The organism is Secundilactobacillus sp. MJ173, assembly GCF_059704265.1.
Genome location: NZ_BAAKGN010000036.1, coordinates 1 through 57671, shown reverse-complemented (window position 1 = coordinate 57671; position 57671 = coordinate 1). Strand labels below are relative to the sequence as shown.

Annotated in this window: 54 protein-coding genes, 1 tRNA gene and 1 pseudogene (1 of these 56 running past the window's edge); 17 read left to right on the top strand and 39 right to left on the bottom strand. The window is 43.5% G+C overall.

The window, feature by feature from the left end:
* Positions 1-960: the 5' portion of a hypothetical protein gene (locus AC6H04_RS05850; RefSeq protein ID WP_497570801.1), read on the bottom strand. 207 nt of this gene lie to the left of the window's left edge; only the first 960 of its 1167 coding nucleotides appear in the window; it begins with the start codon at positions 958-960; the stop codon falls past the left edge of the window.
* A gap of 132 nt (positions 961-1092) precedes the next feature.
* Here AC6H04_RS05850 and AC6H04_RS05845 point away from each other — a divergent pair, with 132 nt between their 5' ends.
* Complete coding sequence (locus AC6H04_RS05845) at positions 1093-1245, top strand: hypothetical protein (RefSeq protein WP_497570800.1); 153 nt, start codon at positions 1093-1095, stop codon at positions 1243-1245.
* A 371-nt stretch (positions 1246-1616) separates the two neighbouring features.
* Positions 1617-2894, top strand: a complete 1278-nt coding sequence (locus AC6H04_RS05840; protein ID WP_497570799.1) for an O-acetylhomoserine aminocarboxypropyltransferase/cysteine synthase family protein — start codon at positions 1617-1619, stop codon at positions 2892-2894.
* A gap of 131 nt (positions 2895-3025) precedes the next feature.
* Here AC6H04_RS05840 and AC6H04_RS05835 read toward each other — a convergent pair whose 3' ends face one another.
* Together AC6H04_RS05835 and AC6H04_RS05830 are read right to left on the bottom strand one after the other, a co-directional pair.
* Positions 3026-3712 (bottom strand): YjjG family noncanonical pyrimidine nucleotidase, encoded by a 687-nt coding sequence (locus AC6H04_RS05835; RefSeq protein ID WP_497570798.1) that lies wholly within the window; start codon positions 3710-3712, stop codon positions 3026-3028.
* Positions 3713-5164 carry an MFS transporter gene (locus AC6H04_RS05830; protein WP_497570797.1) on the bottom strand — a complete coding sequence of 484 codons (1452 nt, stop codon included), beginning with the start codon at positions 5162-5164 and terminating at the stop codon, positions 3713-3715.
* Positions 5165-5336: 172 nt separating this feature from the next.
* Here AC6H04_RS05830 and AC6H04_RS05825 point away from each other — a divergent pair, with 172 nt between their 5' ends.
* Positions 5337-5705, top strand: coding sequence for a hypothetical protein (locus tag AC6H04_RS05825; RefSeq protein WP_497570796.1), 369 nt, complete (start codon positions 5337-5339; stop codon positions 5703-5705).
* Between the two features lie 620 nt (positions 5706-6325).
* Here the strand turns inward: AC6H04_RS05825 and AC6H04_RS05820 are convergent.
* The 3 genes from AC6H04_RS05820 to AC6H04_RS05810 form a co-directional block, all read right to left on the bottom strand.
* Positions 6326-7141: a hypothetical protein gene (locus AC6H04_RS05820; RefSeq protein WP_497570795.1), complete on the bottom strand. Its 816-nt coding sequence runs from the start codon at positions 7139-7141 to the stop codon at positions 6326-6328.
* 96 nt (positions 7142-7237) lie between these two features.
* Positions 7238-7310 (bottom strand) — tRNA-Ala (locus AC6H04_RS05815).
* Positions 7311-7378: 68 nt separating this feature from the next.
* Complete coding sequence (locus tag AC6H04_RS05810; RefSeq protein ID WP_497570794.1) at positions 7379-8059, bottom strand: Crp/Fnr family transcriptional regulator; 681 nt, start codon at positions 8057-8059, stop codon at positions 7379-7381.
* A 191-nt stretch (positions 8060-8250) separates the two neighbouring features.
* Here AC6H04_RS05810 and AC6H04_RS05805 point away from each other — a divergent pair, with 191 nt between their 5' ends.
* Positions 8251-8589, top strand: coding sequence for a hypothetical protein (locus AC6H04_RS05805; RefSeq protein WP_497570793.1), 339 nt, complete (start codon positions 8251-8253; stop codon positions 8587-8589).
* A gap of 145 nt (positions 8590-8734) precedes the next feature.
* Here the strand turns inward: AC6H04_RS05805 and AC6H04_RS05800 are convergent, their stop codons facing one another.
* The 4 genes from AC6H04_RS05800 to AC6H04_RS05785 all read right to left on the bottom strand — a co-directional run bounded on the left by AC6H04_RS05800 (position 8735) and on the right by AC6H04_RS05785 (position 11760).
* A complete protein-coding gene (locus AC6H04_RS05800) occupies positions 8735-9124 on the bottom strand; it encodes a hypothetical protein (RefSeq protein ID WP_497570792.1) in 390 nt (129 codons plus the stop codon).
* 131 nt (positions 9125-9255) lie between these two features.
* The gene (locus tag AC6H04_RS05795; protein WP_497570791.1) at positions 9256-9465 is read right to left on the bottom strand and encodes a hypothetical protein; all 210 of its coding nucleotides are present in this window, start codon (positions 9463-9465) and stop codon (positions 9256-9258) included.
* A 73-nt stretch (positions 9466-9538) separates the two neighbouring features.
* A complete protein-coding gene (gene pyrC / locus AC6H04_RS05790; RefSeq protein ID WP_497570790.1) occupies positions 9539-10813 on the bottom strand; it encodes a dihydroorotase in 1275 nt (424 codons plus the stop codon).
* 2 nt (positions 10814-10815) lie between these two features.
* Positions 10816-11760: an aspartate carbamoyltransferase catalytic subunit gene (locus AC6H04_RS05785; RefSeq protein ID WP_497570789.1), complete on the bottom strand. Its 945-nt coding sequence runs from the start codon at positions 11758-11760 to the stop codon at positions 10816-10818.
* A gap of 354 nt (positions 11761-12114) precedes the next feature.
* On the opposite strand from AC6H04_RS05785, the gene AC6H04_RS05780 reads away from it, so the two are divergent.
* Genes AC6H04_RS05780 through AC6H04_RS05770 form a run of 3 tightly spaced genes read left to right on the top strand, consistent with a single transcriptional unit; the run spans position 12115 to position 16090 of the window.
* Complete coding sequence (locus AC6H04_RS05780; RefSeq protein ID WP_497570788.1) at positions 12115-14508, top strand: helicase C-terminal domain-containing protein; 2394 nt, start codon at positions 12115-12117, stop codon at positions 14506-14508.
* Entirely contained in the window at positions 14505-15200 is a 696-nt protein-coding gene (locus tag AC6H04_RS05775) for a PH domain-containing protein (protein ID WP_497570787.1), read from the top strand. The genes AC6H04_RS05780 and AC6H04_RS05775 overlap by 4 nt, the downstream gene beginning before the upstream one ends.
* Positions 15197-16090 carry a sce7725 family protein gene (locus AC6H04_RS05770; RefSeq protein ID WP_497570786.1) on the top strand — a complete coding sequence of 298 codons (894 nt, stop codon included), beginning with the start codon at positions 15197-15199 and terminating at the stop codon, positions 16088-16090. The genes AC6H04_RS05775 and AC6H04_RS05770 overlap by 4 nt, the downstream gene beginning before the upstream one ends.
* Before the next feature lie 275 nt (positions 16091-16365).
* Here AC6H04_RS05770 and AC6H04_RS05765 read toward each other — a convergent pair whose 3' ends face one another.
* The 3 genes from AC6H04_RS05765 to AC6H04_RS05755 form a co-directional block, all read right to left on the bottom strand.
* Positions 16366-17073 carry an SGNH/GDSL hydrolase family protein gene (locus AC6H04_RS05765; protein WP_497570785.1) on the bottom strand — a complete coding sequence of 236 codons (708 nt, stop codon included), beginning with the start codon at positions 17071-17073 and terminating at the stop codon, positions 16366-16368.
* A 174-nt stretch (positions 17074-17247) separates the two neighbouring features.
* A complete protein-coding gene (locus AC6H04_RS05760; RefSeq protein ID WP_497570784.1) occupies positions 17248-17529 on the bottom strand; it encodes a hypothetical protein in 282 nt (93 codons plus the stop codon).
* Positions 17530-17726: 197 nt separating this feature from the next.
* Positions 17727-18770 carry a lactonase family protein gene (locus tag AC6H04_RS05755; protein ID WP_497570783.1) on the bottom strand — a complete coding sequence of 348 codons (1044 nt, stop codon included), beginning with the start codon at positions 18768-18770 and terminating at the stop codon, positions 17727-17729.
* 177 nt (positions 18771-18947) lie between these two features.
* Here AC6H04_RS05755 and AC6H04_RS05750 point away from each other — a divergent pair, with 177 nt between their 5' ends.
* The 3 genes from AC6H04_RS05750 to AC6H04_RS05740 all read left to right on the top strand — a co-directional run bounded on the left by AC6H04_RS05750 (position 18948) and on the right by AC6H04_RS05740 (position 21176).
* A complete protein-coding gene (locus AC6H04_RS05750) occupies positions 18948-19337 on the top strand; it encodes a GNAT family N-acetyltransferase (RefSeq protein WP_497570782.1) in 390 nt (129 codons plus the stop codon).
* A gap of 80 nt (positions 19338-19417) precedes the next feature.
* On the top strand, positions 19418-19882 hold the full coding sequence (locus tag AC6H04_RS05745; protein ID WP_497570781.1) for a Fur family transcriptional regulator: 465 nt from the start codon (positions 19418-19420) through the stop codon (positions 19880-19882).
* Between the two features lie 289 nt (positions 19883-20171).
* Positions 20172-21176 carry a peptidoglycan recognition protein family protein gene (locus tag AC6H04_RS05740; RefSeq protein ID WP_497570780.1) on the top strand — a complete coding sequence of 335 codons (1005 nt, stop codon included), beginning with the start codon at positions 20172-20174 and terminating at the stop codon, positions 21174-21176.
* Positions 21177-21429: 253 nt separating this feature from the next.
* Here AC6H04_RS05740 and AC6H04_RS05735 read toward each other — a convergent pair whose 3' ends face one another.
* Both AC6H04_RS05735 and AC6H04_RS05730 read right to left on the bottom strand, forming a co-directional pair.
* Positions 21430-22191, bottom strand: coding sequence for a YibE/F family protein (locus AC6H04_RS05735; RefSeq protein WP_497570779.1), 762 nt, complete (start codon positions 22189-22191; stop codon positions 21430-21432).
* Positions 22170-23306: a YibE/F family protein gene (locus AC6H04_RS05730; protein ID WP_497570778.1), complete on the bottom strand. Its 1137-nt coding sequence runs from the start codon at positions 23304-23306 to the stop codon at positions 22170-22172. Before AC6H04_RS05730 ends, AC6H04_RS05735 begins: the two co-directional genes overlap by 22 nt.
* 185 nt (positions 23307-23491) lie before the next feature.
* Between AC6H04_RS05730 and AC6H04_RS05725 the strand changes: the two genes are divergently transcribed.
* Positions 23492-23614: a hypothetical protein gene (locus tag AC6H04_RS05725; RefSeq protein ID WP_263850118.1), complete on the top strand. Its 123-nt coding sequence runs from the start codon at positions 23492-23494 to the stop codon at positions 23612-23614.
* An 81-nt stretch (positions 23615-23695) separates the two neighbouring features.
* On the opposite strand, the gene AC6H04_RS05720 is transcribed toward AC6H04_RS05725, so the two are convergent.
* The 3 genes from AC6H04_RS05720 to AC6H04_RS05710 form a co-directional block, all read right to left on the bottom strand.
* Positions 23696-25498 carry an ABC transporter ATP-binding protein gene (locus tag AC6H04_RS05720; RefSeq protein WP_497570777.1) on the bottom strand — a complete coding sequence of 601 codons (1803 nt, stop codon included), beginning with the start codon at positions 25496-25498 and terminating at the stop codon, positions 23696-23698.
* Positions 25491-27224 carry an ABC transporter ATP-binding protein gene (locus tag AC6H04_RS05715; protein ID WP_497570776.1) on the bottom strand — a complete coding sequence of 578 codons (1734 nt, stop codon included), beginning with the start codon at positions 27222-27224 and terminating at the stop codon, positions 25491-25493. The genes AC6H04_RS05720 and AC6H04_RS05715 overlap by 8 nt, the downstream gene beginning before the upstream one ends.
* Positions 27225-27387: 163 nt before the next feature.
* A complete protein-coding gene (locus AC6H04_RS05710) occupies positions 27388-27816 on the bottom strand; it encodes a universal stress protein (RefSeq protein ID WP_497570775.1) in 429 nt (142 codons plus the stop codon).
* Positions 27817-28061: 245 nt separating this feature from the next.
* On the opposite strand from AC6H04_RS05710, the gene AC6H04_RS05705 reads away from it, so the two are divergent.
* The 3 genes from AC6H04_RS05705 (at position 28062) to AC6H04_RS05695 (ending at position 31663) form a co-directional block, all read left to right on the top strand.
* The gene (locus AC6H04_RS05705; protein WP_497570774.1) at positions 28062-28286 is read left to right on the top strand and encodes a hypothetical protein; all 225 of its coding nucleotides are present in this window, start codon (positions 28062-28064) and stop codon (positions 28284-28286) included.
* Between the two features lie 249 nt (positions 28287-28535).
* Positions 28536-30455, top strand: a complete 1920-nt coding sequence (locus AC6H04_RS05700; RefSeq protein ID WP_497570773.1) for a M13 family metallopeptidase — start codon at positions 28536-28538, stop codon at positions 30453-30455.
* Positions 30456-30724: 269 nt separating this feature from the next.
* Positions 30725-31663 (top strand): nucleoside hydrolase, encoded by a 939-nt coding sequence (locus tag AC6H04_RS05695; RefSeq protein WP_497570772.1) that lies wholly within the window; start codon positions 30725-30727, stop codon positions 31661-31663.
* Positions 31664-31720: 57 nt separating this feature from the next.
* Here AC6H04_RS05695 and citG read toward each other — a convergent pair whose 3' ends face one another.
* From citG to AC6H04_RS05660, 7 genes are read right to left on the bottom strand one after another with little or no spacing between them, the layout of a single operon-like run.
* On the bottom strand, positions 31721-32569 hold the full coding sequence (gene citG, locus AC6H04_RS05690) for a triphosphoribosyl-dephospho-CoA synthase CitG (RefSeq protein ID WP_497570770.1): 849 nt from the start codon (positions 32567-32569) through the stop codon (positions 31721-31723).
* A gap of 2 nt (positions 32570-32571) precedes the next feature.
* Complete coding sequence (citX, locus tag AC6H04_RS05685) at positions 32572-33126, bottom strand: citrate lyase holo-[acyl-carrier protein] synthase (protein WP_497570769.1); 555 nt, start codon at positions 33124-33126, stop codon at positions 32572-32574.
* 39 nt (positions 33127-33165) lie between these two features.
* A complete protein-coding gene (gene citF / locus AC6H04_RS05680; RefSeq protein ID WP_497570768.1) occupies positions 33166-34704 on the bottom strand; it encodes a citrate lyase subunit alpha in 1539 nt (512 codons plus the stop codon).
* On the bottom strand, positions 34694-35608 hold the full coding sequence (gene citE, locus AC6H04_RS05675) for a citrate (pro-3S)-lyase subunit beta (protein ID WP_497570767.1): 915 nt from the start codon (positions 35606-35608) through the stop codon (positions 34694-34696). Before citE ends, citF begins: the two co-directional genes overlap by 11 nt.
* A gap of 1 nt (position 35609) precedes the next feature.
* Complete coding sequence (gene citD, locus AC6H04_RS05670; RefSeq protein ID WP_497570766.1) at positions 35610-35903, bottom strand: citrate lyase acyl carrier protein; 294 nt, start codon at positions 35901-35903, stop codon at positions 35610-35612.
* Positions 35893-36957, bottom strand: coding sequence for a [citrate (pro-3S)-lyase] ligase (citC, locus tag AC6H04_RS05665; protein WP_497570765.1), 1065 nt, complete (start codon positions 36955-36957; stop codon positions 35893-35895). Before citC ends, citD begins: the two co-directional genes overlap by 11 nt.
* Before the next feature lies 1 nt (position 36958).
* On the bottom strand, positions 36959-38140 hold the full coding sequence (locus AC6H04_RS05660) for an NAD(P)-dependent malic enzyme (protein ID WP_497570764.1): 1182 nt from the start codon (positions 38138-38140) through the stop codon (positions 36959-36961).
* Positions 38141-38448: 308 nt separating this feature from the next.
* On the opposite strand from AC6H04_RS05660, the gene AC6H04_RS05655 reads away from it, so the two are divergent.
* Positions 38449-39399, top strand: coding sequence for a sugar-binding transcriptional regulator (locus tag AC6H04_RS05655; protein WP_497570763.1), 951 nt, complete (start codon positions 38449-38451; stop codon positions 39397-39399).
* A gap of 99 nt (positions 39400-39498) precedes the next feature.
* Here the strand turns inward: AC6H04_RS05655 and AC6H04_RS05650 are convergent, their stop codons facing one another.
* The 7 genes from AC6H04_RS05650 to AC6H04_RS05620 all read right to left on the bottom strand — a co-directional run bounded on the left by AC6H04_RS05650 (position 39499) and on the right by AC6H04_RS05620 (position 48508).
* Complete coding sequence (locus AC6H04_RS05650) at positions 39499-40281, bottom strand: alpha/beta fold hydrolase (RefSeq protein WP_497570762.1); 783 nt, start codon at positions 40279-40281, stop codon at positions 39499-39501.
* 267 nt (positions 40282-40548) lie between these two features.
* Positions 40549-41478 carry an L-lactate dehydrogenase gene (locus tag AC6H04_RS05645; protein WP_497570760.1) on the bottom strand — a complete coding sequence of 310 codons (930 nt, stop codon included), beginning with the start codon at positions 41476-41478 and terminating at the stop codon, positions 40549-40551.
* Positions 41479-41799: 321 nt separating this feature from the next.
* On the bottom strand, positions 41800-42795 hold the full coding sequence (locus tag AC6H04_RS05640) for a LacI family DNA-binding transcriptional regulator (protein ID WP_497570759.1): 996 nt from the start codon (positions 42793-42795) through the stop codon (positions 41800-41802).
* A gap of 27 nt (positions 42796-42822) precedes the next feature.
* Positions 42823-44286, bottom strand: coding sequence for a UDP-glucose--hexose-1-phosphate uridylyltransferase (locus tag AC6H04_RS05635; protein WP_497570758.1), 1464 nt, complete (start codon positions 44284-44286; stop codon positions 42823-42825).
* Position 44287: 1 nt separating this feature from the next.
* Positions 44288-45292 carry a UDP-glucose 4-epimerase GalE gene (gene galE, locus AC6H04_RS05630; protein ID WP_497570757.1) on the bottom strand — a complete coding sequence of 335 codons (1005 nt, stop codon included), beginning with the start codon at positions 45290-45292 and terminating at the stop codon, positions 44288-44290.
* A gap of 90 nt (positions 45293-45382) precedes the next feature.
* Complete coding sequence (locus AC6H04_RS05625) at positions 45383-46555, bottom strand: galactokinase (protein WP_497570756.1); 1173 nt, start codon at positions 46553-46555, stop codon at positions 45383-45385.
* A 225-nt stretch (positions 46556-46780) separates the two neighbouring features.
* The gene (locus AC6H04_RS05620; RefSeq protein ID WP_497570755.1) at positions 46781-48508 is read right to left on the bottom strand and encodes a phospho-sugar mutase; all 1728 of its coding nucleotides are present in this window, start codon (positions 48506-48508) and stop codon (positions 46781-46783) included.
* Positions 48509-49457: 949 nt separating this feature from the next.
* On the opposite strand from AC6H04_RS05620, the gene AC6H04_RS05615 reads away from it, so the two are divergent.
* Together AC6H04_RS05615 and AC6H04_RS05610 are read left to right on the top strand one after the other, a co-directional pair.
* The gene (locus AC6H04_RS05615; RefSeq protein ID WP_497570754.1) at positions 49458-50813 is read left to right on the top strand and encodes a DUF2252 domain-containing protein; all 1356 of its coding nucleotides are present in this window, start codon (positions 49458-49460) and stop codon (positions 50811-50813) included.
* 143 nt (positions 50814-50956) lie between these two features.
* Positions 50957-52067, top strand: a pseudogene (locus AC6H04_RS05610) (lactate oxidase).
* Between the two features lie 66 nt (positions 52068-52133).
* On the opposite strand, the gene AC6H04_RS05605 reads toward AC6H04_RS05610, so the two are convergent.
* The 7 genes from AC6H04_RS05605 to AC6H04_RS05575 all read right to left on the bottom strand — a co-directional run bounded on the left by AC6H04_RS05605 (position 52134) and on the right by AC6H04_RS05575 (position 57459).
* Positions 52134-53126, bottom strand: coding sequence for an SIS domain-containing protein (locus AC6H04_RS05605; protein ID WP_497570753.1), 993 nt, complete (start codon positions 53124-53126; stop codon positions 52134-52136).
* A 22-nt stretch (positions 53127-53148) separates the two neighbouring features.
* A complete protein-coding gene (locus AC6H04_RS05600) occupies positions 53149-53985 on the bottom strand; it encodes a PfkB family carbohydrate kinase (RefSeq protein ID WP_497570752.1) in 837 nt (278 codons plus the stop codon).
* 2 nt (positions 53986-53987) lie between these two features.
* Positions 53988-54716, bottom strand: coding sequence for a GntR family transcriptional regulator (locus AC6H04_RS05595; protein ID WP_497570751.1), 729 nt, complete (start codon positions 54714-54716; stop codon positions 53988-53990).
* 38 nt (positions 54717-54754) lie between these two features.
* Positions 54755-55489 carry an amino acid ABC transporter ATP-binding protein gene (locus AC6H04_RS05590; protein WP_497570750.1) on the bottom strand — a complete coding sequence of 245 codons (735 nt, stop codon included), beginning with the start codon at positions 55487-55489 and terminating at the stop codon, positions 54755-54757.
* Positions 55473-56141, bottom strand: a complete 669-nt coding sequence (locus AC6H04_RS05585; RefSeq protein WP_497570749.1) for an amino acid ABC transporter permease — start codon at positions 56139-56141, stop codon at positions 55473-55475. The genes AC6H04_RS05590 and AC6H04_RS05585 overlap by 17 nt, the downstream gene beginning before the upstream one ends.
* A 26-nt stretch (positions 56142-56167) precedes the next feature.
* On the bottom strand, positions 56168-56971 hold the full coding sequence (locus AC6H04_RS05580; protein WP_497570747.1) for a transporter substrate-binding domain-containing protein: 804 nt from the start codon (positions 56969-56971) through the stop codon (positions 56168-56170).
* 257 nt (positions 56972-57228) lie between these two features.
* Positions 57229-57459: a DUF454 family protein gene (locus AC6H04_RS05575; protein ID WP_497570746.1), complete on the bottom strand. Its 231-nt coding sequence runs from the start codon at positions 57457-57459 to the stop codon at positions 57229-57231.
* Positions 57460-57671: the final 212 nt, after the last annotated feature.

Below are 57671 nucleotides of genomic sequence, written 5' to 3'. Positions count from 1 at the left end.
GATCACCCGATGAAACTTGCTGGCTTGACTCAAGACTTCCTGGAATAAGTCATCAGTACCGTCAAATAACCGTTCATCGTTGACCCCAGTCTGTGTAGTAACGCCTAACGTTTCATCCAACGTTAAGTAAGTTTTCATCACTGCTAAATAATCAGACTGCGTGGTAACTTGGGCAATCGCCGTCAATTTGACCAACCAATAACCGCCAAACTGACCGGTCATATCAACCAGATTCACCATCACGCAATCCTCACCAATCGTATTCACGCGGCCAACAAAGAACATTCCTTCATCTGCTACCGGTTTAATCGAAACAAGTTGCTGGGTCTGCTCTGCTCGATGAAGAACGTCTGAGATACCAGTTAAACTGGATACTGACACCTCTTCAACGGGTGTTAGGGTCTGCAAGAAACCCATTGCAGCAGTCTGAAGTGTGAGTTCTTTACCATCAAATTCAATTAAGGCAACGTCTGTATAGTTAAAGGTTAACAGCGGATGCTGATCCAGGTGAAACTTATTAAAAACCTGAAAATCAAAATCCCGTTCTGAGATTCTGACTACTTCACCTTCATGAAGTTCACCACTCTGCTTATCTAAAACCATCACCGCCGTTTCCTCTACCATGGCGTTTTCCAGTACCTGACGAATCAACGGCCGTTTAGAATCAAACTCAGTGGTCATCTGACCAAAAGAAAAGAAGTGTTCTGCAGTGGCGTTTTCAATACGATAACGCATATTATCAAGATCGTCGCTATCAAACTCAACAAATTCAATCACATCAAATGTCAGATAAACGGCACCATCTTCACTGCCGCTATCATCAAAAGTTGTCAAAATGATACCAGCATCATCGACAATCTCAACATAACCAGTGTAAACAATATTTTGCTTAACTTGGTAAACATTCACTAAAGCCTTTCGTTGCAATGCATATTGCAGATCATTCATGATCGAATTCATTGACGCACCACCTCTCTGTTCGCTTACATAACTTGTACAACAATGAAACTTTACGCTAATTCTAGCTTGAAAACAATCGTTTTGCGTTAAAATGTAGTTAAAATTTTATTTCACTAATAAGGGGATTTTAACATGCCTGACAAATTTCGCAAAGTTGAAGAACATCACAGTTTACCGGAAATTAAAGTGGATATCAAAACGCCGCCTAACTCGGGTGGCATGATGGACTGGGGACCCATTTTCAACTGGTTTAAAAGCTTATTTTCAAAAAAAGCCCAAAAATAATTTGACTTCCAAATCAATACCGACTATATTAGAAAGCAATTAGATAATGAAAATTAGATGGGAATAGTACCCAATGAGACTTTACACAGCGACCTGCATTTAGTGAGAGGCAGGTATAGCTCGATTTGGCGAATGAACCCAAAATTGATGGTGAGCTGTTCACGCAACTGACCCGCAAGGATGCGTTACCATCCCAAACATCAATAGGTGTTGTTGAGGCAATTCATGTAAGTGAACTGTGAAAATGGGTGGTAACACGGCGTTCGTCCCATACTGGCTTTAGGCTGGTATGGAGCGAACGCTTTTTTCATTTTCTGATACACATATCTAAGTGCACATCACAAATTAATTTAAATCAAGGAGCGATTAATATGACTGAAAAAAATTTACATTTTGAAACAAAACAAGTTCAAGCAGGTCAAGTTGTTGATGAAACCGGTGCCCGAGCTGTACCAATCTACCAGACCACGTCATACGTCTTCAAGGATGCTGCACAAGCGGCTGGACGTTTTGCATTAACGGATCCAGGTAACATTTATACGCGCCTAACTAACCCAACCACTGCCGTTGTCGAACAACGGGTTGCCACACTTGAAAACGGGACTGCCGGTGTGGCGCTAGCAACCGGTGCTGCTGCTGTGACCGCAGCGGTTTTAAACGTTGCTAATGCAGGTGACAACATTGTTTCAGCCAGCACGCTTTATGGTGGAACCTATGATTTATTCAGCGTGACACTACCCAAATTAGGTATCACCACTACCTTCGTTGATCCAGATGACCCTGAGAATTTTGCCACTGCCATCGACGACCATACCAAAGCGCTTTACATCGAAACCATCGGTAATCCAGGAATCAATTTAATTGATATTGAAGCCGTTGCAAAGATTGCCCACGACAACGGAATTATTCTCATTGCTGATAACACCTTCGGCACCCCCTACCTCATTCAGCCACTAGACCACGGCGTCGATGTCGTTGTTCATTCCGCAACTAAGTTCATTGGCGGCCACGGGACTTCAATGGGCGGTGTCATCGTCGAAAACGGCAAATTTGATTATGCTGCATCCGGCAAGTATCCTGACTTTACTACACCAGATCCAACTTACAATGGCATCGTGTGGAGTGACTTGGCTCCTGCCGCATTCACCACCAAGGTTCGTGCTCAAACGCTACGTGACACGGGTGCTGCCATCAGTCCATTTAACTCATTCTTATTGCTTCAAGGCCTAGAAGATCTTTCGTTGCGAGTAGAACGCCACGTTGCCAACGCCGAAAAGATCACTCAGTTCTTAAACGATCATCCAAAGGTCGCCTGGGTAAACTATCCTGAACTTGAAGATAGCAAATACCACGCACTCGCCCAAAAGTACTTCCCTAAGGGCACAGGCTCGATCTTTACCCTTGGTCTCAAAGGTGGCGAGGCTGCAGGTAAACAATTAATCGAAAACCTTGATCTGTTCTCTCTGCTTGCAAACGTGGGCGATGCGCACTCACTGATTATTCACCCTGCTTCAACCACCCACGCACAGTTGAACGAAGAAGAATTGAAAGCAACCGGTATCACCCCTGATTTGATCCGGATTTCAGTCGGAATTGAAAACGCGGACGATTTAATTGCTGATCTGAAACAAGCGTTAGACAAGATTTAGCTGGATGTGAAATATGAAATGAAGTGCAAATTTCTCAGATTTTACTCATTTCTAAACGATTAGGCATCATCAAAAATACCGTATATTAAAAGCCGACAGCAGTCGGCTTTTTGTTTCCCATGATTTAACGATTAAGCCACGATCTCTTCCAGTTTTTCAAGCTGATCAATTTCGTACGTTGGCTTAATGCCAGTTTTATTGTCCGCATGGGTTGGATTATACCAAACAGAATCCAACCCAAAGCTGGCTGCCCCTTTAATATCAGAGGTTAACGAATCGCCAATCACAATGGTTTGGGTTGGCTCGTAAGACTGAATTTTTTCCGTTACCCGCTGGAAAAATTCCGGTGCCGGTTTCTGGGCGCCAACCAGTTCAGAGATAAAAACGTTTTTAAAGTAACGGTCAAAATGAGCTTCAGAAAGTCGCTTTTGCTGCGTGTTAGCAACGCCATTCGTCACCACGTATAAGTCGTGATCTTGGCATAACTCATTCAGGACTTCCGGTGCTTGTGGCATTGGCTGATGCCCCTGTCCCAAATAGTAGCGGTAACGTTCTTCCATTGCCTGACCATCAATACCAGTAACGCCTAAGTGTGAAAAAAGCGTTGTAAACCGCTTAACAAGCAACTCAGGTTTGCTAATTTGACCTAACTCAAACTGTTGCCACAAAGCCAAATTTTCAGCATGATAAAACGCATAGGTCGCAGCAGTTAACGGTAATTTCAGTTCTTGAAATAAACCTTCCAGCGCTTGTTTCTCTGCGGCTTGAAAATTCAATAATGTATCATCAATATCAAAAAGCAGTGTCTGATATGCCATTTATGATTCACCTTTCGTTGGCCCAGTTGGCCGTTTAATCAAGCGATAACCCGTTATCATCGCGGCGATTGCACAAATAATAGCAGCAATCAAAAATGAAGTGTGCATCCCATAGACGAAAACGTCCGGTTGACCGTTAAGATAAGTGGTCACCTTGGTGCCTTGGTAGTGGCTCATTGCGCTAAAAAGCACCGTTGTCGAAAACGAAACACCCACCACCATTCCTAAATTACGCACTAACGCATTCATCCCACCGGCAATGCCCAGATTTTCTGGAGCAACCGCACTCATCACAATGGTATTATTAGGCGCTTGGAAGATCCCGTTACCGAAACCAACGAAGCCCACGATTGCGGTGAAAAGCCACAACGGTGTCGTTAAATCGGTCAGCATATACCCAATTTGACTCATCAGGATCAAAATTAACCCACAAAACGTAATGAGTTCAGGACCAATCCGGTCTGAAATTGCGCCCGCGATTGGGGCCACAATCACCTGAACGATTGGGTAAGCCATCAGGATCATCCCGGCCACATTCGGTTTTAATCCACGGGCATTTTCCAAATAAAACGGTGAAATGACATTAAAGAAGAAGTTGGTGACGAAAATGAGGAACCCGCATAACAGACTCATCGTAAACGCACCATTTTTGAACAAACCAAATGCCAGTAGCGGATTGGTCTGACAATTTTCGATACGAACGAAGGCCGCTCCAATCACAATTGCGAAAATAAATAGCCCTAAAATCAACGGGTTAGCAAAGCCGATTTCCTGTCCTAAAAAGATCCCCACAAATAACGATACCATGAACAACGCCATGGTTATCGCACCAAAACGATCAATTTTCTCGTGGGTCTTAGTGATGTCCGCGGGCAAGATCACTTGGCCAATCAGAATTGTGACCACCCCAATAGGAACGTTCAACCAGAAAATATAACCCCAAGGTAGATGAGATAGTACGATACCGCCCAATCCTGGCCCTGCAATGGCACCTAACGCCACAAACGAACCAATCATACCTAAAGCGCGCCCCCGTTCACTGAAGGGAAAAATTTCGGTGATAATACCGTTGTTGTTTGCCATGGTCATTGACGCTCCCAGCGCCTGAACCACTCGTGCTGACAAGAGCAAGTAAAAACTGCCATTAAACCCAGCCAGCAACGAACCCAAAACAAATAATAACGTACCAATCCGAAAAACGTTGATTTTCCCCAATGAGTCCCCCAGTTTACCGAATAGAAGCAACAGGGAACAGATGACGATCAAGTAAATCGAAACCACCCACTCCGACTGGTTCATGGGAATACTGAGATCCTTTGAAATCACAGGTAACGCAATGTTAACAATACTAGCATCTAAAGTCGACATGAATGTAAATAAACCCACCGCTGCTAGAATCCACCAGCGATGCTTCTGAACCCGCTGATCCGTTACGTAATCTTTGCTTGCCACGCTGCACCTTCTCACTCTCGAAACTTGCTATTTACAATTTTTAAATTTACGCTTTTTTACCCTTTTAATCAAACACTTAATTCGCTCATAGCAGTATTTTAACCTCATCTTTAAGGCCCTTTCTTGCTTAACCTGATTGGGACTGCTATCCTATATAATCGAGGTGTAAAACATGACAGATGATCGTTATTATCAACCAAAAAACGCTAAGGACGCGCTGCGCTACATTGAAGGCTTATTTAACCAGTACGTTCAGGCACCACTGACGATGGAATTGGTTGCCTACCATCAAAAACTCGTTAAACAGATTCAAGAAGATATTCTCCCAACAGCTGAAAAAGCAGGTCAAAGTGTTCAAGTCGAAAACGCTAACCAAATGCTGACCACTATGCAGTCCTGGCTACGTATCCGCATGAGTGGGCAACCTTTTGCGGGCAAAATGCGTCACTTTAAATTTGAAGCTGATAACGCCAAACCCCAATTTAAGCGTAAAGTCATTAAGGGACGACGAAGCGGAGGTCACCGTTCAGTTCGGCATTAAAGAAGACAAGTTTTCCAATCAGGCTGTTAACCTGTTGAAATTAAGATGTTTCTAATGGAAATATAGTTTATTAAAGGCTAGCTGGTGATACTCATTGCGACAGTAATTGAAGTTGCTGTGAAATAATTTTTACTATACGAAAAAAATGAGATTGTACCGCCAGCCTATCTTGGTACGTATTTCAATTCATTTTTTAGTTATGATTAGTCGTCATGATACTTTGATTCTATACGTCAATATAGCCGAATCGCACGTCAAAAATCAGATTCTGGCCATTTAACGCAAATAAAACCCATTCCGTGCACTTTTCGGAGTGGGTTTTATTTGCGTTAAATTCTGGCATCTACCGCGTTTTGTCACAGCTCATCAAACTTTGAAGCTTTCAACTCTTTCACAGTGTCAAATCATTTCCTAAACACGGTCTCGTAGGTCCTCAATCTTAACCCATATTTGCGCCATGAAAGTACTGAATGCTATTTTATACCACAGACTCGAAGTTCCATAAGCTCTGTGTGGTTTTTGCTTCACTTTCAGTGTAAATAAAAAGTTCTGATATCGTTCGATTTTCATCGATTAACATCAGAACTAATCTTAGATTAATTTATTTGGTCTTAAATAAATTAATGTGCGTTGTATGCCGAAACCAGGTTTTGAAGTGTCTTGGTGACATCTTTGTCAACCTTTTGGGTCACAGCTTTGGCAAAATTTTTGGTGACATTTTGGGTAATTTTGTCAGTATTGTCTTTAACATATTTAAGTGCCGCATCTTTTATTTGTTGTTGCGCCTCAGGTGTACTTGGATCCCCATTTTTACCATCTTTATAATCTTGTTGAGCACCCTTGTTGATTGCGTCGATTACTTGGTTAAGGTATGCATCATATGCTGCTTTATAGTTTGCGTCATAATTCGCATTATAAGTTGCTTTATATTCTGCATTAAATAATTTAGGCTTAGCATAAGTTGACGCATAACTCTTCGCTGGTGAACTCTTAGTCACAGCGGCCGTGTAAGATTTACCCTTATAACTTGGCAGCAAGCCCGCCTTATACCGATTCAACTTAATTTTATACTTACTGTTACTGTATTTATAGATATCCATACGATAAGTCGTCTTATCTAACTTATTCTTATTCATCAAACGATAATAAGTCGTCAGAGTCCGGTGATTCTTGCTTAACTTATACTTAGTTGGGACAGCATAACGAACAGTAGGTTGTTTAAAGTCACCAAATACAAGGATTTGTGTCTTTTTGCTGCCACTTTTAACTTTTTGCCAGTGAAACGCATAAGCGGCTTTTGATACCTTAAAATGACCGCTCGGAACGGACGAAATTTTGTTTGACGCATGTGCTGTGGTTGGTTGCTGCACGGCCACGATACCACCAAACATTACGGCTATCACAATAAGTAATTTTGTACCAATCTTTTTCATCATTATGATTCCCCCTAAAAATAGACCCATAACATTAACCGAATCATAGCATGTTAAATGCGTTAATACAATCCTTAATCTTTTTTGAGCAAAACAAAATGGATCCAAACGGACTTGAACCGTCGACCTCCTACATGCGAAGCAGGCGCTCTCCCAACTGAGCTATGGACCCAATAAACCATAAACAGACTACCACTAAACGGGCAGTCTGTTAATAGGTACAATGATTAATTTAACTGACTAATTTTCCACCATCATTAAACCATCAATATCGTTAAGCTTAATGTGGTTACGTCCTCGCTGTGTGATTAATCCCGACGTCGAGAACTGTTTCAGTTTCCGGCTGATGGTTTCCGGCGAGGTTCCTAAATAAAGCGCTAAATCCTTTTTTTGCAATGGTAAATCAAAATCATTGGTTTCTAATTCAGAACTGGTTTCAACCAGGTAGTTAGCCAACCGTTCCCCAACACTGGTTGTTAACGTCGCAGCTGCCTGGGCTTCAAGTTCGGTTACCCGCTTGCCTAAAGCATTCAACATGTTAATGGCAACCGTTGGTGACTGTTTAATTAATTTTTGAAAATCCTGACGGGTAATTAAGCAGATTTGTGTGTCGGTTAAGGCTTCCGCACTGGTCTGCCTTTCCGAATCTTCAAACAAAACCGATTCGCCATCAAAATCCCCTGTTTGCAAGAGTCGGATCAACTGTTCCCGACCATTAGCTGCACTTTGGGTCACTTTCACTTGCCCATGCGCCATAATAATCAGTGAGTTCGCATGGTCACCTGCCATGAAGACGAATTCACCCTTTTTGACGTGTCGGTCCTGTACCAACTCAGCCACTGCAGAAATCGTGTTATGATCTAATTGCTGAAAAATGGGTACTAACTTAACACATGCGATTGCATCATGATTTTCTAGCATAGCCCTAACCTCCAATCGACATACTTTCCTGCTTCATTCTAACCTGATTATACCCGATAAGACAGTCATTGAACTTGACGTAAATCAAGTCTGATTGATGACCATCAGCCAACAACCGCTATTTATCAGTGCGTACCCGTTGAATTTTGACCACGTAAAGTCTTAAAATGAATGAGAAGAGGTGATTATTCTTGAAAAAATCTGAGAGAGTACTCAAAGAGAATGTGATCGTTGACATGAACGACTTCTTATTGGAGTATGGTGCCAAAAAGTTAGGGAATCGAGATGATCTTGCGGAGGTCATCTATAACGCAGCTAAAAGCGACGTTAAGGGCTTAGATTCACTATTTAAAGATGGTGGCGAAGCCCGTGAACGCATCTATAAAGCCGTGGGTGAAGGGTTTCTTGCGGACTATCAATCTGGTGAATCGACCGACGAACTGGACAAAGATTCTGAATCACTCGTCCAAGAAGCCATCAGCTATCTCGGTAAACATGAAAAAGAACTCGATGACTGGAAGTTTAACTAAGTTACAATGCAACCGTTAAAATAAATAATCCCCATTCTGATAAAACCATCAGATGGGGATTATTTATTTTTACGACATTTATTAAATTCCTTAAACGTGCTCAAACAAGCAAAGAGTTACATATAAAGGCTTATTTTCACACTCTCTACTTCACAACAATATCATAGTGGCCACCATACGTGCCACGATCATGGACAACCCCAACACCCAACGGCGTCTTAATCTTAGTACCAAACTTTTTGTTATTCGCTAAAATTAAATAGCCGTTCTTATCGTGCCCATTTAACGTATAAGTCCCATCGGAAGTGTAGGCACCCATACCAAAAATGTGCGAACCGTTTGGTGAATAATAGGTAAATACACGGTGATGATAATGGACACGACCCATACGTTTAAAAGCAGAGATGCTCATAATCGCATCTGCTTTGGGGTTATATTTTGTTTTTGCAGCTGCGTTCGTTCCGGTCACACCGGCAACGCCCGCAAACATTGATACGGTGAGTAATAGACTCGCTATCCAAGTTTTTAATGACAAGATTAATTCTCCTCAACAATCTAGTTCGTTTGTAGCCAACAGGACTAGTATAGTCAAAGAAAATTACGCCAGTATCTCATTCAAGTTAATATTTGTCAGCATTTTGAAATAATTGTCACATAACTGTTATATTAATGATGCATTTTCTGGAATAACGCAGCCCTCAGATCATTACCCACTATCTCCAACACAAGCTTGATCAGTTGATCCGGCATATACCCCGTCACGTCTAATTGCGCTTCATGGCCATTCACATGGATAATTACCGTACCGCTGGTCACCAATTCGATGTTATATGTAGCCAGCAACGGCTTTAAAGCAGCCAACTGTGCCTCAGTCATTTTTATTCCCCCAATCTTCACTACCTTAATTATAGTAATTGAGGGCATTTCAAAGCAAGTACTAGTCAGCAGCTTAAATCGAATAGGCATCCTGACCAGAAACAATCGTGCGCACGGTTTTGCCCAGAACTTGTTCACCAACGAAAGGAGAGTTGTGTCCCTTAGATAAGAAGTCCGCAGCGTTGATTGTAAATGGCGTGGTGAGATCGAATAGCGCCATATCAGCTGGTGCACCTTCAACAAGTTGCCCAGCATTGAGTCCGAATAATGCTGCTGGTTGTACGGCCATCCAGTTGATCAGCTGCGCCAGGCTAAACTGCCCCGTTTTTACAAATTTGGTGTATAGCATGGCAAATGCCGTTTCACTACCAGTAATACCAAAGGGTGACTTCAACATGGACTGCGCTTTTTCGGCATCCGTGTGTGGTGCATGGTCGGTAGCAATGACGTCGATGGTCCCGTCTAGCAGTCCAGCAATGAGTGCCTGTCGATCTTGTTCACTGCCCAGCGGCGGATTCATTTTAAGCATGGCATTATCACGCGTAATCACCTCATCGCTTAACAATAAATGATGGGGAGACACTTCACAGGTCACGTTCACGCCTGCTGCTTTCGCTGCTCGAACGACCTGAACCGTCGCAGCCGACGAAACGTGGCAAACGTGGTAATGGACTCCGGTGGCAGCTGCTAACGCCACATCCCGGGCTACTTGAGCGGTTTCGGAAACACTGGGAATGCCAGGCAGTCCCAAACGTTTTGACACGCTGCCTTCGTGCATGACGCCACCGTAAGTCAAGCTGTCGTCTTCCGCATGGGCGACCACCGCCATGTTCAATGCAGCTGCCTGCTTCATTCCCTGATACATCGTCCCAGCAGTTTGAACACCGTTACCATCATTACTGAATGCAAAGGCACCAGCAGCCTTTAAGCCCGCCATATCAACCAGTTCATCACCGCCACGATCAGTAGTGATGGTGGCATACTGAACCATGTGAACTGCGCCGTCTCGCTGGTTTAACGCTAGCATATCTTGCATCCGTTCTGGCGTGTCTGGAGCTGGAATAACGTTTGGCATGGCAGCAATGGTGGTATAACCACCATGAGCAGCTGCTAAGCTCCCCGTCTTGACCGTTTCCTTATCAGTTTGACCGGGTTCCCGTAAATGAACGTGCAGGTCAACTAGCCCCGGGCTTACAAATAAGCCCTGCGCATCAATTATCTGGTCAACCGGCACATTTGCCGCAATGTGCTGCCCTATTTTTTCAATTTTACCGTCAGCAATTAAAACATCTTGCACTTGTAAATGCCCATCAACCAGGCACTGCCCGTTTTTAATTAATCGTTTCATGATTAATCCTCATCCACCAACCCTTGGTAACGCAGCAAACTTGTCATGATTGCCATACGAACGTAGACACCGTTAGCCATTTGCTGGAAAATTCTGGAGCAGTCACATTCCACTAGTTCATCGGCAATTTCCACACCACGGTTAACTGGCGCTGGGTGCATGATGATGGCGTGCTCCTGCATCCGAGCTTTGCGAGCAGGTGTCAGGCCGTATTCAGCATTATATTTAGCCGCAGTAAAGTTCTTATTTTCTGAAGCATCTAGTCGTTCGTGCTGAACGCGCAGAAACATCATCACGTCCATTTGATCAACCAAATCATCTACCGGTAGCCAAGTTCCGTAGGCATCAAAGCGTTCATCAAACCACTTCTTGGGTCCGCCGAAGAAGACCTGAGCACCAAGTTTATTCAAAACTTCCATGTTTGATCGGGCTACTCGTGAATGAGATAAGTCACCGATAATCGCCACTTTTAAACCTTCAAAAGTGCCAAATTCTTCGTAAATCGTCATCATATCAAGCAATGATTGTGAAGGATGCTCACCAGAACCATCACCCCCGTTAGCGATACCTACATGAATGTTGCGGTCATTCACTAGCGCGTTGTAATATTCGTTATGTCGATCACGAATGGCAACCACATCAACACCGATAGCCTGCAGTGCCTTCACGGTATCGCCCATACTCTCACCCTTATTCACTGAGCTGACAGCCGGGTTGAAGTCAACGACTTGCAAGCCCAATTTACGTTCAGCCATTTCAAAGCTGGTGTGGGTTCGGGTACTGTTTTCAAAGAACAGGTTGGCCGCGTAAACTGGCCGGGTCAGGTGAATCTGTTTACCAGCTTTAAACTGCTGGGCTTCTTTAATGAATGCCATCACTTCATCGGCATCCAAATCTTTCATACTGAGTACGTTTGCGTAACTTAACGGCTTGGTGGTTTCAATCATAGTTTTTTCCTCCTAAAATAAACGCGCCTTGCCGTGTTTGCAAAGCGCGCCTTTTAGGGTTTTATCCTTTGGACGTTTTGCTCTCACGGGAGACAATTAAATCGTCAGACAACAAAAACCTCTCTACCGCCTGTGGGTAGAGAGGTTCACCAAAGTCTAGACTCTGCGTCTAGTTCATCGTGCCTTCTTAGCCTCACAGGACTATTTGTTAAAGGTTTCATTGCTGATATCATACCCTGTTTATTTGCCAGAAACAAGTTCTTTTTTAAATTTTTTTGACCTTTACAACCAGGAAACCGTTAATGACGTATCATGCTATAATGGATTTCAGCTATGAACAAAGAGGAACGAAAAATGACAATCACCAAATTAGGGATTCGCGAACTAGTAGAATTCACGCTACGTTCTGGCGATCTTAATGCCAGCATGAACAGCATGAATACTGCTCTAGAAGGCGCTCAAATTCACCGCATGCTTCAAAAATCACGTGGCGAGCACTACCAAAAAGAATATAGTCTTGAACATGAAGTGGAACTAGCAGGTAAGCCCTACTTAGTCCATGGTCGCGCTGACGGGGTCATTTTAAACGGGAACGAGACCTTGATTGAGGAAATTAAAACGTCTGATGCAGCTTTTGATGATCTCACCGAAAACACCCTCACACTGTATTGGGGCCAGGCTAAGATGTACGCGTATATCCTGATGACCGACGAGAAGCTGACCCAGTTAACGTTGCAGTTGACTTACTATCGCCGGACAACCGAAGAAGTGACCACGCGAAAAATTTCTTATACCTTAACCGAGGCCACTGAATTTTTTAATTCGGTAACGGCTGAATACGAAACGTGGCTGCAGCTACAGGCCGATTTGCGAAATAGTCGCAATACTTCAATCAAAAACCTAACATTTCCTTTCGACCACTACCGAACGGGACAGCGTGAACTTGCCGTATCGGTCTACAAAGCATTACGCCTAAAAAAACAGCTATTCATTGAAGCACCCACTGGTACGGGAAAAACCATTTCAACGGTCTTCCCGTGTATTAAAGCCATGGGTGAAAACCAAATTCAGCGACTTTTTTATTTAACTGCCAAACAAAGTACCCGGCGAGTCGCAGAGCAGGCACTGGGGCTAATGGCCCAACAGGGATTGACCCTTCGTAGCATTACGCTAACTGCTAAGGATACGATCACTTTTCCGGAAGAAACGGACCTATCGCCCGAAGAGAACCCGTTTATGGTGGGCTATTACGACCGCTTAAAGCCTGGTTTAAAAGACATTTTAACCAATGAGACCGCCATTACTCGAGAAACCGTGGAAACTTATGCCCGTAAACACCAACTGGATCCCTTTGAATTTTCATTGGATATCAGTCTCTTTTGTGATGTCATCATATGTGACTATAACTATCTGTTCGATCCACAGGTCTACCTTCAGCGATTCTTCGCTGTCGACCACGACGATGACAACTTTTTTCTCGTGGACGAAGCACACAACTTGGTAAGCCGTTCTCGGGATATGTACTCCACGGAATTATCGTTGGCGTCATTGACGGATCTGATTGCAGCCACTAAAAATTCGGATGAAGGCACACCGACCCTACTAAGGGCTTTTCGGGCGATGCGCCGGGCCTTCTTTAAGGTCGCAGGACCGCTGATTGAAAGTGGCGAAGAAGAAAGTGTCTTTAACCATCCTGCCGATGACTTCAACAAAGCCGTCACAAAACTCAGTGATCATATCAGCGATTGGCTAGGTGACGAACAACGACCACAAACCGACTATACCAAAGCCGTTCTGGATTATTACTTTGCCTGCTTAAGCTACTTGAAGATCGCCGACTTCTACGATGAGACTTATCGCACCAAAATTAATTTAGGTGATGATCATGACCGGGAGATTACCTTTAAGCAACTGTGCCTAGATCCCAGCGCATTTCTACGAGACTGTCTGGATAAGGGCCGTGGTGCAGTGCTATTTTCAGCTACGCTTTCACCACTGGATTATTATCAGCGTGTCCTCGGTGGCAATAGTGACAGCCTCTGCTATCAGTTACCCTCACCGTTCCCGCCAAAACATCAAAGTATTTTGATCACCGACTATATCAGTACGACTTATCGTAGTCGGGAAGCTAACTTAGCTAAAATTATCACCAGTATCAAAACGTTAGTGAACGGTAAAACGGGTAATTACCTCGTCTTTCTACCTTCCTACAGCTTTCTAAGTACCGTTAGTTTAGCGTTCAAAACGGCCTATCCAGATCTGCAAACCGTCACTCAAGCCCCCAACATGAGCGAGTCAGACCGGTCAAGTTTTTTGGCCGCCTTCCAGCCCAACCCAGATGAGTCACTAGTTGGTTTTGCTATTTTAGGTGGGTTGTTTTCTGAGGGCATCGATTTAACCGCTAACCGGCTGATTGGTGTGGCAATCGTTAGCGTAGGATTACCAGGGTTGAGCACGGAAAATAATTTGCTACGGGACTACTTCGACTCGCAGGGTGAACCGGGTTTCGAATACGCTTATCAAATCCCTGGTTTGAACCACGTCTTTCAGGCAGCAGGCCGATTAATTCGCAGTACTTCTGACCAAGGCGTCATTCTCTTGATGGATCAGCGATTTGCCAGTCAGCGCTATACCCGCTACTTCCCACCGCATTGGCAGTATCACCGTATTCTGCACAGCGCTAATGAACTAGCCCCCACCATTGAACATTTCTGGGAAATGACCGATAAGGAGCCGAGCCAATCTTGAAAACAAAACTCACACTAGAACTGGAAAAAACACTGTATGAAACTTGTATTGAAGCTGGCAGTATCGCGGTAGAAGAAGTCACGATGCCTGATGATCAAGGAATTGTGGACACTTTAAGCTATCAGCATTTACCAAACGGTGAAGACGAGTGGCGTTGCTACGAATTAAAGGTGACTAAAAGTGATTTTCATTCCCACGCCAAACTTTCATTTATCGGTAACTACAACTACTTCGTCCTGCCACTATCCCTCTATCAAGAAGTCGCAGATGAAATTCCGGCAGAGATTGGCGTCCTCAGCTATCAAAAATATGATCCCACCCAATTAGCTGCTGCCACTGAACCCGTCTTAGCACCCGGCTATCTCACCGTTGAAAAGAAACCGCGGTACCAACAAATCGCCCTTGATCAAGGCGAATTGATGCGTCACTTTCTTTACTCGCTTGCCCGGGAAGTTCGCAAAGCTAAACGAGTGGAAACGGGCATCAGTCAGTATGCCACTGACCGGCTCTTCAAAGAACTAAAAAAACGCCATCAGCACTACGACATTTATGATCCAGAAAACAATTTTTACGACCGCTTTATTGACGAAACGCGTGCTAACGCGGTCACAGCGCTGCAAGAAGAAGTGGACGCGCTAAACTTAGAAATTGCCAAACTGCAACACCAACTCTACGAGGCGAAGCAAAAATGATTTATTATCCTTATTTTCGCGGTCGTCAGTATGACCTGCGCGCGCTAACTGAATTTGCTGAACGTCACTACACCGCTGACATTGTGCCCATTATTGAGCCGGTGCGTGACGTACCCGCACTGCCGAAAACAATCAAAACGTTTGCCCAGTATCACCACCGATTAGCAGTTATCCAGAATCCCCAAGTCGATCACTATGATTATCAGGCCGCTAAACGCTATCCCATCAACGACTTGTTTGAACAGCCTGGCATTCAACGAGCCTACGTTTTAACACCGCTATTACCCCCCAACCTTTTAGATAACAGCCTAGTAATCGTTCAACACTACGCTGATTTAAAATTATTTCTCGATCACGACTGGTTACCTCAGTCAGCTACACTTTTGACACCACCCGAAGCTCGCATCCGTCAACTGCTTGCTGGTCGCCGTTTCGGTCACTTATTTGATCATTACGCCGTGCCGGAACACAGTTTTGAATTTTCAACGATGCCAGATAGTTTTTGGTCTAACGATATCGAGTTTGCCCATCAATATCAGGAAATTGGCTTTAGTGATTATTTGACTCAAGGAGCTGCCTACTTTGAACGTGGTCATCCTAGTCGCACGGTCACGCTACACTTAGTTTATTTAGCTGATCATCAGGTACGCATCCACCATTTTGTTTCTGACCAACACGATGATTTTAAACACCAACGGGAAAAATACTTTGAAGCCTTAACCAAGGCAGTTCAATGGATCAAGACGCAACCTGCAGAAAATCAGACAACCGCTACCGCCAAGCTAGTCGCGTTGTCAGATCAACACCACTTCCCTGGTATGGGTGTTCTGAAGGCGCTGACGATTGAACACCATTTGGAGATTATGGAACACTACTTAGCGTTAGATTAATTCAGCGTGAATACCAAAAACGCCACTCCAAATTGGAATGACGTTTTTGGTATTTCTCTCCACTCTCATAAACGTGTTCAAACAAGCAGAGAGCCGCATATAAGTCAGGCAAGACATAAATCCAAGTGCGGGATTTTTGCCTTGCTTTTCACTTCCCTAAACGTGTTCAAACAAGCAGAGAGCTGCATGTAAGTCAGGCAAGACATAAATCCAAGTGCGGGATTTTTGCCTTGCCTGACTTACACTCCGCTCTCTAACCGCTTGTTTTCACACTCTTACTTTTTCATCGTCTTCGCCAACAACCCCACGTACGCAATGGCACCCTTCGTTTGTAAATGCACATTATCATCCGCAAACCAAGTTGGCTGATCCTTACTGAGACCATGCCAATCCACCATGTGCACGTTAGGGATACTGTTGGCAATTGAAGCAATCATCTGATTGGTTTGATCCTGCCATTTTTGCGTCGGCACGTGGGTATTAATCCAGTAGACCTGCCGTTTATTGCCCACTACTTTGAGGAAACGTGAAATATCGGCCTTCCTTGGCGGTCCGTTAGTCCCCAGATTAACCACGACGGTATCCGCCAATTGATGTTCGTTCTTTAAATTTTGAGCAATCTTCGGTAAATCATAAAATTGTCGTCCCACAGCGCCATCAACTTGAGCATTGGGAAAAACCTGCTTCATTTCTGGCACAATATCAACCATGACTGAATCACCAATGGCTGTGATCTTAGCATGATGCGCCTTGACCGTTGCCTTAGGACTTAAATGATACTTCTGGGCCACCTTTTTTTCTGAGGCCGTTAGCTTAATCGGTTTTGGTTTTGGCTTGGGTTTAGTAGTCGTTGTTTGACCGAATAAATTGGCAATCGATTTATGCCCAACTGCGAAACCACCGATCAACACGATTACAACGAGAATCACCCAGAAAATGGGCCGTTTTAGTATTGGTTTTCTTGGAGCTGCATGTCGCTTCATTACGCTTTTTTCTCCCTCTATTGCTGTTTCCCCTATTTTAACATTCTTAGGCTCTATTTTACTGAATTACCCAGCACGGATAAGTCAAAGTGTTCATTGGCGCACAGAAAAATGGATATCCTAAATCAGAATATCCACCATCCGTCGATTCATAATTAAGTGACTGTTCTCGTTTTAAATACCAAAAACTAATTTTAGATAGCCTGCAGCTAACGTTAAACCAATCAACCACAAGTCTAATTCCTGTAATCCTCGTGCCTGCTTCGTTGTATCAAAAACCATAAAGTGACCGCTAAAAAGAACGAGGCTGGCAAACAGTAAAAATGCGAATAAGAACTCCGAAGTCCCCAGAATCAGGCTGATGAAGGTGACCAGGTTCAGTGCTAATAACAAGACTCGCCCCCACGTTACCTCTCGTTTCATGGCCACCAACTGAAGATTAATTCGATTCATCATGTCTAACTCACTCCTATCCTGATAATTGGTTATCTAACCAAGGACATTGTAACGCTTCCAACGTTGTTTTATAGGGATTTACAGGAGGTTTTAGCAAGTTCTAATACAGTCAAAAAGCCCGTGTCCTAAAGGTGATAGACACGGGCTTTTTAAAATGAGAATGCTTAGATAAATCTTATTTATGCGCGTTGTTTTACTTATTTGACGGGTGCTACGCAAACACCTTCTGGTACCTTAAAGTCCTTTTGAACTAAAGTTAATTTACCAGTATCAGCGTCACGACTGTACAACGTTGCGTTATCAGTGTTCTGGTTAACTAAGATAATGAAACTTTCGTCCGCATTGAAGTTGAAGTCACGCGGGAAGTCACCCTCTGATGGGATTTGATCAATCATCGTTAATTCGCCGTTATCTTCAACCTTGAAAGTTGCAATGGAGTTGTACCCACGGTTAGAAACGTAGAGGAATTTGTTGTCGCTAGATAGACGGATCGCAGCGGCACCGTTATGAGCAGTCCAGTCACGTGGAATGGTCGTTAATTCTTCCCGCAAAGTAAACTTACCAGCTTCTGCATCATAGTCCAATACATCAACGCCGCTGCCAAGTTCACCAACTAAATAAGCGACGTTTTTGTCAGTATTGAAAACGATGTGCCGTGGACCAAAACCGGCAGCACACTTGAACTGAGACTTCTCGGTTAATTTGCCGTCATCACTTAGATCATAAAGGTAAACCACGTCTTCACCGAGGTCGCATGACACTAACCGCTTATCCGGTGTTAAATCAGCAAAGTGTGGGTGTGGTCCATCCTGCTGTTCTGGAGCAGGACCAACGGCACCAGTATGTTGAGTGGTGTCTGCGGTTGTCAACGTGCCATCATCATTGATCTTATAGACGATAACGACACCAGTATGATAATTAGCCGTAAAAACTAATTGACGGTCTTCATCAACAGCAACATAAGCTGGGTTGGGTCCAGCAATCAGATTTTTATCCAGTTCCTTAAACGGCTTTTCACTAGCATCAAAGACCTTCAAACCACCAATCTTCTTGCCATCTTCTGATTCCGCGTCAATAGCGTAAACCTTATGTGCCTTTGATTCGGCAACGTAGGTTGGGTTGCCAGCGCGGCCAACTAATTCAAGGTTTTGTAACTGCTTCTTTTCAGTGTCTAATTGCAGTTCGTAAACACCTTCACTGCTCTTATGCGTATAGGTACCGATTAAAAATGTTTCAATCATGTTCAATCCTCCACTATGCTTAATATTAAATTCAACGTCAATTATAGCACAGGTCTAGTCCGACCCTAAAAGGTGAATGATTTCTTTGTGATTATTTTTACTTGGTTGAAAGGGTTCGAATCAGGTGCATTTTATGGTACACTCGTAGACATTCACTCACAAAAAGGAAGTATTTCCATGGAAAAATTTGAACTTTACCACCCAATATTAACGCCGCATTATCAGTTGAATTGGCTGACTAATTTTAAAGTGAAGGACATCAACGCTTTACGTCAAACCGTTAATCCCAATGAATCAATGATTGAAACGGCCAACTATATCAACCGTGAAATGAGCACTGTCATGAACGATCGAGCACTAACCTGGGGTGTTGGGGATAAGCAAACCGATCACTTCCTGGGCATTGTTACCTTGACGCCAGCCAATGACACATCTGAAAAGGCTGAGCTCACAATTACCCGGGTGAACGATGATGATCAGGCATTAGTTGAAGAAATCAAAACTTACATGGCCGAATTTTCCAAAAATCAGCTTCTGAATACTCATTTAGTCATTAAATTAAAATGAGGCTTTCTGGAATCTTTCTAAAAAAAGTGTTTTAATAAGGGTAACTAATAATTACTCTAATGTGAAAGGAGATTATAATCATGAAAGAACCCGATGCAACCCTTAACGCTGCGCTTGCTAAGCTCCGCGAACAGCATGTTCGAATCACTCCTCAGCGTAAATTAATTCTAGACTACTTAATGACTCATGAAAATCATCCGCCGGTAGAAGAAATCTATAAGGAATTGGCTCCCAAAATGGCTTCTCTTAGTCTTGCCACCGTGTATAATACACTGAACCTTTTCGTTGAACTGGGAATTGTTATTGAGATTCCTAACGAAAATGGTGGTGTTCGGTACGATTTCTTCGGTCAACCTCACTATCACGCTATTTGCGAAAACTGCGGTAAAGTGACTGATATTTATGATCCCAATTTGCCACAAATCGCTAGTATGCTGGAAAACACGGCTCAAAAACAGTCTGGTTATGATTTCAACTCCTGCCACATCGAGCTTTATGGTCTCTGCCCAGAATGCCAAGCTAAAGGCATTACGCGAGCTTCGTAAATAACGCCTAACTTTAAACGCAAAACCGGGTTAACTTTAACTTCAAAGTTGAGCCGGTTTTTTAGATACCTGACTGAAATCTAAAATTAATGGCTTAAGCGTTTTGTTACCTGTTTTTAACATGAATGAAAACAAGCTCAGTTTAGCCTACCAAGACAACGTCTAAGCCTGTAATATTACAGGCTCAGCGACTGTTGCTAGCTTGTCAAGCAGCCTTTTTCTCGGTAGTATGATTCCAGAGAATGAATCGACCGTTCATTAAAAATATGTTTATAGAGAGATGATAAATGTGAAGAAATTGCCAAAGTTTTCATTATTACTTACTGGATTACTGACATTATTCACAGTGAGTGCAGCCAGTACAACCACTGCTCACGCTGCCAGTTCAGCCGTAAATAATTATATTTCAAGTCAAAAGATTAAACCTGCTAAGGTGACCAAAACCATTTGGAGTGGCTTTCCTAAGAATGCTTACCGGCATGGTGTTGGTAAACCAGAGGGCGTGGTCGTGCACGAAACGGCCAACCCAAGTTCCACTATTTACAACGAAATTGCCTATATGAAGGCACATTACAATAACGCTTTTGTTCACTCTTTCGTTGATGCTTCTCGGATCATTAACATTGCGAATACCAACTACCTTGCTTGGGGTGTTGGGTTCCCTGGTAACGCCCGCTTTGTTCAATTCGAACAAGTCGAAGTCCACAGCAAGAGCGCCTTTGCTCACGAAGTTGCCAACGCGGCTTGGTACACAGCCTACTTGCTCCATCAATATGGTTTGAAGCCAAACGACGCTGCCTATGACGGTAAAGGTACGGTTTGGTCTCACGGTTCAGTTGCCAAACACCTTGGTGGCTCTGATCATACCGATCCAGTGGGTTATTACTCAACGACTGGTAAGAAATACTTCGGCCAAAGCTACAACATGGCCGCCTTCTATCAGTTAGTCCACTCATACTACTACAGTGATTTTAGTGGTTCTGCTTCAACACCAAGTAGTTCAGCTTCCGCTACGCCACTGGATAAAGTCACTTACAGTAAGCTGACTACTACTGGTAAACTTTCAAGTCAGTATGCTAACTATCGTTTGTATAATCACGTTAAGAACGCATATGCTAACACTTCCAAGTACAGCTGGTCATCTGTCGGTGCCGCTGCAGGCAAGAAGGTTTACATCAACGATAAGGGTGTGAAGGACAAAGCCGGTACAACTTGGTACCGTTTCACCTTCAGCACCGCAAAGAACGCTAAGCAGTACTGGGCTTACTCTGGTGCCGTTGATTTAGATAAATAGAGTGTGAAAATAAGCATTTAGAGAGTGGAGAATAAGGCACAGCCAATGAAAATCCTGGTTTTGGGATTTCCATTGGCTGTGCCTTATTTGCAACTCTCTGCTTGTTTGAGCACGTTTAAGAAACGTGTGAAGCAGTGACATAAGTCTATGTTGATAAAAGTTTTGTCTGCTTTCTCGACTTATAAAAATTTACTTTTGTTCAATACTTCTACCTAGCCTAAATCTGTTTCACAACTCAGATTCCAGAGTTGTTTCACACTTTTTTTCTAGCCTGTCTTTCACTAGCCACCATTGCCCAAGTTGTTAACGGAATCGTGGCAATCACTGACATCATGGAGAACAGAACCATTAACACTTCCCCAACCAATATTTTGTCATTTAAAATTTCACCTAAGGAATAATGCACACCTGCAAACCAGATGAACAGCGCTAAAAAACCACCGAAGAACCCAAAAAACAAGGTGTTAAACGTCGTCCCAATAATTTGAGAACCCACTTTAAAACCCGCAGCCTGTAAATTCTTCAAAGTAATTTTCGGATGTTGCTCTAGTATTTCAGCTAATCCGGCAGCAATCGCAATGGCTGCTTCGGCAATGGCCCCTAATGTACTCAAAATTGCCGTGGAAATGGCCACGTTTAAATAGCTGATGCCTAAAATCGTGGACATCCCTTCTAAATCTTCACTATCTTCCTGCCCAAACCCCTGAATCTGCGCCCAGTGTTCAACCGGGATGATTAAAATCACCAGCAGGATCAAGACCGCCACAGAAGCATAGAAAGCTACCATGGTACTGTTTGAATCATTGCCACCAAGAAAAATGGTCATCGCAAGCACGATAATCCCCGTCACCAACGTCACTAAAACTGGTGAAAAGTGAAAGGCCATCAGCACCATGGAAAAGAACAGTGCAGCAAAGTTAAAGAGTAGACTAATCCAGGCCTGCAATCCCTGAGTACCACCCACAGCAACCATGCAAATGAGTAACAGTAATCCTAGTGCCGTAATCGTCCCCATGACTTATGACCTCCAATCATTAGACTTGTAATGCCACAGGCAAGTGGAATCGTCAATACGATACCAATCCCGCTAATGAGACTTTGGACCACCCCAAGCGACATGGTCATATTGAAGGTATACCCCCAGGAGTTGGCATTTTTCAGAAAAAGCAACGCCAGCGGTAAAGTCTCCGCCACGAAAATAAAGAATAATACATTGACTAAAGGCCCCATGATCTCGCCGCCGATTTGCCTACCAGATTTAAAAATTTGTTTGGCTGAAATATCGGGTTTCTCCGTTTTTAACGCCATTAGTGACGCAATAATATCCGTGGATTCATCCATGACTGCCCCCAAGGAGCCCAAAATGGTTTCTGCTAGAAACAGCGGTCGTGGCAACTGCGTCACATACTGCATGGACTCATAATACACGCCACGTTCATGGGTCAGCGCAAAAACAGCCAATGCCACTACGATGGAAATCGCGGTGCCCCCAATCGTTGCCAGTAGCGTCATTAACATCTGCCGATTAAAACCAATCACGATCAGCAGCGTTAACGCCGCAAAAACAATCGCTAAACCACCAAAAATAACCAGAACGATGCCACCTTGAGTATGGGTGTTCCAACTAACTGCCAACCAGAACAAAACCCCGTTCACAACGACGCTGGCAAGTGCCATCAAGCCACTAAACCGCATTAGTATTAATAGAAGACTAACGGTCAGCCAGAGTGTAAAAGCCAACGCTGTGTCCCGTTTGAGATTACTAATGGCTGCCGAAATCTGCCCCCGATTGTGGTGTATGGTTAGAAATACCTTTTGACCACGATGGTAACCCAGCGTCGTGGCTTGCGACTTCAAATAAGTATTCTCAATGGTTAACTTTTTTCCCTTATTACTGCCGTTGGTAATTATACCGTGTAATTTCTGTTCAACTTGACGATCCTCATTATTGAATTGATCAGACTGTTTTTCTGAACTGAGTTGCTTAACTGATTGAATTTTTAAAATGGGTGTTTGGTACAGTTGATCATCATGGGCCACACCAAATACCAGCAACGCACCTAAGATGACCACCAAGTAGGGCCACCAGTGTTGCCAAAATAAATGCCTTTTTTTTGCTCCAATTATCATGTCACTACCACCTTGTCACAAACCATCATATCATATGGCCGTTGTGGGATTCAAAGCGCCAAAAGATTTAAACTAACCGTTAGTTTTTACTTTTTTCAACAACTATTCTTGCAATTGAGTGGGTATATAGGGTAGAATGGTCGAGTGATTGATTACACCATATTCAAGAAGTGAGGGTTAGACACATGAGAAAAGCACATCCACATGGCGTACAAGGCCGTCGTCCAGTGAACCAAAAGAAGGACGCCAAGCGCCAAAAAGAAATTTCAAACTTGCAACAATGGCTTAAGAGCGAAAACAAGAAGTAATTCTTGTTGATTGCAAGCATTGCAGGTAAAAAAGGTCTCATTTAAGCGACTATGCATGGTCACTTAAATGAGACCTTTTTTCTATGCCAATCCCTGATAGAGTTCATAGTATCGCCCACGATGCTGCAGTAATTCCTCGTGAGTACCCCGCTCAATGATCCGACCATTATCGATCACCAAAATCAAATCTGCGTTAAACACCGTAGATAGTCGATGCGCAATCACAAAGGTCGTTCGGTTAGCCATCAAATTATCCATTCCTGCCTGAACCAAACGCTCTGTTCGGGTATCAATATTAGAGGTTGCTTCATCTAAAATCATCACTGGCGGATCCACGATTGCGGCACGGGCAATAGCCAGCATTTGACGTTGCCCGGACGACAATTCCTCACCATCGCCAGTAATCTCCGTATCGTATCCTGCTGGTAACTCATTAATGAAGACATCCGCCCGCGCCAACTGAGCCGCAGCAATCACTGCCGAATCGTCAGCATCGGGAATACCATAACGAATATTATCCCTGATAGTACCCGTAAACAAGTGCGTATCCTGCAGAACAATCGCTAATGCCCGACGCAAATCGGCCTTCTTAATGGTTGCAATATCCACCCCATCATACATAATCTGACCGCTATCAATATCGTAAAACCGATTAAGCATGTTAGTAGTGGTCGTCTTCCCAGCCCCGGTCTCGCCAACTAGGGCTATTTTCGTGCCTGCTTGTGCTTCAAAACTTAAATCATGTAACCCAACGTTGGATTGTGGATAGGTAAAGTTCACGTGAGCAAATTTAATGTTCCCCTTTACCGGCACCCGTGGTCGTGAAGTATCTACTGGCTGCCAGAACCAGCTCTCACCCTCCTTGACCAACGTGGTGGTTCCTTGATCATCTTCAGGAGTCTCATCAAGCAATTGAAAAATTCGCCCAGCACCCGCCATGGCCTGCACGATTGAATTTAATTGCTGCGAAATCTGCGCGATTGGCTGACTAAATGAACGGCTTAACTGCAAAAACGCAGCAATTGTCCCCAAAGTAATCAGCGTCGGGTGCATGATTGCTAAGCCACCCCCTAATACTGCAATTAAAACGTACAGCAAATTTCCCATATTACCCATGATGGGAAAAAGCATGGTGGCAAACCCATTGGCGTATCTGGCATCGTTACGCAGCGCGTCATTGTACGTTTCAAACTCGGCTTGCACCTGTTTTTCGTGGGAAAACACTTTAATCACCCGTTCGCCATTCAGCATTTCTTCCACAAAGGCATTCAGCTTACCCAGGGAAGCTTGCTGAGCTCGAAAATACCTGGCACTGCGATGAGTCAGCCACCGTACGATCACAATGCTGGCAGCAAAAATAGTCAGCGAAACTAAGGTCAATACGGGACTCAAAAACAGCATAGCTGCTAGTGCGAAGGTCACGTTAAACAGCGCTACCACAAACTGAGGAAAACTTTGCGTAATTAACTGCATCAACGTATCCACATCGTTTGTGTAGCGACTCATAACGTTACCGTAGTCGTTTTGATCAAAGTAACGCAGCGGTAGCTCCTGCATTTTCTCAAACATCTGGTTTCTAATCGACTCTTGAATCCGTTGACCAATCACCGCCATGATTTGCGAATAAATCACGGTAGCAATCACTCCAACGTAGAAAATAGCCGCCATCACACCGATTGCCACCAATAGCGGTTTAAAATCTGGCTTCGCAACACGGGTCAACGGCAGGATGTAGTGATCGATTAACCGTTGAATGAATAGTGAACCAGCCACCCCTGATAAAGCGCTTAAAATAATGGCTATTAGGCTGATACTCAGCCAACCCTTATAATCACTCACCAACAGTTTTAAAAGGCGCCAGAAGGTCTCACGTCGCTTATTCATGGCGGTCACCTCTTGTCTTCTGCTGTGCTTGGTAGAGTTGCCGATACCATTGATTAGAGTCCATCAATTCGTTATGGGTCCCAACGGCTTCAATACCGCCACGCTTCATGATAATGATTTGATCAGCATCAATAATACTGCCGATTCGCTGAGTGATCATCAGCTTAGTAACCTCAGGCAAGTCCCGTTTAAACGCTTGACGAATCCGTGCCTCGGTCTGCGTATCGGTGGCACTGGTAGCATTATCCAAGATTAGGATCTTCGGCTGTTTCAACAGCGCTCGTGCAATCGTCAGCCGCTGACGCTGACCACCCGAAACATTTTGACCCGTCTGCTCAATTCTGGTATCCAAACCTGCTGGTAAATGATCCACAAAATCCTTGGCTTGAGCCTGCTGAAGCACCTGATTAAGCTGTTCATCCGTGGCAGCTGGATTACCCCATTGTAAATTTTCTCGAACTGTACCCGAAAATAAAATGGTATTCTGCAGCACCATGGCAACTTGATCCCGTAAAGTTTTTAAATTGTATTGCCGCACATTCTTTCCGCCAACCCGAACAACGCCACTAGAAACATCGTATAGTCGTGGAATCAATGATACCAGAGTCGTTTTAGAAGTCCCTGTTTCACCAATAATGCCCACCACCGCACCACTCTTAATGTGCAGGTTAACGTCTTTTAGCTGATCGTCATCGGTGCCGGGATAACTGAACGAGACGTGTTCAAAATCAATCCTGCCATCCGTGACTTCGGTTTCAGCATCCGGCAGCGCAACGATATCTGGCGCCGTCTCCAGCACTTCCACCGCACGTTCTGCAGAAGCCTGTGAGACTGATAACTGAGAAAAAATCATGGCTAGCATGTTCAAACTGTATAAAATCGAAATGCTGTACGTAAACAAACTGACGAATTGGCCAATCTCTAGTGTCTTACCAACAATCAACTTAGCGCCAAGCCAAGATAAAATCAGCATGGTCGTACTGATTACAAATTGCATCAGCGGCATGTTTAGAGCAACGATTCGTTGTGCCTTAGCGAAAACCTGAGCGATTTCTTTTGCCGCCTGTCGAAACTTAGAGATTTCAGCGCCCTGCTGCCCGTACGTTTTCACTACCCGAATACCACGAAGATTTTCTCTGACCACTCGGTTTAACTTATCATACTGACGAAATACCTGTCGAAATAGTGGTCGAGATTGCTTGACGATCCAGAACAACCCAATTGCCAGCACCGGAACCACGCACACAAATAACCAGCCCGCTTGGCGACTGACTAAAAACGCCATGATGATGGAAAATAGCAGCATGGAAGGCGCACGAACTGCCACCCGAATCAACATCTGATACGCTGTTTGAATATTCGTAATATCGGTGGTCAGGCGAGTAACTAAACTAGAAGTGGCAAAATGATCTAAATTTTGAAAGGAAAAGGTTTGAATTCGACTGAAGAGATCATGCCTTAAATTTTTAGCAAAACCAGCTGCCGCCTGACTTGAAAACCAACTGGCACTGGCACCTAACGTCAGGGATACTGCTGACATCAACAGGAGCAATCCGCCAACTTTAATCACAACTGATAAGTTGCCCGGACGAATCCCTTGGTCAATAATGGCGGCCATTAAAAACGGGATAAACGTCTCAATGGCAGATTCTGAAATCACGAGTAACGGTGACACCATTGTTTGAAGCCGGTATTCACGTACCGATTTTAATAACGTGTGCAGCATTGCTTACACACCCCCACGTACTGAAATTACCGTAAGTTTACCATGAGTCTCGTTAAATTTATGGAAGAAACACTTGCCGCTTATTCCATAAAAAAAACATGCCTCCCGACTAAAAGATTAGTCGAAATGCATGCTTCCCATACCTCAACGTTTTGCGTTCTGGTTAATCGCCAACTACCAGCACAGGTGTAATCGACCGCCGAACCACATACCCAGTGGTTGACCCCATGATGGCCCGGTTTAATCCGTGAACACCTGACTTACCGATAACGGTCAAAGTAGTCTCCAGCAGGTCCGGTAACGTCTCCGAAATAGCCTGTTTAGGAATACCCACCTCGAAGTCTGTTTCCACATCAACGCCAGCATCTTTAGCCCGCTTTTTAGCTGCCTGCAATGATTCTTCAGCCTGTTCTTTCATGTGTGCCATAATGTCATCGCCAAAAATTGCCCCATATTGGGTGTAACTCTGATCGTTAGCAATCGCGACAACCGTAATCTTTGACCCATAATGTTTCGCAATATCAACTGCAGCATCCAGCGCCCGGTAAGCATTCTCACTACCATCAATTGGAACTAAAATTTTCTCAAACATAAATGACACCTCCGCTTCTTTTCTACTTTTATGCTACCACATTTGAAAGCGCTAACGTTAAAATATGTACTAAAACAATGTGAGCAATTTCACCCTTATTTCCAAGAAAAAAAGTTAAAAATAATTTTTCTTTGGCAAAACGCAACGCAACAGTACGTCGCTTCACCTGTTCAAAATGTCAAGATTGAATTCTATATTTTAGCTCCCTATAATGAAGCTTGAGTTTTTAAATCGGGGGGATATTAATGCAAGAAACAACCAAGGATTTATCATCTACCATTACCAAAGCCTATCACCATAATTGGGTGATCAAGCTGACGTTAAGCCAATCCGAAGCTGTTACGGGAATGGTAAACACTTCCCCAAGTGACGGGGGATTTTACCTGACTCATGACGGTGATATTGAGCGGTTTGAACTGGAAGATCTCAACAACGTCACCGTGATTGAAAAAAATTGGTGGAAAATCTAGCACCAGTTTAACGTTATGAAAGCTGGCTGACGATCCGTTAGCGGCTTAGTCAGCATGAGTTAATACTTTACACTTAATTAAATAGTCTCATTATTCAGCTAATTTCGACTGAGTAATGATCATAAAATCAAGCCGGTTCCAAAGTCTATTGACAACTTTGAGACCGGCTTTTTATAATCAATCTTATATCAAAGCCACTGAGGTAGCAGTATAATAAGAACAGTCTACTAATCAGATGGAGGTTATCAAATGGCAGATAAAATTGATCAAGATTTAATAAAAACAGATTTATACGACGCCGTAAACGGCGAATGGCTTAAAACAGCCACCATCCCAGGCGACCACTCAACTACAGGCGGGTTTACCGACCTCTCGGATGGTATTGAGAAAACGTTAATGGCCGACTTTAAGGATTTATTAGCTGGTAAATTAACACCTGAAAACGATGAAATGAATGAATTCAAGAAATTTTATGAACTCGTCAGTGATTTTGACAAACGGGAAAAAGATGGCAGTACACCTTTAAAGCCATACCTTGACCGAATTGAAGCTCTTAACAACTATCAAAATCTCAGTGACCAACTGGCTGACTGGATTTTAGCTGGTCTGCCAACACCGTTCTCACTGGATATTGATTCAGATATGAAGGATTCCACTAAGTACGCGCTGTTTGCTAGCGGGCCACGCTTATTCTTGCCCGATAAAACTTATTATGATAAGGATAATCAGGCCGCAAAACAGTTAATGCCTGTACTAGAAAAGATGATGACCCAGTTATTCGAACAAGCTGGTTATGATGCTTCTAAAGCTGAAACCATCATTGAACAAGCAACTGCCTTTGATCGACTGATTGCACCTCACGTTAAATCAGCCGAAGAAGGTGCTGATTACAGCAAGATGTACAATCCACGGACACTTGCCCAAATTGCTGACAGCACTGATAAATTGGACCTGAGAACCGCTATTACGACGCTAGTCCACGGCACACCGGAAAAAATCATCGCAACAGAACCAGACTTCTTCGATGCCTTGGGTGACCTACTGACGGATGATCATTTCCAGATGATGAAGAGCTGGCTCCTGTTCAAGACAGTCATGGGCTTATCCAGCTACTTAACCGACGAGCAACGACAAACTAGTACCATCTACGGTCGTGCGATGAGTGGCCGTAAAGAAGCCCGTAGTCAAGAAAAAGCCGCTTATGATTTAGCCACTGGCACCTTTGATCAAGTCGTTGGTGATTACTATGGCCGCAAATACTTTGGTGAAGCTGCTAAGCAGGACGTTCATGACATGGTGGTTAAAATGGTTAACGTCTATAAGAAACGCCTGGCTAACAATACTTGGCTTGGTAAAGCGACCCGTGAAAAAGCGATTTTAAAGCTTGATAAATTAGGTATCCAAGTGGGTTATCCAGATAAGATTGACCCGCTATACCGTAAATTCAAAGTCACTACTGCTAGTGAAGGTGGCAGCGTACTGTCTAACTTGATGACGTTTACCCGCATCCGGAACGAAGACGATTTTGCCCGTTGGAATCAACCCGTTGATAGAAGCCGATGGGAAATGAGTGCCTCAACTGTTAACGCCTACTTCCATCCCTTCTACAACATCATCGTGTTCCCTGCAGCAATCCTGCAGGCACCGTTCTACAGTCTCAAGCAGTCTTCTAGTGAAAACTTTGGTGGTATCGGTGCCGTCATCGCCCACGAAATTTCTCATGCTTTCGACAATAATGGCTCGCTGTTTGACGAAAACGGCAGTCTAAACAACTGGTGGACAAAAGAAGATAACGAACACTTCCATGAATTAGCAGAAAACATGGTGAAGGAATTCGATGGCTTGCCTTATTCAGGTCAAAAAGTGAATGGGAAGCTGACCGTTTCCGAAAACATTGCCGATGGTGGTGGTCTTAGCTGTGCTTTGGAAGCCGCTAAAGGTGAATCAGACGTAGATTTGAACGCCTTCTTCCTCAACTGGGCCAAGATTTGGCGCCAAAAGGCCACGCCAGAACGCGAACAGCTGTTACTGTCCATCGATGTCCATGCCCCAGCTAAATTGCGGGCTAACGTTCAAGTTCAAAATCTGGACGATTTCTTCAGTACTTTCGACGTTCAACCGGGCGATAAGATGTATAAGGCACCGGAGGATCGTGTGAAAATCTGGTAGAGTGTGAAAACAGGCGTCTAGAGAGCGGAGTGTAAGTGGATAATGCTAAAAATCCTGGGCTTGGATTATTAGCATTATCTGCTTACATGCAGCTCTCTGCTTGTTTGAACACGTTTATGAGAGCGGAGAGTAAGGCGTTTGGATTATTAGCGTTATCTGCTTACATGCAGCTCTCTGCCTGTTTGAACACGTTTAGACTATATTGACGCGTAGAACCCCAAGTACGGTTATCACTAAATTTTGGCTAAAAATAACTGGAGGTCTTTCCCTTGCATAATGTGTATTTCAATCACGATGGTAACGTTGACGATTTAGTCTCACTTTTACTACTACTTCAGATGCCCGACGTTAACCTGATTGGTGTCGGTGTTACTGATGCAGATGGTTATGTTGATCCTGCATCTTCCGCTTCGCAAAAAATCATTGATCGTTTCGGCCATGAGGGTCGCAAACCGGCTGCCGTGGCCAAATCAAATTCACGGCCAGCTCACCAATTCCCCAAGGAGTGGCGGTTAAGCGCCTTTTCATTTGATGATTTTCCAATATTAAACGAACACGGTGAACCAAAAACACCTTTGGCAGCAAAACCGGCTCATCTAGACATGGTCGATGCCATCAAACAATCTGCCACACCCGTTACCCTAGTGATGACTGGTCCATTGACAGATTTGGCCCGCGCCTTAACGACTGACCCTTCAATTGCCGAGAATATTGAACGGCTATACTGGATGGGTGGTGCCATGAACAGCCAAGGGAATGTTGCTGAACCAGGACAGGATGGCACAGTAGAGTGGAACGCCTACTGGGATGGACAAGCAGTCAAGAAAGTTTGGGATTCACCGTTAAAGATCACTATGGTGGGCTTGGACAGTACGGATCAAGTCCCATTGACCAAGGAACTCAGAACCCGATGGGCCAAACAGCGGCAGTATCCTGCGCTGGATTTAATCGGTCAGGGCTACTCACTGGTTCATTCCTTTGAAGCTAACTCAACTTACTACCTGTGGGATGTTTTAACGACCTTAATCAGTAACTACCCTGATTTGGTTGATTCAATTCCCGTTAAAAGTGATGTGATCGACCACGCCCCTTCTGAAGGCCGCACCTTCATCACCGAAAACGGACGTGACATTACCTTCGTCACAAACGTTCATGCTGAAGCTTTCTTTGATAAAATTGATGAACTTGCTAAATTAGCGACTGACTAATGTAAAAATAACAAAAGAGCGGTTATCCTTCATTTTCGGGATAACCGCTCTTTATTATTAGATAACACCCTCACGCAACCCCATAAAAATGGTTAAAATCAGCAAATCAGCTGACCCACCCAAACTGAGGTTACGTGCGGTAAAAATCTCGTTTAATTCGTCAAGAAATGCCATTCCCTGGACCGTTCGACTGCCGCCTAAAGCGAAGTACCGTTCTGACTGTAAGTGCGCCCAGGAAACGATATCGTTGGTTTTAGCGCGCTTCACCAGATTAGTATCCACACTATTACCCACGATGGTCATCAAGGTATCCAACAAACGTTGATTCTTGGTCCCCTGATGCTGACGCAAGGCAGGCAAGGCAATGTCCATCACCGTTGGAAAACCGGCTTCGGCTTCGCCACGAATCCCTTTAATGCCATAGGTCAAATACTCTTTCTCTCCAGCCGTTAACGACTCGGGTGCCTTATCCGCTAATCCTTTAAAATCGTTAACAGTTAAATCCTTCAGCATGAGCTGAACGATCTTCTGTAACGAAAAATCGTGATGATCAGCATGATAGGCATCCGCAGTCACTAAAATGCCCAGTGAGAAAATGGCACCTTTATGCGTATTAACACCCTTAGTCGCCTCAAACATGGCCTTTTCAGCCTCAATACCAGCCGGACGAATCGCTAAGAACAACGCTCTGAGATCTTCACCTTGAAACACAGAACCCTGCTCAACACAACAGCTGAAATACCGTCTGAGACTCATAGAACTGTCAATAAAGGTGAAGACATTCATGTCAGGATGCGGACCGCTGGAAACAGGATCGACTAACCCTGGTTTGGGATTCACGCTGACTTCATATAGCAGTGCGCGTAATGCATCGCCTACTAAGGTGTCTTTTTCGTGATCGTTCATATCTAACGTCCTCCTGCAGCTTCGAATTCAGCTGTATAAATCTCACTGATTCGAGCTTGTAGTTCCGTTACCGAATGACGTCTAGAACGAGCACAATCCTTCGCTTCTCGATCACAAATCAGACATTGACGTACTGGCAAATCAAAGTCGGAACGGGACAGTGCCCGCTCTTGGCCAGCATGCAAAACGTCCACGTCAAACAACCGCCCCAAATGGTCATGATCCTCGAACTCAACGGCTAACTGTTTGGTTGACGTTGGATCAAGCTCAACGGTAATGAATAGCTCATTTCCAGTTGGCTTATCCCACTGCGTCACCGTCCGAAAGCGCCGAGTCTGCGCCTTTAACTGGTCGTAAAAACGTTGCATACCAGCGGTGAATAACCGCTTAATCTGCTGATTGTTTTTAATCGGCCCAGGAATATTCAGTTTAATGGCAATCACCGTTTCGTTTGGATAGCGATGCAGCAGTTGTTGCTGCAGTGCCACCCGCGCATCGCGATTATCAAGCACATCAGTGATTTCTTGTGGCTGACCAGTTTGAAAAATGGCGGTCATCGACTCAGTCCTTTCAGGAATACGTTTCTTAAATTCGATTTAGTCTTTAACTTCTTTGATCGTATCAATGATTGACCCATCACGGTATTCAATCATGGCAACGGTGCGATCGGTGAATTCAAGTGGCTTTGGCTTGCCCACTTTTTGTTCAGCCAGCTTTTGCAGGTCTTCAATCTTATAAACTGGCACACCAGGTAAGTTACCAAGTGCTTCTTGAAGGTCCTTGCGCTTAGGGTTAATGGCAATCCCATATTCAGTGACCAATACGTCAACTGAATCACCAGGTGTCACAACAGTTGTAACATCTGGCACAACCGTTGCGATACGACCACGAACTAATGGTGCGGAAATAATCGTTAACTTAGCCGTTGCAGCATCTTGGTGACCACCAATGGCACCACGAATCACTCCGTCGGAACCAGACATGACGTTCACGTTGAACTTGGTGTCGATTTCCAGAGCACTCAGGATAACAACGTCCAACTGGTCAACCATAGCACCCTTGTTATCGGGATCAGCGTACCATGAAGCATCGATTTCTTGTTGGTTGGCACTGGTATGCATTGAATCAGCAGCACCCTTGTCAAAGTCTTGAACATCCATGACCTTGTCGACTAATCCTTCTTTTAACAGATCAGTGGTTGGCTTAGTAATCCCACCCAAAGCGAAGGAAGCTTTAATCTTATTATCAATCATAGCCTGACGCAGGTAACGCGTAACTGCTAAGGCTGCACCACCTGAACCGGTTTGGAATGAGAAGCCGTCCTTGAAGTAAGGTGAATTAACAATCACATCGTTAACCGTAGCAGCAATCTTCAACTCCTTAGGGTCCTTAGTGAACCGGGTAGCACCGGAACCAATTTTATCAGGGTCCCCGACCTTATCAACTTTAACCACGTAGTCCACTTGAGTCTGCTTGATTGAAGCTGGAGTGTTTGGATAACTCACAATGTTATCAGTCAGTAAAACGACTTTGTCGGCGTATTGAGCATCCATTAAAGCATAACCCAATGAACCGAAGACAGCGTCGCCTTCCATACCATTAGCATTACCAAGTGCATCCGCGTTAGGCACACCCAAGAAGGCAACGTCAATCTTAATGTCGCCGTGTTCGATTGCCCGGGCACGGTTACCGTGTGAACGGAAGATAACGGGGTTCTTTAAACCACCGTGTGAGACGAAATCGCCCAATGAACCACGCATCCCTGAACTGGTAATGTGAGTAATGGTGCCAGCCTTGATGGCTTCAATCACTAAATCATTCATAACACCAGTCAATGATGATGGCGCTAAGGTTAGATTCTTATAACCAGCATCAATAATTTCACGCATCACCATGTTGAACACAAAATCACCGTTACGGAAATGGTGATGGAACGAAATCGTCATGCCATCTTTTAAGGTGTCTTTGATTACTTGCTTAATTGACGTCACAACCTTGTTGTCACCGGTTGAAACGTGCACTTTAGGGGCAACCCGCTGAATCTCAGGATGACCAATTTCGGTGGATTCAAATGGTTGGTAGTTTAAATCCTTCATAACATCTTCTGGTAAGTCGCGATTAACACTATTTTTCAATGTAATTACCCTCCTCATCAACTAGGTTGGACGCTTTAGCAAGCCGCATCACACGTTGCGCACGTAAAACAACTGGCCGGTCAACCATTTGACCGTTCATTGAAATCACACCTGAACCCTTAAGCCGGGCTTCTTCAATGGCGTTGATCACGTTCTTAGCGTTCAAGATTTCCTTTTCAGTTGGTTCGTAGACTTTGTTAACCATTTCGATTTGACGAGGGTTAACCAGTGACTTGCCGTCGAAACCAAGTTGGTGAATGTATTCTGTCTCACGGTAGAAGCCTTCTGTGTCGTCCATGTTGGTGAAGACGGTATCAAAGGCAGCCACACCAGCGGCACGGGCAGCATGAAGCACCATGTTACGGGCAAAAACTAATTCAGCACCGTCTGGATAACGGTGGGTCTTCATATCAGTGGTGTAATCTTCAGCTGATAAAGCAATCCCAATCATCCGGTCTGAAGCTGCGGCGATTTGAGGGGCATTCAAGACACCCTTAGCACTTTCAATGGCAGCCATGAGATGAGTTGACCCCTCTTCTCTGCCAAATTCTTTTTCAGCGGCTAAGATATCAGCTTCAAGTTGTTTAACCATGTCAGCAGATTCAGCCTTTGGTAGGCGAATAACGTCAATGCCGGCCTTAACCATGGCTTTAACATCATTAGCATAGAATTCAGTGTCTTGGCCGTTGACCCGGACAACCAATTCAGCGTTGCCATAGTCTTGGGTTTGAAGTGCTTCGTAAACTAAAACACGAGCAGCATCTTTTTCAGACAGTGAAACGGAATCTTCAAGGTCAAACATGATGGAGTCGGCACCATAAATACCGGCGTCCTTAACCATTGCTGGGTTATTACCAGGAACAAACATCATTGTTCGACGTAAACGTTCTTCATTTTCAGCCATTTTAGAGTACCTCCCATGCTGGTTGATCAGTGGTCTGGCTAGCACGTTGGGCTGCCGCAATCGTCCGGGCTTTGATCACACAATCAAGGGCACCCTTATCCACTGCTTTAACCTTTGCGGCTGTAATATCTAAATCGTTTAACGTTGTGGTAATCACCTGACGAATTTGGTCGCCGAACTGTTTTTCAACGTCGGACTGCAAATCAATCTGTATTCCGTCGGCAGCTTTAGAAATCATAATCTGAATATCTGATGATTCCAAAGTACCAGCAACAGCTGTTTCTTTAATTTCCATCAATGTTCATTCCTTCCTGAATCCGTTTTTGTAGGGTTTTTAAATGATTTTGGATAAACTGAGCAGTTGTTTCCGGCACAAAGGCTGATAAACTGCTAGTCTCACCATTTTTGATGAACTGTCTCACTTGTGTTGCAGTAATCACTTGCTGATCACTGGTTAGTGCTTGCTCACGATCAATGACCTTTACCTCAACTGCAGGCGGTAATTCCCGTGTCAGCACGTCGTTATAAATACTGGTGGTGCGCGATAGTGGTTCGGACCCAATGTAGCGTGTCGTAATATTCAAAGCCGGCGCGATGACGTTGCGAAAGATGCGGGCATCTAACGTCGTCTGATAGGTCACAGTCTGATCCGGTGACGCCAAGAAGTAGGCTGGGAACGTCGCATAGCTAACCATGTAGTCGCCACCATTGACCACGATGACGTTATCAAGGTCGACCGTTCCGTCTTTCACCAACTGGAACCGTTCTTTAGTCGTGAATAGGGACGCATCCGTATTAACAACAAAGACGTACACCAAATCGTTTTGACTAGCCGCCTGCTGAACTAAATAACGGTGACCGCGAGTAAACGGATTGGCGTTCATAACGATTCCAGCAACTTGTTTATCCTTTTGACCATCAACCCGTGGAATATCAGCTAAGAAGTCGTTCACATCCGGGCTACCGGTTTCTAAGAATGCGGCTTCGTCTGAATGAGCTAGCTCGCTGAAACCAATATGCTGAAAACTGTCACTGTACTTCAGTTTAGTAAACACAAATAAATGATAGATGTGGTTGGCAAACTGACGATTAACTAGCTCCGAAACAATGGCGTTGAAACGGGAACCAGTGGTCACGCCCTTATTGCAGACACCAATGTACTTCAGCACATTGCCCGCAACAGAACCCGTTGCCACTAGATCATCGCCGTTATAAATGCCAATCGTATAGTCGATTCGATCAACTTCATTGGCAGAGAAATTGGTAATCTTCAGACTCGTTAAAAAATCCTCCCAATCCCTTTTGACCTTGGGGTTGTTAAGGTACAAATCGACAATCTGATTGTCCATGTCAGACCTCCGTCATCAATTCTTTCTTTTGCTCATCGGCGTAATCAACAACCGCTTGGCTGACCGTTTCAACTACCTTGGTATTGAACACACCAGGAACGACTTCCTCGGCCGTCGGTGTTTCAACAACGCTCGCTAAAGCTTGGGCAACAACTAACTGCAACTTGGCATCAACATGCTTGATGCCACTGGCCAGCAAACCTTTAAATAAGCCTGGGAAAGATAAAATATTATTGACCTGGTTAGGATGTTGACTCGAACCGGTAGCAATGACCTTGGCACCAGCTTGGGCAGCAACTTCTGGTTCAATTTCGGGAACCGGGTTTGCTAAAGCAAAGACAATTGGGTCAGCAGCCATCTGCTGAACATCATCACCAGATAGCAGATGCTGATCAGAGAGACCAACAAAGGCGTCCTGATCAGCCATCACGTCACTCAATTTCAAATCTTTTTGGGTGTCACTGGCCTCAATTTGAGCGGCAAAATCACGTTGATACTGATTATATCTCATATCATTTGCGGTAACCACACCGTAAATATCAACTAAAGTCAGTTTTTTGATACCAGCAGCGTAAAGTAATTTAGCAGTGGCTAAACCAGAAGCCCCGACGCCATTAATCACCACTCGTAAGTCTGCTAGTTGCTTACCTACAACTTTAGCGGCGTTGATTAACCCCGCTAAAACGACAATGGCAGTCCCTTCTTGATCATCATGATAAACCGGAATGTTTAATGATTGACTCAGTGCTTCCTCAATTTCAAAACACTTCGGTGCCGCAATGTCTTCCAAATGAATCCCTGCGAAGGACTGCGACATATTTTGAATCGTCTTAACGATCTCACCAGTTGAAACCTGGTTAACCGCAATCGGAATGGCGTTAATACCAGCCAAATCCTTATACAGTAACGCTTTACCTTCAATTACGGGTAAGCCGCCAGCTGGACCAATATTGCCCAAGCCCAAAACGGCGGAACCGTCAGTAATCAAAGCGACCAGCTTACCGCTGACCGTATACTTGTTTTTGAGTTCCGGATGCTTAGCAATCAACTTAGAGAGCACCGCAACTCCGGGAGTATATGCCTTACCTAAATCGGTCTTATTATGTACGCCAAGATCGGATTGAATGTCCAATACACCTGTATGACTCTCATGCACTTTTAAAATTTCACTATTATCTGTCAAACGCACCAATCCTTCCGAACAATCGCTTGTGATTTAATTATTAAGTTCCTCTACTCTTCTAGTTTACTCCGTCTTTTTAACTTTTTCAAATATAATTCATATTTTTTACATTTTTAAAATAAGGATTTTGGTTCTGATAAAAGTGTTTAAAAATACGAACATTTTTGTTTTAACATGATATGATAGTAGTGAAGTCATGTAATGATCTGTTTAAACTTAGACTCGCATCTGATTAATGAACATTTATCAAAGCCGTATATCTGGTATCACTACCTATACTGCTACTGAAACTTTTAGGAGGAGACCTTTTGGACAACATGAAATCCCGCGAGCAACTGGCTAACATTGCTCGCGATTACTACCTATCTAAACTGACTATTTCGCAAATCTCCAAAAAATATAATCTTAGCCGTTATTTAATTACTAAAGACCTAGACGACGCTTTGAACAACGGTCTTGTTAAAATCACTATTAACGCACCCATCGACCGCAACATGGAAATGGAAGCTCGGTTTAAAAAACAGTTTGGCCTGCAAAACGCTTTTATTCTAAAGGACGCTGATAACACTAATGAAGACTATGAAAACGTGGTGGAGTTTGCAGCCGAAGAAATTCAGGACATGCTTCATCGCAGTTCAGTGATCGGTGTTGGCTGGGGTGGCACAGTTGCTAACGTGATCAACCACTTTCAGTCCGAGATTTTAGACGATCTCGTCTTCACGCAATTTATGGGTGACAATTTAAAATACAGTTCAACCCTTGGTGTCACACCATTGGTTCAAAAAGCAGCCACTAAATTCGGTGCGAGCTTTAGGACTATTCCGGCACCGCTCTACATCATCAACGATGATACCCGTACCGCCTTGCAGCAAGAACCAGCGTTAATTTCTGCGTTTACTACCATGGCCAAAATGGATCTATTATTTGCTGGGGTTGGCACCCTAGCATCAATCGATTCCATTCCGCTATGGCAGAATCATCGTGACGAAATTTTAGGGGAAATCGAACCAGATGACATTGCCGGCATGCTGTACGGCCGACCATACGATATTAATGGTCGTATTCTCAATCGAGGCCACGATAAACTATTTGGCGCTTCCTTGGATGCCATCCTCACCGTTCCCCACCGGATTGCCATCGTGAAAAGCAAGTTCAAGGGCCGTGCCCTACTTGGTGCCTTACGTGGTGGTTTGCTGACGGACTTCGTGACAAACGAATCCGTCGCTAACAGAGTACTACTTGAGATGGAAAGATCGTAACCCAGTAAACGCAATAACACAAAAATAAGCGGTATCCCGAAAATCTCAGGATATCGCTTATTTTGTATGATTATTGCGTTGTAGAACCAATAGCTAATTTTAAATTTTCTTCAAAAAGGCTGACAACACTTCATTAAACAACGCCGGCTGTTCCGCCATCACAATGTGACCAGCATTATCGATCACTTGTGCTTGTCCCTGAGGCGCAAGTTCAGCTGCGACTGCCGCAAACTTTGGATCAAAGTAGGGTGATTTTGCACCGGCAACGATTAGCAACGGCATCTGTAAGCCTAGTAAAACATCCCGCCAATCTTGAAAGGCATGATCAACTAAAAAAGCGTTATTCTGTTCTGCATCATAAGGGTGTGCCTGTCTGGCAACGTGGACATTGGTTCGAACCTCATCCGATACACGTGTGGCTGTTGCTGAACCAAACGGCAACTTTAACATTTCTGGGAAATTTTCCCACGTGAGGGTTTTGAACCCGTATTGCCACGTGTCATCACTGATCATTTTGGGACTCTGATCAACATCAACAAAAGCCTTGAACTGATGACGACCAAATAACGACGCATAAGCAAACAGCGTGCTGGCACCCATGGAATTACCAATGCCAATCACGCCAGTCAGATCCAGGTGTGTCAGCAATTCTTTAACGTCGATAGCGTGACGGGACATCCGCCGACCCTTAAACGTTCGTTGAGAGGCGCCTTGATTTCTGGCGTCTAAATTAATTACTCGGTAACCTGCATCAACTAAAAAGCGTTTTGTTGGCAACCAAATTTCACGGTAACTGCCAATCCCACTCAGCAATAAAACCGCTTGGCCGTCACCCTCGTCAGTATAACTAAGCCGAACATGATCACTCGTTGTAAATTCCATTTTTTCACCTCAAACAAAAACGAAACTGTGACAAAACTCGGTAGATTCCAGAATTTAACGTGAATAATGCCTATTCCGTTCTTTTTACGGAATAGGCATTATTTGCGTTAAATGGCCGGAATCTGAGTTTTGTCGCGTAATTAGACTTATATTACCGTATAGATCCAAAGTACCGTAAACACTAATTCTGGCTAAAAATTAATTAAGATACTTACCAATATAGACTTATGCATAGCCTCGTTCGATTAATCTTATTCTATCACTTATTTATTCAGCAGCGAGCAGAATTTCATTCATCTTACGTGCTGATTCTTGCATCTTTTCGGTTTCTTCATCCGTCAAACTGACTTCGATGACCTGACGAATACCACCACCGTTAATCACAGCTGGTGTGCCAATATAGCCATCTTCCAGACCATATTGCCCGCTAACGGGTGCTGAGATTGGCATTACCAAGTTCTCATCCAATAGGATTGCCCGGCAAATCTTCATCAAGCTGACTGCAACACCGTAGAACGTTGCACCCTTACGGCTAATGATAGCGCCACCCTTTTTCTTAACGTCTTCTTCAATCTGAGCCAAACGGTCACGATCAACGTTTGGTAGACTTAATAATGGCTGACCGTTTACCGTTGCTTCATTATAGGCTGCAAACGAACTGTCGCCATGTTCACCTAACACGTAGGCATCAACGTCGCTGGTACTAACATCCAGTTCTTTTCCAAGTGCAACCTGTAGCCGAGCACTGTCTAAGGAAGTTCCAGTACCAATGACACGGTTCTTAGGAAAACCAGAAATGTGCTGCGTTAAGGCTGTTAAAATATCAACTGGGTTAGCTGAAACCACAAAGACACCGTTGAAGCCACTTTCAACAACAGGGGTAACGATTGATTCCAAAATCTTAGTATTTTTATTGACAAGATCTAGGCGCGTTTCGCCTGGCTTACGGGGAACGCCTGCGGTCAAAACCACAATATCTGCGTCCTCAGCATCTGAATATTCACCGGTTCTGATCCGAGCTGGCATCATCATAGGTGTCAGGTCTTCCAAATCAAGGCTATCACCTTCAGCGTGTTCTTTTTGAATATCAACGATCACCAGTTCATCGATCCCACAGTTCTGTAGAAGTGAAAATGCAAACGATGAACCCACGGCGCCGTCACCAACTAATAATACTTTTCGGTGTTTTTTAATCATAATGATAGTCTCCTTTCAGTTGAACCTGATATCTAACAACTATTTCCATTAATATTTTGCTTGTTCTTTATGTCACATTCATTATACTTCATTTCAAAGAAAAATGTTTACTTTTTTAAAAAAATCACGTATTTTTTTAAATTTATTAAATACCATTTTACTAAATCCTAAATAAACGCGTTTTCATCGAGATAATTAATTTAACATGGGACAGAAATGTTTACAATAACTTTCACGAATTCGGTCTTAAATGGGCAAAAAAATCTAGCTCAGCTCATCGCCTTGCTAGATTTTGTGATTTTTTGTGTATCCGAACCTTGCTTATCGGGTACTCTTACGAACAATCAGTTTGGTGCCGACAACCACCTTTAGAGGAACTTCTCGACTATTTTCCAGTCGGCTCCTCATTAATTCCACAGCACTGATTCCCATTTGATCCGTTGCCACGTGAACCGCGCTTAACTCTGGGTAAACGTACTTGGCCACTGAAGTATCATTGAAGCTAAATAAGCTGACGCGTTCAGGAACGTTGATATTATCTTCGCCCAATGCCTTTAAGGCACCGATTGCCATGGGGTCATTGCTAACGAAAAAGGCGTGTGGCAAATCATCACCCAAGTCCCGAACGGCTTGCTTCATCAAATCATAACCAGCTTGATTAGTATAGTTGCCTTCAAACGCAAACTTGGGATTAAACAGCTTTCGTTCAGTCATGATCGACTTGAAAGCTTTAAACCGTGGATCCGGAATCTTAAGTTTCCCATCCGTCGTGTATTCAGAGCCATAGATAATCCCAATATCTTGACTTTTCGGCTGTAGATAGTCGATTACTTTGAGCACGGCTGGCTTAAACTCAGTCACAATGCTATCAAAACCGCGATCCATTTCACTCCAGTCAACGAAAACTAAATTATCGCTGATTGCACTGAGTTCATCAACTTGCGCTTCACTGTACTTACCCACCGCAATAATGCCATCAACATCCTTACTAATTTCAGAAACCTGATTCTGAAAAACCGGAATCGTTTGGATGTGCAGTTCTTGACTGCGTTTTTCAATCTCCATCCGAATCGTCATGTAGTAAAGGTCATCTAACTCCTTATTAATGGAGTACCACTGAACAACCGCAATCTTATAGGTATCAGCTACCTGTGAGACTCGCTTAGTCTTGGTATAGTTCAGTTCTTCAGCAATCTCAAAAATGCGTTGCCGAGTATCATCACTGACGGATAGTGTCGTATCGTAATTGAGCACTCGAGAAACAGTGGACAGGGAAACACCTGCTTTTTGAGCGATGTCTTTTAAAGTCACTTTCATAGATGCTTCCCCCTTTCGTATCATAAACTACTTAATTTGTGCAATGAACTGATCAAAGGCTGCTTGACCTTTATCATCCCACTTGAAGACCCCTGCATCTTGCAGCACTCGAGCGAAGACTTCACCGATTGACTGGTCAATAATATCGTCAGCATTGTCAGCAGTAAACTTGTGATCTGCTTTCAATTGATCAGCCCATGTCTTGTGGTAGTCCTTCATCTCGTTTGGTTCGCCCAAAACATAGTGTTTAACTTCTTGCATTTCAGTCTTAAGTCGTGCAGGTAAAATAGCGCGGCCCATAACCTCGATCAAACCAATGTTTTCCTTTTTAATATGCTGAACATCCTGATGTGGATGGAAAATACCGTCTGGGTACTTATCAGACGTCTGATTGTCCCGCAAAACGATATCCAAAACAAACTTAGAACCACGACGGTAAGCGATTGGCGTAACCGTGTGGTGACGTTCACCATCCGTATATGAACGAACGTCGACTGATTCGTCATCATAATGCTGCCAGTTATTGGCAATGGCTGTCGCTGCATTAATCAGGGATTCAGGTGTCTCACCTGAAAGCCGAATCGTAGACATTGGCCACTTAACAATACCGGCATCAACATCATCAAAACCAGCTAACTTAATTTTACGGTCCAGTGGCGCCTTCATCATTGGGAAGTCATGACGACCGCCTTGATAATGGTCTTGCGCTAGCATCGAGCCACCAACGATTGGTAAATCAGCGTTACTGCCCACAAAGTAGTGTGGGAACAGTCGGACGATTTCCAGCAAGTTGCCAAAGGTATGCTGATTGATAACCATTGGCCGGTGTTCTTGCAGCAAGAAGATGGCATGTTCGCTAAAGTAAGCGTATGGCGAATACTGGAAGCCCCATGGTTCACCGCCAAGTGTTAACCGGATAACTCGGTGATTCGTCCGTGCTGGGTAACCCAATCGGCCACGGTAGCCTTCGTTTTCAATGGCTAGTTGACTTAACGGATACGTGTTGCTCTTTTGATTCCGAGCAGCAGCAATCGCCTTGGGATCCTTTTCAGGCTTCGACAAATTAATGGTGATTTCAAGGTCACCATAATCCGTTGGTGCATCAAAACCGATGTTCTTCGCAATTGATCTGGTTTTAATGTAGTCGTTTTTACGGCTTAAATTATAGAAGAAGTTCGTTGCATCTTCTGGTGACTTTTGGTATTCATTCCAGAATTCTTGGTTCACCTTAGCTGGCGTTGGCGTCAAGAGATCGGTAAGTTCAGCTTCTAGAATGTCGCGGTCAGATTGACCATCTTCAATTTTACCGTTCTTAACTGCAGTTGCTAACAAAGCATCAACGACATCCAATAAATCATCGCTTTTAGCTTCAACGGCATCATCATCACCGACTAGCCCAAGAACGCGGTTTGTCACGTAAATGCGGTCTAGTGGTTGATAGGTTCCACTGGCAAGAATGGCATCAACAAATTGATCAACAGTTTTTGACATTTTAGGCTTCACCTCGGTCGTTGTAACCCTTTGGATGAGTTTGCTTCCAGTTCCAAGCGGTCTTAATAATTTCCTTAACGTCATCGTATTGTGGCTTCCAACCTAAGACTTTACGAGCCTTGTCACTAGCAGCAATCAAGGTGCTAGGATCACCGGCACGCCGTGGTGCATCTTCAGCAGGAATTGGCTGACCAGTTGCTTGCCGAGCAGCTTCCAAGATTTCTTTGTTTGAGAAACCAGTTGATGAGCCAAGGTTAAAGGCATCACTGTCGTTACCAGCCTTCAAGTATTCCAAAGCCAAGATATGAGCATCCGCTAAGTCCACAACATGGACGTAGTCACGCACGTTAGTCCCGTCCTTAGTAGGATAGTCGGTACCGAAAATCTTCAAGCCAGTACGTTCACCCGCAGCAACCTGTAAAATAATCGGAATCAGGTGGGTTTCTGGATGGTGGTCTTCACCAATGGACCCGTCAGCTTTAGCACCCGCAACGTTGAAGTAGCGAAGTGCCACGAACTTGATACCATATGCCACATCAGACCAGTGAATAATCTTTTCCATGGCTAACTTGCTTTCACCATATGGGTTCGTAGGAATCTGAGGATCAGTTTCCTTGATTGGAATCTGCTTAGGTTCGCCATAGGTTGCAGCCGTTGAGCTGAAGATGATCCGCTTAATGTCATGGTCCTTCATTGCCTTAAGTAAGGTGATCATACCACCAGTGTTGTTATCAAAGTACTTCAATGGATTACTCATTGATTCCGGCACGATTGAAAAGGCCGCAAAGTGAATAATACCTTCCACATTAGTTTCCTTATTAAATACTTCATCCAAAAAGGCGCGGTCGCGAATATCACCTTGGTAAAAACGTGCTTTAGGATTAACCGCGGCCCGGTGACCTGTGATCAAATTATCAATCACCGCAACGTCGTACCCTTTTTCAACTAACCGATCAACTGTGTGTGAACCAATATAGCCCGCACCACCCAATACAACAACTGTCATAAATGATTACCTCCATACTTTCTCTTTAACCTAATTCCGATATAAAAGCGCTCTGCAAGTGACATTGCTTTGCGCTTTTTTTAAACCCTATTAAGCTTTGATTTCCTTAGGACCATCACCAATGCTTGCAACGTAGAAGCTGGCTTCATAGCCAATTTCTTTCTTGTAAACATCGCCGACATTCTTAATGAAGTCATCAACGTTAGCCTTGTTCACGATGGCAATCGCACAGCCACCAAAACCGGCACCAGTCATACGAGCACCCAGCACACCAGGTTGCTTCCATGCTGTTTCAGCTAAGGTATCCAATTCCTTACCCGTAACTTCATAATCATAATGTAGGGAAACGTGTGACGCATTGACTAACTTACCGAATTCTTCAAGTTGACCATTGCTCAAGGCTTTCTTAGCACGCAATGTCCGTTGATTTTCGATAACTGCGTGACGGGCACGTTTGATCAAGGTGTCATCGTTAACTAGATAAGCGTCCTTATCGAATTCTTCTTGTGATAAGTCACCCAGCGTCTGAACATCAACGCCACCCTTTTGCAGAAGTGCCACAGCCTTTTCACATTCTGACCGGCGTTCGTTGTACTTAGAATCTGTCAATTCACGCCGCTTGTTGGTGTTCATGATAACAATCACGTTGTCGCCTAATTCAACGGGAACGTATTCGTACTTCATGGTATTAGCATCGAGTAAAACGGCTTGATTCTTTTTACCCATACCAATGGCGAATTGATCAAGAATCCCAGTGTTAAGGCCTAAGTAATCATTTTCAACCGCTTGGCCGTTCTTGATCAAAGTCATTTGATCAACACCCCAGTTAAATTCTTGGTTCAAAATGTTACCAATCAAAAGTTCAATGGATGCTGATGATGAAAGGCCTGAAGCGTCTGGTAAATCACCGTGAACATAGAGATCAAATCCGTGATCCACCGTCTTGCCCTGCTTAGCCATCTCATACATCACACCACGTGGGAACTTAGCCCAGCTATCATTTTTATTAAAATCTAATTTATCAATTGGGAAAGTCAAAATACCTGCGTCTGGAAGGTTAGCAGAATAAAGTCGAACTTGGTCGTCATTACGAGCTGCGTAAACACCGTATGTTCCCATGGTAATTGCGCAAGGGAAAACGTGACCGCCATTGTAATCAGTGTGTTCACCGATTAGATTGATTCGGCCTGGTGAAAAGTAAACGCGTTCACCTTCGTAGCCAAAAGCTTTGTTGAATCCTTCTTTTAAGCTTTGATAATCCATAATTATGCCTCCACAGATTTTACTAAATTTTTACTATCTCTAAAATAACCTAAAATTCAGTTCTTGTCAACGAAAAATGAAATCGTTTTCTTTAGCTTTAAATCAATCTTTATAAGTGTTCAAATCTGATCAATGTCAGTTATTTACCACGTTGACGCACTCCGCGCAGACAAAAACGATCCGATTTTACCAACACCATTTTGATAAAATCAGATCGTTTTTTTACTAATCCTTAACCCACTGAGTTAAAGCATTCTCAAAATCGGTCAACTTTTGAGTAGCTTCTTCGTCAGTTTTACCATTAGTCCCAATGTAGAACTTGATCTTTGGTTCAGTTCCTGAAGGTCGAACGGCGATCCAAGTACCATCCGCTAACCAATACTTCAAAACGTTTGAAACTGGCAAATCCAATTTTTCAGTACTGCCATCTTGATGAGTTGCGACTTGAGTTTGATAATCATCAGTCGTTTCAACCTTAATCCCGGCAAATTCCGTTGGTTTGCTGTCACGCAAGGACTTCATAATAGCAGCCATCTTGTCTGCGCCGTCAACGCCATCGAACTCCTTGGCAGTGGTCTTTTCCTTGAAGTAGCCATAGGTCTTGTAAAGCTGTTGAATGCCATCGTAAAGGGTCAATCCCTGCTGTTTGTAATCAGCAGCGACTTCGGCCAACAGAATGGTTGATTGAATCGCATCTTTATCACGAACAAACGGGTTGATCAGGTAGCCGAAACTTTCTTCAAACCCAAACAAGAAGGTGTGATCATGATTCTGTTCAGCCAGCTTGATCTGTTCGGCAATGTACTTGAATCCAGTCAGCACGTTGACCATCTTAACGCCGTAGTGATCAGCAATCTTGGTTGCTAATTCAGTGGAGACAATGGACTTAACGACCATGCCGTCAGCTGGTAACTTTCCTGCGTCCTGCTTAGCTTTCAAAATATAGTTCAACAGCACTGACGCAATTTGGTTCCCAGTCATTAATTGATACTCACCGTTTGGCATCCGAACAGCGGCACCTAAACGGTCAGCGTCAGGGTCAGTAGCGACTAATAAATCAGCGCCCTGCTTCTTACCCAACTCAATGGCCATGTTAAAGGCCTCTGGAAATTCCGGATTTGGATGAGTGACCGTTGGAAATTCTGGATCAGCAATGGCTTGTTCTTTGACCATCGTAAAGTGATTGTACCCAGCATCTTTCAGTGCCCGGTAACCGATGATATGACCGGTCCCATGCAATGGCGTGTAGATCAAGGTCATGTCCTTACCAACTTCATCGATCAACTTAGGGTTGACCGAAACGGCCTTAACACCAGCAAGGTAATCTTCATCAACATCTTCACCAATAATGTGAACGAGGTTTTGCTTTCTGAGCGTTGTTTCCTTCACAGTTTTAACGGTGAACATGTTATCGATACCGTTAACGTATTCAGTGATCTGATCAGCAGCCTTTGGTGGCATTTGACCGCCATCAGGACCGTAGATCTTAAACCCGTTGTACTGCTTAGGGTTATGACTTGCGGTAATCATAATACCGGCGTAGGTGTGCAAGTGACGAACCGCAAAAGAAAGTTCTGGTGTAGGCCGAATATCGTCGAAGACAAAACTTGGAATCCCGTGTGCACCAAGAACCTGTGCTGAATGATGCGCAAATTCACGTGATTGATAACGCGAGTCAAAACTGATTGCCACACCGCGTTGCTTGTCCTTATCGTCTAAGGTATCCATAAAGCGGGCTAATCCCTCGGCGGCTGCCCCAACGGTATAAAGGTTCATTTGTCCGATTCCGGGACCGATCAGCCCCCGCATACCCGCAGTTCCAAAGGCCATTGGTTTGGTAAAGGCGTTTTCTAGTGCCTCTTGGTCATCAGCCATATCTGCTAATTCTTGTGCTAATGCTGGATCTAAGTCTTGATAGTTCTTCCATACTTGATAATTATCTTGCCAAGTCATCGTATCGCCACTCCTCTTAAGTTTAAGTTGTGTTCTCAATAATGCTTCCGCTTTCAGTATAAGCCGAAAACCGGAAAAAGAGTAAAAATTTTACTAAATAATTTCATTTTCTGTATTCTCTGAATACCCTTACAATTTTACCATCTTTCAATTTCGCTTGCACCATGTCTTTCCGTGTACTAATTTCTTTTATTTAATGCAACTAATGGTTGTCAAACCAGAAGGTAAGCATTCCGATTCTTCCCAAAGTAGGTACTTACGAATAATCTAGTGATGTTAACAGCAACTCACTAATACGTATTAGTCATCAAGTCTTAGGGAGAGCTTTTCTTATGAAATCTTTTATTAAATATTTATCATTAGCTTTTGCTACTGCACTATTGAATACTGGTATTATTGAATCAGGTGTAAATGTACAGCAGGCACATGCTGCTTACAACACCTGATAAAACTCAAACAGAGGCACAAAAATAACAAATTCAACCAAAAATTAGGAGTTAATCATGATTAATATGAAGTCTATAAAAGAAAACTTTGCCACACAGTTTACCCATAAATCGTATCGTATAATGCAAATAATAGCCGGGACTGTTCTAGTTTTAGCAATTGTTTTAAATTTCTTCAGAGCGACTCAAAATTTTGCGATTGGACTAATCTCGTTTTCTTATTTTATGTGTGTTGACTTACTTATTTTTCGCCTCTGCAAAACTAACCTAAATCTAATTCTATGTCTTATTTTAGGCACGCTACTTCCTATCTTTTTATTTTCCTCAATATTGATAGTATTAGCCTTTGCTGCTGGTTATTAAATTAACGGCCAGTTAAACTTAATTTACAATTTTGATAGGTTATAAAAAGTCATCTAGGTATAGAGCTACTCCGGGTACTCATGAAAAAGGTGTCGCGTGTTAAACTAGAGATAATAATTCTAATACTGAGGTGAAACGTAATGAGTGTTAAGCCGTTCGATTTTAGTCAGTTAGTTGTGCAGCAATCATTGAAAGACCAGCAGAAACTTGGTAAGAAGCTCCGTTCAGCGTACCCATTTGAGGCACTGGGCGAATATCTGCCAACTGATCGCGATCCCAACCAATTAATGGATCAGGTTCGCTCAATTCTGATTCCTGAGCTGCTACCAGAACGGACTCAGCGCATGAGCCAGTCTAGTTTCACCTTTTTTCGAGGGACCGCTGAATTAATGGAAGCTGACCTGACCCATCAGGATAATTCGCCGATTCACGCAGTTAGCTGTGGTGACGCACATATCGGTAACTTTGGTTTCTTTGGCTCACCAGAGCGACACCTCCTATTTGATTTAAACGATTTCGATGAAGCTGGCATTAATCCGTTTGAGTGGGACGTGAAACGCTTGGCAGTCAGCACCCTATTGGCAGGTCGTGAGCATCAATTCGGCGACGACAAATTAAATAACTTGGTTAAGGAACTGGGCGAGTCCTACCGTAAAAGTCTACAGAATATGTTCGAGAAAACCGCGCTGAATCGTTTCTATCCAGTAAACAGTGTGGAGAACATATTGAACACGATTCCCAGCAAAGAAATGCACACCAAAAAACTGATGAAATTCTTGTCCAAAGCAGGCAAACGTGATTCTGAACAGGTGGTTCGCAAGTTTACGATCACGGACAGCAAAGGTCGAATTTCATTTAAGGAGAACCCGCCGCGAACGCAGCATGTCAACGACCGGGTCACTAAACATATTACGAAATATCTCACCCAATACCGTCAAACCCTTCCCACTGATGTTGGTTTAATGCTGTCGCAGTATCACGTCACTGACATCGTCCGTCACAGTGTTGGCGTGGGCAGCTTTGGGTCATTATGTTATCTATTATTGCTGACGGGTACGGACGGCTCACACTTGGTCTTACAAATTAAAGAAGCCCTGCCCCATCGTCAACTGGCCGACGAGCTGGATGACGCAAATGCGCAGTACGAGCAAAATGAAGGCAAGCGAATCGTTGATTGCCAAAAGATCCTTCAATCTGCATCCGACTCATTTCTGGGTTACTTTGCCACGGAAAAGAAGAGTTTTTACGTGCGGCAATTCCGTGATATGAAAGCCTCTATCGAACTATCTGAACTGGATTGGGATCAGTTTGAAGCCTATGCCAAAACCTGCGCTTGGGTACTGGGTATTGCTCATGCACAAAGTCCAACCGCTGGCGTGATTCTTGGTTATACCGGGCACTCAGATAAGTTTGATCAGGCAATCCAGACGTGGACGGCTGCTTACGTACCACAAGTTGATCAAGATTTTGAAGCTTTTAAACAGTATCGTTTATAAGATAAAACCGTTACCTAACTAGCTTTTAGTCGGGTAACGGTTTTTTAATTGATAAGCGGCAAGTGGTTATTCTTGACTCACTTACAAAAAGTAAGTAAGCTATAGTCATTCAAAAATAATTATCTTTGCTGGAGGCAAATATTATGGTTATGACTAATGGTTACGAACAAAACGAAAACGAAAAAACACTCGATATTTTAAACCTAACTCAACTAGAAGCAGATGCTAAGAAGATTATTCCTACCGGTGGCTTTGGCTACATCGTCAGCGGCTCAGAGGATGAATGGACTTTGAATGCTAACCGCAAGGCATTCCAACATCGTCAAATCGTCCCTAAGGCCTTAAGCAATATTGAAAATCCACAAACTGATACCACGGTCTTCGGCTTAGATTTGAAGACACCAATCATGATGGCACCAGCTGCTGCACAGGGCTTGGCTCATGCTAAAGGTGAAGTTGATACCGCTAAAGGGAGTTGCTAAGGCCGGTGGCTTAATGGCACAAAGTACTTATTCATCAACATCCATTGCAGATACTGCTGCGGGTGGTGACGGCGCTCCTCAATTCTTCCAACTTTATATGAGCAAAGATTGGGACTTTAACAAGTCACTTTTAGATGAGGCTAAGCAAGCTGGCGTGAAGGCAATTATCCTCACCGTCGATGCCACTGTTGGCGGTTATCGTGAAGCTGACGTCATCAATCACTTCCAATTTCCAATTCCAATGGCTAACTTAATCAAGTTCAGTGAAGGCGATGGCGAAGGTAAGGGTATTTCTGAAATTTATGCTTCTGCTGCTCAAAAGATTGGTCCAGATGACGTTAAGCGGATCATCGACTACACCGATTTACCAGTAATCGTTAAGGGAATTGAATCAGCTGAAGATGCGCTCTATGCGATCGGTGCGGGGGCTGCTGGTATTTACGTTTCTAACCACGGTGGCCGTCAATTGAATGGTGGCCCAGCTAGCTTTGACGTTCTTGAAAGCGTCACTAAAGCAGTCAACCATCAAGTACCAGTGATTTTTGATTCTGGTGTTCGTCGTGGTTCAGACGTCTTCAAGGCAATTGCTTTAGGTGCCGATTTAGTTGCCATTGGTCGCCCCGCAATTTATGGCTTGGCGCTGGGCGGTGCTGATGGTGTTTACTCAGTCTTCGAGCATCTGAACAATGAGCTGAAGATCGTGATGCAATTGGCTGGAACTAAGACGATTGAAGACATTAAGCATGCTGAATTGCTGAACATTCGGTATTAATTTAAGAATTCCAAACAAAAGAACTGCACTTCATTTTGAGTGCAGTTCTTTTGTTTGGAATTCTTTTTAGTAATTTTCTAGTTTCCACATATACCGTCTTTTACTCAGGGGATGATTCCGTGCATCACCCAAATGTTCCGCAAACTTTCTCATAACGGCAGTCAGAACCATTGGATCAAAGTAATCAACGACTGAACCGTCAATTTGACTGTCTAGCCAGTAATCCTTGGCATCAATAACCGTGTACTTAGTATCAAAACGTTGAAGAAATTCAAGGGCACGAGAATCCAAGTGGCGTGTCTTGCCATCACTCATAAAGAGTAAAAATGGTGCATCTTTAACAGCTAATTCAAAAGGACCGTGAAAGAGTTCGGCGCTGTCTAGAACGGTTCCCTTGATCCATTGCATTTCCATGAAGATGAAGTTTCCTGTAGAGTACGCAACACCTTGGTTAGCACCACTTGCCAACGTAAAGATATGAGCTTCGTCTTTATAACTCTGGGCAAATTTTTCCGCATCTTCATCCGCACTGTCAGCGGCCTGATTGGCAATATCATCTATAACTGAAAGGCCTTGAATCATTTCGGGATAATTCTTCGTATCCTCAATATGGTGTAAAAGTTCCACAGCAAACGTCAGCAGTACCTTTTGTTTTGAGGCCTTAGTTGCATAACTCTCAAAGAATTTGTGCTGAAGAATGAAATCAGCATTTTCGGTTAAAGCTGAATCTGGCTTGTAAGTTAAGGCCAAAACGTAAGCACCTTGTTCCTTTGCATTTGCGACGGCTTCAATAGACTCTTTAGTTGTACCACCCAAAGAAGCAACTACGGCAACTGAATGCTCACCAAAATATGCTGGAGCAGCATAATTAAATTCGTTGGCCTGAATTAAGTCCGTTTTAAAGGTCTGCGCATTTTGTTTTACATAATAGTAAGCTGCAAATAATTCCGAATATGACGCACCGCAGCCGATAAAAACTAAGTTGCGAACATCGCGTTCTTCTGTAATCTTATCAACGACTTGTTTAATTTCATCCAAACTAGTTTCTTGTTCCATCATTAAACACTCCAATTTCCATTAATTATTGTAAAAATTTAGCTGGTGCAACCACACCATGCTCAAATGAGCCATTTCTTTGAATCTGCTTTGCACTGTAATCACTGGCAACTTTTAATGCCTGCGGAATTGATTCTAATTGTTCTAAACTAATACTAAACGCGGTAATAAACGCATCTCCAGCACCCATCGTATCAACAACGTTATCAACCTTTACTGCGTCCTGTTTATAAATTCCCCCCGCAGCAGATACAACTGCGCCATGTTCACCACGAGTTATCAGAACAATCAACTTCTGATTAGTCGATAACTGATGAACTTCTTTAATTAAATTTCGAACGGCTTTTTCACTAGCGTCCCCCATTGAAAAACAAGCAATGTCTACTTGACTGATAGTATGCGCAATCTGTTCACGTGAACTAAAATCGGAATAATCGTAAACAACTTTAGGCCCATGTATGTCCCTTAGATATTGATCAGCGTTTCCGTTGATATTAAAGTGAACTAAGTCATACTGGTTAACTTCGCTTAAAGCTTGTGGTGACAGTTGAATTCCCTTTTTCAAGACACCACCACGATTACTTGTGATGAATACTCGATCGCCATTTTTAAGCGTTACCTTTGAATAACCACTCTCGCCATCGAGTTCACGGGAGAAGCTATAATCCACTGAAAGGTCGCCTAAAACCCCTTTAACATAGGTACTTAGTTCATCATTACCAAAATTGCCAATGTACATCGACTGAACGTCAGGAAATTCTGTCGCAAAGTTAGCAAAATTCAGTGAATTTCCACCGAGATACATCCGCTTTTGGTCAAGATAAATATCGACTACGTTATCACCGATAGCAGCAACTTTCATTCTCAGCGCTCCTTCGTATTCACGGCAAAACTAACTTTATTAACGTCATAGTACATCACCGCACTGTACATCACTTTTCCGTCTTTTTCGTAAACTGTTCTATCCAATTGATAGATGGGCGCACCATTTTCTATCTTGAGATAATCCGCAATTTGCTGCGAAGCCGAAATGACGTTTAACGTTTGTTCACTATAATTACCAAAAGACTGATATTGTTCATTTAAAATTTGAGTTACCGATGCACCTTCAGTAATCCGCTGATTTAAGCCCGGAAAACGCTCCAGACTATAATAACTGACTTCGTATCCCGAATTATCTTTACCCAGATCCATGGTTCTAGCCAGTCTAATAATGGAAGCACCCTCATCAACATGAAGCGTTTTACTCCATTTTTCATCGGCCGGCTTCACTTCAAGCGCTCTGATTACTGCATCAGGTTTCTGTCCAGTCTCCTGCATGTAAGTGGTATAACTAACCAAATCCAAGAGGTTACGCTTAACCTTTTGGGGTTGCACAAAAGTTCCCTTCCCCTGCTTCTTTAACAGGATTCCTTCATTGACAAGCTGGTTAATGGCTTTTCGAATCGTAATTCGACTAGTGTTGTAACGCTGTTCTAGTTGAACTTCAGTTGGAATCGTTTCACCCACTTTATAGACTGAAGACCGAATATCATTTAAAATTTCCGACTTGACTTGCTTGTATAACGGTATCGCGCTTTGCTTACTAAGCATTCGTCCTCTCCCCATTCATCTGAATTTGATCTTCTATGCTATGTATACAGGATCTTAGAAATGAAGTCTCGTGTTCGTTCATGTTGAGCATGCTCAAAAATTTTTTCAGGTGTATCTTCTTCCAAAATTTGACCATCATCAACAAACAAAACACGATCACCTACCTGTTTAGCAAAGCCCATTTCATGAGTCACAACAACCATTGTCATACCGCTTTTGGCCAGATTCTTCATCACTTTTAGCACTTCTTCGACCATTTCTGGATCCAGTGCTGACGTTGGTTCATCAAATAAAAGGACATCTGGATGCATCGCCAGAGACCGAATAATGGCAATCCGTTGTTGCTGACCACCACTTAACGATGCGGGGTAACTATCTTTCTTTTCCGTTAACCCAATTTGCTTCAATAGTGCCAGTGCTTCTTCAGTAGCTTGTGATTTGCTCTCATGTCTAACAACTTGCGGTGCGTGGATAATATTCTCTAGCACCGTATAATGTGGAAAGAGATTAAACTTTTGAAAGACCATGCCGATTTTTTCGTGCGTCTTCCGCGTCACTTCCGACTTAACTTTACCAGAAACCACTTCACCATCAACTAACACTTCGCCGCTAGTCGGCTGTTCCAGTAAATTCATCTGTCGCAGCAACGTACTTTTCCCCGATCCAGAGGGACCAATGATGACGACTACTTCACCGTCATGAACTTTCATATTGATGTTTTTCAGAACAGTGTTGTCACCATATTCCTTTACAACATTACGCAATTCGATCACTCGCCTTCATCCTCCTTTCGATGTATGCCAATACGCTATTTAGTAGCCACGTCATCACTAAGTACAGTAAGGACGCAACCAGCATCGGCTGCAATCCCAGGGCTGTAGATCCCCGAACTGTTTGGGCACTGAACATTAAGTCCGAAATACCAAGAACTGATACCAATGATGAATCCTTCACATTACCGATAAACTGATTGCCAAGCGCTGGCAGGATATTTTTAAATGCTTGAGGCAAAATAATATCCGTCATGACACGCCGTCTTGACATTCCTAAACTAATTGCTGCCTCACTTTGTCCCAAGGGAAGCGAATCGATTCCGGACCGAATAATTTCAGCAATGTAAGCTGCAGAATAAAGGGTCAGTGCAACAACACCCGTAGTAAAGTCTGGCACATCAATGCTTAAAACCATCGGCAAGCCAATATACACAATGTAGATTTGAACCAGTAAAGGCGTATCGCGAATGAAGCCGATGTACATTTTGGCAATGAGCGAAATGATTTTAATCTTGGACCGTTTCATCAGTGATAAGATAACGCCTAAGATCAAACCCAACACGATGGATATCACAGCGAGTTCAATCGTTATTCCCATACCTTTTAGAAACAAGCCCCAGTATTTACCAATAAATGAATATCCCTGAAACATACCACCACCTCCAAATCATGCTTAATTTATTTAACTTCTTTTGCGTATTCAAGAACCCACTTTGCATAGTCGGTCTTATTTTGTGCAATCACTTTATTAATCGCTTTAACTAAATCTTTGTTTGTATTCTTTGGCAAGGCTATTGCTGCACCAACACTGGCGTCTTGATGTCGCCATGAAGTCATCGTCAAGTTCCGGTTTTGTTTCAACAAAATCGTGGCTGTTGGAATATCAATCGAAAAGGCGTCTGCTTTGCCGTTATTAACTGCTAATGCTAAATCAGTAACTTTACCAAGTTTCTTCATCGTTGCCTGTGGAAATGCTTTTTGAATCATTGGTTCTTGAGTGGAGTTATTGATTACCGCAATGCTGGCATTCTTAAAGTTATTAGCATTCTGATACTTACTTGCATCACTCTTACGGACAACTAATGTATTGGTACTCTTGTAATAAACATCGCTAAACTTGGCGCCTTGTTTCCGCTCAGGTGTTGGACTCATTGATGTGATCAGCATATCAACCTTATGTGCCTGCATCGCTGGTAGTAACCCATCCAAATCCATCGTCTTAATCTTATATTTGACACCTAAACTCTTAGCGACTTTTTTAACCAGTCGAACATCAGAACCAGACATCACCGTTTTACCATTCTTAGTTGTTTGAAATTCATATGGTGGGTTGGAACTGATCATCCCCACCGTCAGTGTCCCCTTCTTTTTAATGTTTTGCACAGATGAAGCATTACTCTTGCCACAACCACTTAAGATTAAAAGTAGCGCCCCAACCAAAGTTACTATGTATACGAATTTGTGTAAAAAACTATGTTTCATAAAAATCTACTCCTTTTGAAATTTTCTATAACGTTATATAACGTTATGTTGTTTCACATTATATTCTAACTTAATTGTAATGTAAACAGTGATTTTTAATTTTTTTGGCTCATTCACTTTTAGCCATTGATACAATCCTACTTTTATTTGATTAATAGCCCCCAATACCCTATTCCATGAGAACGAAAAAACCAACAATTCAAAATCATCAGATTCTGAATTGTTGGCTTTAAATATCGTATATATCAACACCGTTATTAGTTCACCAACCATTTTGCTAAAGTTGGCTGATGTTCCTTTAACCATTCTGCCAGTCGCGTACGACTCAACCAGTGATGGAATTTAGGTGACAGCTTTTTCAGACTGTAAACTGCTAATATCATAAACGGAATCCCCGGGATGATTGGTAGCACAAAGCCAACAATTGACCCAACTAGCCCCGTGACCATTAACGTTGACCATAGTAGTTTCGTAAAAATTAATTGCACGCTACCATCCCTCTTAATTTCGATTTTAAAGTAGTATATCTTCAAAACAATTAACTAGCAAGAGAAACGCTGTTGGTTTATCAAATGTTAATCATTTCGTAATCTGTCTTTGCCCAAACGCGCTCACCGCGGCAGACAGCTATGTGTAAGACAGGAGCCACCCAAATCCCAAGTTCGGGGATTTAGGTGGTCTGGTTTCCTTTTATCTAGCG

What these genes read in the sequence shown, in the direction of transcription:
- AC6H04_RS05625 (WP_497570756.1), bottom strand. Translation starts at nt 46,555, where the DNA reads ATGGATTATCAAAGCTTAAAAGAAGGATTCAACAAAGCTTTTGGCTAC.
- AC6H04_RS05705 (WP_497570774.1), top strand. Translation starts at nt 28,062, where the DNA reads ATGCAAGAAACAACCAAGGATTTATCATCTACCATTACCAAAGCCTAT.
- AC6H04_RS05795 (WP_497570791.1), bottom strand. Translation starts at nt 9,465, where the DNA reads ATGACTGAGGCACAGTTGGCTGCTTTAAAGCCGTTGCTGGCTACATAT.
- AC6H04_RS05710 (WP_497570775.1), bottom strand. Translation starts at nt 27,816, where the DNA reads ATGTTTGAGAAAATTTTAGTTCCAATTGATGGTAGTGAGAATGCTTAC.
- AC6H04_RS05760 (WP_497570784.1), bottom strand. Translation starts at nt 17,529, where the DNA reads ATGATGAATCGAATTAATCTTCAGTTGGTGGCCATGAAACGAGAGGTA.
- AC6H04_RS05750 (WP_497570782.1), top strand. Translation starts at nt 18,948, where the DNA reads ATGGAAAAATTTGAACTTTACCACCCAATATTAACGCCGCATTATCAG.
- AC6H04_RS05770 (WP_497570786.1), top strand. Translation starts at nt 15,197, where the DNA reads ATGATTTATTATCCTTATTTTCGCGGTCGTCAGTATGACCTGCGCGCG.
- pyrC (WP_497570790.1), bottom strand. Translation starts at nt 10,813, where the DNA reads ATGAAACGATTAATTAAAAACGGGCAGTGCCTGGTTGATGGGCATTTA.
- AC6H04_RS05700 (WP_497570773.1), top strand. Translation starts at nt 28,536, where the DNA reads ATGGCAGATAAAATTGATCAAGATTTAATAAAAACAGATTTATACGAC.
- AC6H04_RS05735 (WP_497570779.1), bottom strand. Translation starts at nt 22,191, where the DNA reads ATGGGGACGATTACGGCACTAGGATTACTGTTACTCATTTGCATGGTT.
- AC6H04_RS05620 (WP_497570755.1), bottom strand. Translation starts at nt 48,508, where the DNA reads ATGACTTGGCAAGATAATTATCAAGTATGGAAGAACTATCAAGACTTA.
- AC6H04_RS05635 (WP_497570758.1), bottom strand. Translation starts at nt 44,286, where the DNA reads ATGTCAAAAACTGTTGATCAATTTGTTGATGCCATTCTTGCCAGTGGA.
- AC6H04_RS05745 (WP_497570781.1), top strand. Translation starts at nt 19,418, where the DNA reads ATGAAAGAACCCGATGCAACCCTTAACGCTGCGCTTGCTAAGCTCCGC.
- AC6H04_RS05810 (WP_497570794.1), bottom strand. Translation starts at nt 8,059, where the DNA reads ATGCTAGAAAATCATGATGCAATCGCATGTGTTAAGTTAGTACCCATT.
- AC6H04_RS05780 (WP_497570788.1), top strand. Translation starts at nt 12,115, where the DNA reads ATGACAATCACCAAATTAGGGATTCGCGAACTAGTAGAATTCACGCTA.
- AC6H04_RS05840 (WP_497570799.1), top strand. Translation starts at nt 1,617, where the DNA reads ATGACTGAAAAAAATTTACATTTTGAAACAAAACAAGTTCAAGCAGGT.
- AC6H04_RS05615 (WP_497570754.1), top strand. Translation starts at nt 49,458, where the DNA reads ATGAGTGTTAAGCCGTTCGATTTTAGTCAGTTAGTTGTGCAGCAATCA.
- AC6H04_RS05825 (WP_497570796.1), top strand. Translation starts at nt 5,337, where the DNA reads ATGACAGATGATCGTTATTATCAACCAAAAAACGCTAAGGACGCGCTG.
- AC6H04_RS05650 (WP_497570762.1), bottom strand. Translation starts at nt 40,281, where the DNA reads ATGGAATTTACAACGAGTGATCATGTTCGGCTTAGTTATACTGACGAG.
- AC6H04_RS05755 (WP_497570783.1), bottom strand. Translation starts at nt 18,770, where the DNA reads ATGATTGAAACATTTTTAATCGGTACCTATACGCATAAGAGCAGTGAA.
- AC6H04_RS05835 (WP_497570798.1), bottom strand. Translation starts at nt 3,712, where the DNA reads ATGGCATATCAGACACTGCTTTTTGATATTGATGATACATTATTGAAT.
- AC6H04_RS05715 (WP_497570776.1), bottom strand. Translation starts at nt 27,224, where the DNA reads ATGCTGCACACGTTATTAAAATCGGTACGTGAATACCGGCTTCAAACA.
- citC (WP_497570765.1), bottom strand. Translation starts at nt 36,957, where the DNA reads ATGGACAATCAGATTGTCGATTTGTACCTTAACAACCCCAAGGTCAAA.
- AC6H04_RS05785 (WP_497570789.1), bottom strand. Translation starts at nt 11,760, where the DNA reads ATGATTGAAACCACCAAGCCGTTAAGTTACGCAAACGTACTCAGTATG.
- AC6H04_RS05725 (WP_263850118.1), top strand. Translation starts at nt 23,492, where the DNA reads ATGAGAAAAGCACATCCACATGGCGTACAAGGCCGTCGTCCAGTGAAC.
- AC6H04_RS05580 (WP_497570747.1), bottom strand. Translation starts at nt 56,971, where the DNA reads ATGAAACATAGTTTTTTACACAAATTCGTATACATAGTAACTTTGGTT.
- citG (WP_497570770.1), bottom strand. Translation starts at nt 32,569, where the DNA reads ATGAACGATCACGAAAAAGACACCTTAGTAGGCGATGCATTACGCGCA.
- citX (WP_497570769.1), bottom strand. Translation starts at nt 33,126, where the DNA reads ATGACCGCCATTTTTCAAACTGGTCAGCCACAAGAAATCACTGATGTG.
- AC6H04_RS05645 (WP_497570760.1), bottom strand. Translation starts at nt 41,478, where the DNA reads ATGATTAAAAAACACCGAAAAGTATTATTAGTTGGTGACGGCGCCGTG.
- AC6H04_RS05605 (WP_497570753.1), bottom strand. Translation starts at nt 53,126, where the DNA reads ATGATGGAACAAGAAACTAGTTTGGATGAAATTAAACAAGTCGTTGAT.
- citE (WP_497570767.1), bottom strand. Translation starts at nt 35,608, where the DNA reads ATGGCTGAAAATGAAGAACGTTTACGTCGAACAATGATGTTTGTTCCT.
- AC6H04_RS05720 (WP_497570777.1), bottom strand. Translation starts at nt 25,498, where the DNA reads ATGAATAAGCGACGTGAGACCTTCTGGCGCCTTTTAAAACTGTTGGTG.
- AC6H04_RS05595 (WP_497570751.1), bottom strand. Translation starts at nt 54,716, where the DNA reads ATGCTTAGTAAGCAAAGCGCGATACCGTTATACAAGCAAGTCAAGTCG.
- AC6H04_RS05845 (WP_497570800.1), top strand. Translation starts at nt 1,093, where the DNA reads ATGCCTGACAAATTTCGCAAAGTTGAAGAACATCACAGTTTACCGGAA.
- AC6H04_RS05640 (WP_497570759.1), bottom strand. Translation starts at nt 42,795, where the DNA reads ATGAAAGTGACTTTAAAAGACATCGCTCAAAAAGCAGGTGTTTCCCTG.
- AC6H04_RS05730 (WP_497570778.1), bottom strand. Translation starts at nt 23,306, where the DNA reads ATGATAATTGGAGCAAAAAAAAGGCATTTATTTTGGCAACACTGGTGG.
- AC6H04_RS05585 (WP_497570749.1), bottom strand. Translation starts at nt 56,141, where the DNA reads ATGTTTCAGGGATATTCATTTATTGGTAAATACTGGGGCTTGTTTCTA.
- AC6H04_RS05820 (WP_497570795.1), bottom strand. Translation starts at nt 7,141, where the DNA reads ATGATGAAAAAGATTGGTACAAAATTACTTATTGTGATAGCCGTAATG.
- citD (WP_497570766.1), bottom strand. Translation starts at nt 35,903, where the DNA reads ATGGAAATTAAAGAAACAGCTGTTGCTGGTACTTTGGAATCATCAGAT.
- AC6H04_RS05765 (WP_497570785.1), bottom strand. Translation starts at nt 17,073, where the DNA reads ATGAAGCGACATGCAGCTCCAAGAAAACCAATACTAAAACGGCCCATT.
- galE (WP_497570757.1), bottom strand. Translation starts at nt 45,292, where the DNA reads ATGACAGTTGTTGTATTGGGTGGTGCGGGCTATATTGGTTCACACACA.
- AC6H04_RS05600 (WP_497570752.1), bottom strand. Translation starts at nt 53,985, where the DNA reads ATGAAAGTTGCTGCTATCGGTGATAACGTAGTCGATATTTATCTTGAC.